The 57,671-nt window shown below is 65.9% G+C and carries 49 protein-coding genes (2 of these 49 only partly in view); 30 read left to right on the forward strand and 19 right to left on the reverse strand.

What is annotated here, in order from left to right; all coding sequences use genetic code 11:
- From rodA to HH302_RS16630, 4 genes are all read left to right on the forward strand, one after another.
- A protein-coding gene (gene rodA / locus HH302_RS16615) for a rod shape-determining protein RodA (protein ID WP_172203367.1) crosses the window boundary here: on the forward strand, positions 1-158 show its 3' end. The gene continues 970 nt to the left of window position 1, outside the view; 158 of the gene's 1,128 nt are visible here — the last part of the coding sequence; the start codon falls outside the window, past its left edge; it ends in the stop codon at positions 156-158.
- Positions 155-1,264 carry a septal ring lytic transglycosylase RlpA family protein gene (locus HH302_RS16620; RefSeq protein ID WP_172203368.1) on the forward strand — a complete coding sequence of 370 codons (1,110 nt, stop codon included), beginning with the start codon at positions 155-157 and terminating at the stop codon, positions 1,262-1,264. The genes rodA and HH302_RS16620 overlap by 4 nt, the downstream gene beginning before the upstream one ends.
- Before the next feature lie 185 nt (positions 1,265-1,449).
- Complete coding sequence (locus HH302_RS16625; RefSeq protein ID WP_172203369.1) at positions 1,450-2,565, forward strand: YbdK family carboxylate-amine ligase; 1,116 nt, start codon at positions 1,450-1,452, stop codon at positions 2,563-2,565.
- Complete coding sequence (locus HH302_RS16630; RefSeq protein WP_172203370.1) at positions 2,562-3,422, forward strand: gamma-glutamyl-gamma-aminobutyrate hydrolase family protein; 861 nt, start codon at positions 2,562-2,564, stop codon at positions 3,420-3,422. The genes HH302_RS16625 and HH302_RS16630 overlap by 4 nt, the downstream gene beginning before the upstream one ends.
- Before the next feature lie 9 nt (positions 3,423-3,431).
- On the opposite strand, the gene HH302_RS16635 is transcribed toward HH302_RS16630, so the two are convergent.
- Complete coding sequence (locus HH302_RS16635) at positions 3,432-3,899, reverse strand: MarR family winged helix-turn-helix transcriptional regulator (protein ID WP_172203371.1); 468 nt, start codon at positions 3,897-3,899, stop codon at positions 3,432-3,434.
- Positions 3,900-4,043: 144 nt separating this feature from the next.
- Between HH302_RS16635 and HH302_RS16640 the strand changes: the two genes are divergently transcribed.
- From HH302_RS16640 to HH302_RS16670, 7 genes are all read left to right on the forward strand, one after another.
- On the forward strand, positions 4,044-5,354 hold the full coding sequence (locus tag HH302_RS16640; protein WP_172203372.1) for a chloride channel protein: 1,311 nt from the start codon (positions 4,044-4,046) through the stop codon (positions 5,352-5,354).
- A gap of 109 nt (positions 5,355-5,463) precedes the next feature.
- Complete coding sequence (locus tag HH302_RS16645; RefSeq protein ID WP_172203373.1) at positions 5,464-6,609, forward strand: D-alanyl-D-alanine carboxypeptidase family protein; 1,146 nt, start codon at positions 5,464-5,466, stop codon at positions 6,607-6,609.
- Between the two features lie 17 nt (positions 6,610-6,626).
- Positions 6,627-6,890, forward strand: a complete 264-nt coding sequence (locus HH302_RS16650) for a YbeD family protein (RefSeq protein WP_172203374.1) — start codon at positions 6,627-6,629, stop codon at positions 6,888-6,890.
- Between the two features lie 153 nt (positions 6,891-7,043).
- The gene (lipB, locus tag HH302_RS16655) at positions 7,044-7,694 is read left to right on the forward strand and encodes a lipoyl(octanoyl) transferase LipB (protein WP_172203375.1); all 651 of its coding nucleotides are present in this window, start codon (positions 7,044-7,046) and stop codon (positions 7,692-7,694) included.
- Positions 7,695-7,703: 9 nt separating this feature from the next.
- Positions 7,704-8,654, forward strand: a complete 951-nt coding sequence (gene lipA, locus HH302_RS16660; protein WP_172203376.1) for a lipoyl synthase — start codon at positions 7,704-7,706, stop codon at positions 8,652-8,654.
- A gap of 247 nt (positions 8,655-8,901) precedes the next feature.
- Complete coding sequence (locus HH302_RS16665; RefSeq protein WP_172203377.1) at positions 8,902-9,447, forward strand: porin family protein; 546 nt, start codon at positions 8,902-8,904, stop codon at positions 9,445-9,447.
- A gap of 141 nt (positions 9,448-9,588) precedes the next feature.
- A complete protein-coding gene (locus tag HH302_RS16670) occupies positions 9,589-10,602 on the forward strand; it encodes an AraC family transcriptional regulator (protein WP_172203378.1) in 1,014 nt (337 codons plus the stop codon).
- A gap of 12 nt (positions 10,603-10,614) precedes the next feature.
- On the opposite strand, the gene HH302_RS16675 is transcribed toward HH302_RS16670, so the two are convergent.
- A complete protein-coding gene (locus HH302_RS16675; protein WP_172203379.1) occupies positions 10,615-11,523 on the reverse strand; it encodes a LysR family transcriptional regulator in 909 nt (302 codons plus the stop codon).
- Between the two features lie 118 nt (positions 11,524-11,641).
- On the opposite strand from HH302_RS16675, the gene HH302_RS16680 reads away from it, so the two are divergent.
- The 3 genes from HH302_RS16680 to glsA all read left to right on the forward strand — a co-directional run bounded on the left by HH302_RS16680 (position 11,642) and on the right by glsA (position 15,676).
- Complete coding sequence (locus HH302_RS16680) at positions 11,642-12,577, forward strand: DMT family transporter (RefSeq protein ID WP_172203380.1); 936 nt, start codon at positions 11,642-11,644, stop codon at positions 12,575-12,577.
- 148 nt (positions 12,578-12,725) lie between these two features.
- Positions 12,726-13,757 carry a low specificity L-threonine aldolase gene (locus HH302_RS16685; protein WP_172203381.1) on the forward strand — a complete coding sequence of 344 codons (1,032 nt, stop codon included), beginning with the start codon at positions 12,726-12,728 and terminating at the stop codon, positions 13,755-13,757.
- 95 nt (positions 13,758-13,852) lie between these two features.
- A complete protein-coding gene (glsA, locus tag HH302_RS16690; RefSeq protein WP_172203382.1) occupies positions 13,853-15,676 on the forward strand; it encodes a glutaminase A in 1,824 nt (607 codons plus the stop codon).
- Between the two features lie 6 nt (positions 15,677-15,682).
- Here glsA and HH302_RS16695 read toward each other — a convergent pair whose 3' ends face one another.
- From HH302_RS16695 to HH302_RS16705, 3 genes are all read right to left on the reverse strand, one after another.
- The gene (locus HH302_RS16695) at positions 15,683-16,249 is read right to left on the reverse strand and encodes a thermonuclease family protein (RefSeq protein WP_172203383.1); all 567 of its coding nucleotides are present in this window, start codon (positions 16,247-16,249) and stop codon (positions 15,683-15,685) included.
- Positions 16,227-18,395, reverse strand: coding sequence for a primosomal protein N' (locus HH302_RS16700; RefSeq protein WP_216661950.1), 2,169 nt, complete (start codon positions 18,393-18,395; stop codon positions 16,227-16,229). Before HH302_RS16700 ends, HH302_RS16695 begins: the two co-directional genes overlap by 23 nt.
- Before the next feature lie 357 nt (positions 18,396-18,752).
- The gene (locus HH302_RS16705) at positions 18,753-19,943 is read right to left on the reverse strand and encodes a class I SAM-dependent rRNA methyltransferase (RefSeq protein WP_172203385.1); all 1,191 of its coding nucleotides are present in this window, start codon (positions 19,941-19,943) and stop codon (positions 18,753-18,755) included.
- A 133-nt stretch (positions 19,944-20,076) separates the two neighbouring features.
- Here HH302_RS16705 and HH302_RS16710 point away from each other — a divergent pair, with 133 nt between their 5' ends.
- The 13 genes from HH302_RS16710 (at position 20,077) to HH302_RS16770 (ending at position 31,102) form a co-directional block, all read left to right on the forward strand.
- Positions 20,077-20,463: an MAPEG family protein gene (locus HH302_RS16710; RefSeq protein WP_172203386.1), complete on the forward strand. Its 387-nt coding sequence runs from the start codon at positions 20,077-20,079 to the stop codon at positions 20,461-20,463.
- Positions 20,463-20,864, forward strand: a complete 402-nt coding sequence (locus tag HH302_RS16715) for a hypothetical protein (protein WP_172203387.1) — start codon at positions 20,463-20,465, stop codon at positions 20,862-20,864. The genes HH302_RS16710 and HH302_RS16715 overlap by 1 nt, the downstream gene beginning before the upstream one ends.
- A 28-nt stretch (positions 20,865-20,892) precedes the next feature.
- Positions 20,893-21,264: a VOC family protein gene (locus HH302_RS16720; protein WP_172203388.1), complete on the forward strand. Its 372-nt coding sequence runs from the start codon at positions 20,893-20,895 to the stop codon at positions 21,262-21,264.
- Positions 21,201-22,259: a GNAT family N-acetyltransferase gene (locus HH302_RS22780; RefSeq protein ID WP_172203389.1), complete on the forward strand. Its 1,059-nt coding sequence runs from the start codon at positions 21,201-21,203 to the stop codon at positions 22,257-22,259. Before HH302_RS16720 ends, HH302_RS22780 begins: the two co-directional genes overlap by 64 nt.
- Positions 22,260-22,378: 119 nt before the next feature.
- Entirely contained in the window at positions 22,379-22,882 is a 504-nt protein-coding gene (napF, locus tag HH302_RS22785) for a ferredoxin-type protein NapF (protein ID WP_172203390.1), read from the forward strand.
- Positions 22,883-22,887: 5 nt separating this feature from the next.
- On the forward strand, positions 22,888-23,199 hold the full coding sequence (locus HH302_RS16735) for a chaperone NapD (protein ID WP_172203391.1): 312 nt from the start codon (positions 22,888-22,890) through the stop codon (positions 23,197-23,199).
- A gap of 40 nt (positions 23,200-23,239) precedes the next feature.
- Positions 23,240-25,789, forward strand: coding sequence for a nitrate reductase catalytic subunit NapA (napA, locus tag HH302_RS16740; RefSeq protein WP_172203392.1), 2,550 nt, complete (start codon positions 23,240-23,242; stop codon positions 25,787-25,789).
- Positions 25,790-25,897: 108 nt separating this feature from the next.
- Positions 25,898-26,713 carry a ferredoxin-type protein NapG gene (gene napG / locus HH302_RS16745; protein WP_172203485.1) on the forward strand — a complete coding sequence of 272 codons (816 nt, stop codon included), beginning with the start codon at positions 25,898-25,900 and terminating at the stop codon, positions 26,711-26,713.
- Positions 26,710-27,588: a quinol dehydrogenase ferredoxin subunit NapH gene (napH, locus tag HH302_RS16750; RefSeq protein ID WP_172203393.1), complete on the forward strand. Its 879-nt coding sequence runs from the start codon at positions 26,710-26,712 to the stop codon at positions 27,586-27,588. Before napG ends, napH begins: the two co-directional genes overlap by 4 nt.
- A complete protein-coding gene (locus HH302_RS16755; protein ID WP_172203394.1) occupies positions 27,585-28,040 on the forward strand; it encodes a nitrate reductase cytochrome c-type subunit in 456 nt (151 codons plus the stop codon). Before napH ends, HH302_RS16755 begins: the two co-directional genes overlap by 4 nt.
- Positions 28,041-28,110: 70 nt before the next feature.
- Positions 28,111-28,752 (forward strand): NapC/NirT family cytochrome c, encoded by a 642-nt coding sequence (locus HH302_RS16760; RefSeq protein WP_371814729.1) that lies wholly within the window; start codon positions 28,111-28,113, stop codon positions 28,750-28,752.
- 207 nt (positions 28,753-28,959) lie between these two features.
- Positions 28,960-30,771, forward strand: a complete 1,812-nt coding sequence (locus HH302_RS16765) for a GspE/PulE family protein (RefSeq protein WP_172203396.1) — start codon at positions 28,960-28,962, stop codon at positions 30,769-30,771.
- A gap of 178 nt (positions 30,772-30,949) precedes the next feature.
- Complete coding sequence (locus HH302_RS16770) at positions 30,950-31,102, forward strand: hypothetical protein (protein WP_172203397.1); 153 nt, start codon at positions 30,950-30,952, stop codon at positions 31,100-31,102.
- 22 nt (positions 31,103-31,124) lie between these two features.
- Here HH302_RS16770 and HH302_RS16775 read toward each other — a convergent pair whose 3' ends face one another.
- The 3 genes from HH302_RS16775 to HH302_RS16785 are packed head-to-tail and all read right to left on the reverse strand — an operon-like array spanning position 31,125 to position 39,341.
- A complete protein-coding gene (locus HH302_RS16775) occupies positions 31,125-36,044 on the reverse strand; it encodes a PAS domain S-box protein (RefSeq protein WP_172203398.1) in 4,920 nt (1,639 codons plus the stop codon).
- Positions 36,041-38,239, reverse strand: a complete 2,199-nt coding sequence (locus HH302_RS16780) for a PAS domain-containing protein (RefSeq protein WP_172203399.1) — start codon at positions 38,237-38,239, stop codon at positions 36,041-36,043. The genes HH302_RS16775 and HH302_RS16780 overlap by 4 nt, the downstream gene beginning before the upstream one ends.
- Before the next feature lie 7 nt (positions 38,240-38,246).
- Positions 38,247-39,341, reverse strand: coding sequence for a two-component system response regulator (locus HH302_RS16785; RefSeq protein WP_172203400.1), 1,095 nt, complete (start codon positions 39,339-39,341; stop codon positions 38,247-38,249).
- 403 nt (positions 39,342-39,744) lie between these two features.
- Here HH302_RS16785 and HH302_RS16790 point away from each other — a divergent pair, with 403 nt between their 5' ends.
- Positions 39,745-39,903, forward strand: a complete 159-nt coding sequence (locus HH302_RS16790; protein WP_172203401.1) for a hypothetical protein — start codon at positions 39,745-39,747, stop codon at positions 39,901-39,903.
- A gap of 72 nt (positions 39,904-39,975) precedes the next feature.
- On the opposite strand, the gene parC is transcribed toward HH302_RS16790, so the two are convergent.
- Positions 39,976-42,375: a DNA topoisomerase IV subunit A gene (gene parC / locus HH302_RS16795; protein ID WP_172203402.1), complete on the reverse strand. Its 2,400-nt coding sequence runs from the start codon at positions 42,373-42,375 to the stop codon at positions 39,976-39,978.
- 169 nt (positions 42,376-42,544) lie between these two features.
- On the opposite strand from parC, the gene HH302_RS16800 reads away from it, so the two are divergent.
- Positions 42,545-43,027 (forward strand): glycine zipper family protein, encoded by a 483-nt coding sequence (locus HH302_RS16800; protein WP_172203403.1) that lies wholly within the window; start codon positions 42,545-42,547, stop codon positions 43,025-43,027.
- A gap of 86 nt (positions 43,028-43,113) precedes the next feature.
- Complete coding sequence (locus HH302_RS16805) at positions 43,114-43,863, forward strand: TerC family protein (protein WP_172203404.1); 750 nt, start codon at positions 43,114-43,116, stop codon at positions 43,861-43,863.
- Positions 43,864-43,936: 73 nt separating this feature from the next.
- Here the strand turns inward: HH302_RS16805 and HH302_RS16810 are convergent, their stop codons facing one another.
- The 10 genes from HH302_RS16810 to HH302_RS16855 form a co-directional block, all read right to left on the reverse strand.
- Complete coding sequence (locus HH302_RS16810; protein ID WP_172203405.1) at positions 43,937-44,719, reverse strand: carbohydrate-binding protein; 783 nt, start codon at positions 44,717-44,719, stop codon at positions 43,937-43,939.
- Positions 44,720-44,856: 137 nt separating this feature from the next.
- Positions 44,857-45,645, reverse strand: coding sequence for a carbohydrate-binding protein (locus HH302_RS16815; protein WP_172203406.1), 789 nt, complete (start codon positions 45,643-45,645; stop codon positions 44,857-44,859).
- A 271-nt stretch (positions 45,646-45,916) separates the two neighbouring features.
- A complete protein-coding gene (locus HH302_RS22790; protein ID WP_172203407.1) occupies positions 45,917-47,917 on the reverse strand; it encodes an ATP-binding protein in 2,001 nt (666 codons plus the stop codon).
- The gene (locus tag HH302_RS16825) at positions 47,914-48,909 is read right to left on the reverse strand and encodes an ABC transporter substrate-binding protein (RefSeq protein ID WP_172203408.1); all 996 of its coding nucleotides are present in this window, start codon (positions 48,907-48,909) and stop codon (positions 47,914-47,916) included. Before HH302_RS16825 ends, HH302_RS22790 begins: the two co-directional genes overlap by 4 nt.
- Positions 48,910-48,978: 69 nt before the next feature.
- On the reverse strand, positions 48,979-51,399 hold the full coding sequence (locus HH302_RS16830) for an ATP-binding protein (RefSeq protein WP_172203409.1): 2,421 nt from the start codon (positions 51,397-51,399) through the stop codon (positions 48,979-48,981).
- Entirely contained in the window at positions 51,396-52,295 is a 900-nt protein-coding gene (locus HH302_RS16835) for an ABC transporter substrate-binding protein (protein ID WP_172203410.1), read from the reverse strand. The genes HH302_RS16830 and HH302_RS16835 overlap by 4 nt, the downstream gene beginning before the upstream one ends.
- Before the next feature lie 203 nt (positions 52,296-52,498).
- Positions 52,499-54,463, reverse strand: coding sequence for a DNA topoisomerase IV subunit B (locus tag HH302_RS16840; RefSeq protein ID WP_172203411.1), 1,965 nt, complete (start codon positions 54,461-54,463; stop codon positions 52,499-52,501).
- A 79-nt stretch (positions 54,464-54,542) separates the two neighbouring features.
- Positions 54,543-55,229 (reverse strand): hypothetical protein, encoded by a 687-nt coding sequence (locus HH302_RS16845; protein WP_172203412.1) that lies wholly within the window; start codon positions 55,227-55,229, stop codon positions 54,543-54,545.
- A 2-nt stretch (positions 55,230-55,231) separates the two neighbouring features.
- Positions 55,232-56,260 (reverse strand): ABC transporter substrate-binding protein, encoded by a 1,029-nt coding sequence (locus HH302_RS16850; RefSeq protein ID WP_172203413.1) that lies wholly within the window; start codon positions 56,258-56,260, stop codon positions 55,232-55,234.
- A protein-coding gene (locus HH302_RS16855; protein ID WP_172203414.1) for an MFS transporter crosses the window boundary here: on the reverse strand, positions 56,257-57,671 show its 3' portion. It continues 994 nt past the right edge of the window; the window shows 1,415 of its 2,409 coding nt (coding positions 995-2,409); its start codon lies off the right edge, out of view; it ends in the stop codon at positions 56,257-56,259. The genes HH302_RS16850 and HH302_RS16855 overlap by 4 nt, the downstream gene beginning before the upstream one ends.

Below are 57,671 nucleotides of genomic sequence, written 5' to 3' on the forward strand. Positions count from 1 at the left end.
ACGCGTTCGTGAACATGGGCATGGTGACCGGCATCCTGCCGGTGGTAGGCGTGCCACTGCCGCTGGTGAGCTACGGCGGCACTGCGCTGGTGACGCTTTGCCTGGGCTTGGGTATCCTGATGAGTGTTGCCCGCCACCGGACGCTGCTCCAGAAATGATCCGCCGCGTTTTCCGTAACGGTTCCACCCGCCTGCCGGTCGGCACGCTCTCGGCGTTGACCGCCGCGCTGGTGCTGTCGGCGTGCGCCACGTCGCCCGCCCCGGTCAGCCCGCAGCCCGAAGCGCGGCCGCAGCCGCCCAGCGCCTCCGGCAGCAAGCCGAAGGTGGTGCAGAAGAAGGGCGGCGGCTACTACAAGGACGACGGCCCCGGCGACGACATTCCGGACAACCTCGATTCGGTGCCGGACGCCGAGCCCAAAGCCGAGCCGCTGCATCGCTTCGCCAACAATCCGTACAACGTGTTCGGCAAGGAATACGTGCCGGCGCAACAGGTCGCACCGTATCGTGAGCAAGGCCTCGCGTCCTGGTACGGCCGCAAGTTCCACGGTAAGCCGACCTCAAGCGGCGAGAAGTACGACATGTACGGCATGACCGCCGCACACCCGACGCTGCCGATCCCGAGCTATGCGCGCATCACCAACCTGCGCAACGGCAAGTCGGTGATCGTGCGAATCAACGACCGCGGCCCCTTCCACACCGGCCGCTCAATCGATCTCTCGTACGCGGCAGCCTACAAGCTCGACTACCTCGATACCGGCCACACCGACGTCGAGATCGAGGCCATCGTGCCGGAAGGCATCGAGGTCATCGCCGAGAACATTCCGCCGATCCGTCAGCGTGGGCCCGCACCGAAGCGCGTGCCGCTCAAGCCGGTGCCGCCTGAGCCGGTTGAAGTGGCCAGCGCGAAGCCGGCGCCGGCGGCGCCCGCAAGTACCCGGGTCGATGCTCCGGTGCTTGCGGCCGCACCGATCAGCGCAACTGCAGTCACCGAGCTCAAGCCGCTCAACACCGCAAGCCCGGCCGCGCCGAAGACCAGCGGCATCTTCCTGCAGCTCGGTGCTTTCGCGAGTGCCGCCAACGCCGAGAGCTTCCGCAAGTTCGTCAGCCACGAAATGAGCTCGCTCGCCGGTCAGTTGCAGGTTCTGGCGCTCGATGGCCGCTTCCGGCTGCATGCGGGCCCCTACGCCAGCGAGAGCGAAGCCCGCGGCATTGCAGACCGCATCAGCGCAGCCCTGCGCTTCAAGCCCTTCGTCATCACACGTTAAGCCCGGTCTCGGGCGCTCTGCATAGCCACTGACCGATAGGCAACTTGGTTAGATTTTGTTTTTATATTTGCCCAAATATAACTAACCGGCTACCTTGGAAACACTCCCCCCGCCGGCCTGATCCTCAGGCCTCCTGTCCTCGCGCGTGCAGCGCGAGTTCGTTTTTCACCGACACGGAGGCAATCATGACCCTCGCCACCTTTGCACCCTCGGCCCCGCTCACACTCGGCGTCGAACTCGAATTGCAGATCATCGAGCGCGATACCCGCGATCTGTCACCTCGCGCCGCCCAGTTGCTCGATCTGCTTGCGGCACAGCCGTTTCCGGGCGAAGCCAAACCGGAGATGACACAGTCGATGATCGAGGTATCCACCGACGTTCATCGCAGTGTCGGCAGCCTGCACGCGCAGCTGTGCGAAATCCGCGACACGCTGGTCGGCGCCGCAAACACCCTCGGCGTGCGGCTCGCGGGTGGCGGCACGCACCCCTTCCAGCTCTGGCAGGAGCGCCGCATCTACCCCGGCGAGCGTTATGAGGCGCTCGCCAACCGCTACGGCTACCTTGCACGGCAGTTCACCGTGTTCGGGCAGCACATCCATGTCGGTGTTGAGTCGGCCGATGATGCGATGTACCTGACGCATGCGCTCGCGCGCTACGTGCCGCATTTCATCGCCCTGGCTGCCAGTTCGCCGTACTGTCAGGGCGCGGATACCGGCTTTTCCTCGTCGCGACTCAACAGCGTGTTCGCGTTCCCGCTCTCCGGTCACGCGCCGCCCGTCCTCGAGTGGGAACGTTTTGAGCACGAGTTTTATGAACCAATGCGCGCCGCCGGCATCGTAGCCAGCATGAAGGACTTCTACTGGGACATCCGCCCCAAACCCGAGTACGGCACGGTGGAGCTGCGTGTCTGCGACACGCCGCTGGATGTCGACCACGCGGCCGCACTGGCGGCCTACCTTCAGGCGCTGGCCCTACGGCTGCTGACCGACCGCCGCGATCCGCCGCAGGAGCGCGACTACCTCTGCTACACCTTCAACCGCTTCGAAGCCTGCCGCTTCGGCTTCGATGGCGAGTACGTCAATCCCCGCACGCTGACGCGCAAGAGCCTGCGCGAGGACATCCTCGAAACGCTTGCAGCACTTGTCGACGACGCCCGCGCGCTTGAGTGCGCGGATGCCCTCGCGCAGCTGGAGCGCTTCGCACAAGGCGAAACCCTGGCCGACTGGCTGCGCGGGCAGATGCACGATCCACTGCCAAGCCACACCCTCGTCGACGCCGCCACGGCACGCTTCCTCACATGAACGATGACTCTGCCCCGCGCCGACGCGGCCCATTCGGGCGCCCGCTACGGATTGGCCTGTCGGCGCGGATCTTCCATCCTGACACGCAACGCCAGGGCGTCTTCCGCCGCACCTTGCAGATCCTGGAGCAAAGCATCGCGCACTGGATCGGCGCGCAGCATGTGATGGTGCTGATGGTGCCGTCCGTGCTCGGCGATGGCCCGATCCGGCGTGGCGACATCGCACTGGCCGATTACGCCGACTATCTGGACGGACTCGTGCTGCAAGGCGGCGCCGATGTGAGCCCCGGCGTGTACGGCCAGACACCGCGCTGCGACGCCTGGGCCGGCGACCCGGTGCGCGACGCCTACGAGCTGGAGCTGCTGACGGTGTTCATCGAGCGCGGCAAGCCGGTGCTGGGCATCTGCCGCGGCATGCAGCTGATCAATGTGGCCTTCGGCGGCACGCTGCACCAGGATCTGCCCTCGCTCTGCGGAACCGGCGAACGCCACGAATCGCCTGCCTACGATCGCCATCGGCATCCGGTCAGCCTGGTTCCCGACGGCCTGCTTGCGCGCACGCTGGACACGCGTGAAGGCTGCGACGTCGTATCGATTCACCATCAGGCGATAGATCGACTCGGCCGCGACCTTCGCATCGAAGCCCACAGCCCAGAGGACGGCATCATCGAAGCGATCCGGCTCGATGCACTGAACTTCGTGCTGGGCGTGCAATGGCACCCGGAATTTCACGCGGGTCAGCCGGGTGTGCTCAATTGCAACCCCTTGCTCGATCGCTTTCTGACGGAGGTCGCGGCGGCCGCCGAAGCAAGCTTCTGGCTAGAAGCCGGCAGCGGCCCGCGCCGCAGCGAGCCCTGAACGGCGCGATCAACTGCGGCCGAGGGGAATCCGGCCCGCCTCCTCGTCGGCCTGCAGAGCGTTGATCAGCACCCGCAGATCCTCGTCGAGCCGGTCGAGCGTCGGCTGCGGCAAGCGCTCCAATGCATCCGGCAAGACACCTTCGAACGGCCCCGGCACCTTGCCAAGCGCAAGCTGACCCGCGGCGAGGATCTTCAGCGCCACGCTGCGCCGATCCGACTCACCGCGTGCCACCGCAATCAACTCGCGCTTGACCAGGGTCTTCACCAGATTGCTCGCTGTGGACTGGTGAATGTCCATGCGCCGCGCCAACTCGCCAATCCCGATGCCCGGGTGATCGCGCACCAGGCTCAGCGCCCAGACTTGCGCGCCGCCCAGCCCGGTCTTCATTTCCACCTGCTGGAAATGGGTGCGTACGGCGTTGAAAACGATGCGAAAGCGCCTCAGTACATCAGCCGGCGTGGCGGTGTGGGTCATGGTCTTTTCGTGATCCGGAGAGACGGGCGTCAGCACAGCGCACCACTGCGATCTGTGCAGGTGTGGCGTCCGCGCACTGGTGGGCAACGCGTGCGTCGAAACTGATTATATTTGTACAAATTCAAATCGTCGCGAGCGAAACCCATGCCCCCCCAGCCCCAAGTCGCGAACGCCCTGCAGCAGGAATTCTCCGACTGGCGGTTGTGGGCGGCGCGGCTGGTGGTGCTGTCCTTCGCGGCGGCAAGCGGGCTTGCGATCGTCGGCTTTACCTGGCTCGCTGAAGTGGCGCTGGCGGCCTTCTTCCGCCTCGAACGCGCTGCATGGTGGGCACCTTTGATCTGGACCCCGCTGCTCACCGCCGGCATCGTGTGGCTCACGCGCCGCTTCGCGCCGGGGGCCGCCGGCTCGGGCATCCCGCAGATCATCGCGGTGCTTGAACACGAATCGGCCGCGGCACAGCGGCCACTGTTCGTATCGATGAAACTGTCCGTCGCCAAGCTCTTCCTCACGGCCGCCGGCTTGCTCGGCGGATTGGCGCTCGGCCGCGAGGGCCCGTCGGTGCAGATCGCCGCCGGCATCATGCGCAACGCTCGCCGCTGGCTACCGGCGCAGTCACAGATCTCGGAGAACGGCTTGCTGATGGCGGGCGGTGCGGCGGGTATTGCCGCGGCGTTCAACACGCCACTCGGCGGCGTGATGTTCGCAATCGAGGAACTCTCGCGGCGGCCCGAACAGCGGCGCAACGGCCTGCTGATTGGCGCAATCGTGCTGGCTGGCCTGATGGCCGTGTCGGTGTATGGCAACAACACCTACTTTGGCGTGATCCGCGTCGAACGCTTCAGTTTCCGTATGGTGGCGCCGGCGCTGCTGGTGGCGTTGCTGTGCGGTGCGGCGGGCGGGCTGTTCGCCCGCGCGCTGATCGCGATCCTGAGCGGACGCACCACGGACCGCTTCTCTCGCCTGCGCGGCCATGCGCCGATCCGCTTTGCGGCCTGCTGCGGCCTGCTCGTCGCGCTGATCGGCATTGTCAGCCAGGGCGCGAGCTATGGCAGCGGCTATGCGCAAACCAAGGCGATGATTGCCGGTGCGAGTGAGTCGACGCATCTGGCGGTACTGCTGCGCTTTGTCGCCACCTGGTTCACCGCGGCCTCCGGCGTGCCGGGCGGCCTGTTTGCGCCCTCGCTGTCGATCGGCGCAGGCTTGGGCAACAGTGTCGCCACGCTGATGGCCTATCCGAACGCGCCGACCTTGATTGCGCTCGGCATGGCGGCTTTTCTCGCTGCCGTGACACAGGCCCCGCTGACGGCCTTCATCATCGTGATGGAGATGGTCGACGGCCACGAGCTGGTGCTGAGCCTGATGGCCTGCACCTTGATCGCAAGCGGGCTGTCGCGGCTGATCAGCGCGCCGCTCTATCCCGCACTCGCCGAACTGCAACTGGCGCGTCTGAAATGACGGGAAAGAACGCCAGCCGCCAAGTGTTTCAGCATGTAGCCGGCCCGGCCGCATTGGCCTTGCCGGGTATAATCGCGCCCTCCGTCCGCAGCCCCTCCGCAGAATCCCCATGACACGACTGTTCGCCGTCCTGATCTCGCTTTCGCTCGCCCTTGCCGCGCCTTTTGCGCAAGCCAACGAGCCCACGCCACCCGCCCTCGCCGCCCGCGCCTGGCTGCTCTACGACGTTGGCTCCGGTCAGGTGCTGACGGCGCAAGGCGCCGATGAGCGGATCGAGCCCGCCTCGCTGACCAAGCTGATGACCGCCTATGTGACCTTCAGCGCGCTGAAGGCCAAGACGATCTCGATGGACCAGCAGGTCGCCGTGTCGGAGAACGCCCGCAAGTCCAGCCTCGACGGCTCCCGCATGTTCATCATGCCGGGTATGCCGGTGACGGTGCGCGAGCTGATCCAGGGCATGATCGTGCAGTCCGGCAACGACGCCTGCATCGCGCTCGCCGAGCTGATTTCCGGCTCGGAAGAGGCCTTCGTGTCGCGCATGAACAAGGAAGCGCAGCGTCTGGGCCTGAAGAACACCCAGTTCCGCAATGCCGCCGGTCTCACCATGGACGGCCACTACATGAGCCCGCGCGACCTGGCCACGCTGGCCGCGGCGATCATCCGCGACTTCCCAGAATACTTTTCCTTCTACTCGCAGAAGGAGTTCACCTACAACAAGATCAAGCAGCCCAATCGCAACCGCCTGCTGTTCATCGACCCGACCGTCGATGGCATGAAGACGGGCCACACCGAGGCCGCCGGCTACTGCCTGGTGTCCACCGCCAAGCGCGGGTCGCGTCGCCTGATCTCGGTGGTTACCGGCACGACTTCGGATTCGGTGCGCACCGCGGAATCGCAGAAGCTGCTGAACTATGGCTTCCTCTCGTGGGAGACGACCAAGCTCTACGCCGCCAACGCCGCCGTGCAGACCTTGCCGGTCTGGCAGGGCAAGGCGGATAGCGTGAAGGCCGGCTTCACCAACGATCTGGTGGTCTCGGTGCCGCAGGGTGACGCCGCCAAGCTGAAGGTTCAGCTTGAAAGCCGCCAGCCGCTCAAGGCGCCGATCGCCAAGGGCGCACAACTCGGCACGCTGACGGTGACGCTGGACGGCAAACCGCTGGGCACCTACCCGGTCGTGGCACTGGAAGCGGTGGATCAGGCTGGCTTCTTCGGCCGCCTGTGGGACGCCATCCGCTACTGGATCAAGAACCTCTGAGCGCTGGAGCAAGCACGATGTCGAACGCCGAACTGCTTGAGTTTCCTTGCGACTTCCCGATCAAGGTGATGGGTGAGACGCGCGACGATTTCGCCCAGACCATCGTCGAGGTGGTGCAGCAGAACGCGCCGGACTTCGACGCCACCGGCGTCGAGATGCGCGCGTCGAGCGGCGGCAAGTACATCAGCCTGACCTGCACCGTGCGCGCCACTTCGCGCGAACAGCTCGACAACATCTACCGTTCGCTGACCAGCCACCCCTTCGTGAAGGTGGTGCTCTGAACAGCCATTGGGCCGCGTGGCGCGCACGCGGCCATAAACGCGCGGGTATGGGGGAATAACCCCATCGCCCGCAGCGTTGCCCGGTTGGCGCCCGGCCGATAAAATCCCTTTTTTCGTCAAGCCCTTGCGTTGTTGCGGGGCAAGCGCCACCGCATGAACGCCCTGCCCCCTCCACTGCTGCGCAAGCCGCTCGGCCGCGTCGAGTACGAACCGACCTGGCACGCGATGCAGGCGCTCACACGCGCCCGCATCGGCGATACGCCGGACGAGCTGTGGCTGGTCGAGCATCCGCCGGTGTTTACACTGGGCCTCGCCGGCAAACCGGAGCACCTGCTGCGCGAAACCGGCATCCCGCTGGTGAAGATCGACCGCGGCGGCCAGATCACCTATCACGGCCCCGGCCAGGCGGTCGTGTATCTGCTGATCGACCTCGCGCGGCGCGAGATCAAGGTGCGCGAACTGGTGAGCCTGATCGAACAGGCGATCCTCGACGTGCTGCGCGGCTACGGGATTGATGCCCACCTCAAGGACGGCGCGCCCGGCGTCTATGTCGGCGGCGCCAAGATCGCCGCGCTGGGCCTGAAGATCGCCAACGGCTGCAGCTACCACGGGCTCTCGCTCAATTGCGACATGGATCTTTCGCCGTTTTCGGCGATCAATCCATGCGGCTATCCGGGCCTGGAATCGGCCCAACTGAAGGATTTCGGCGTCGTCGATCCACTCGACGTCGTGCATCGCAAACTGGCGGACGCGCTCGACGCGCGCTTCGCCCACCACCACGCTGCCCGCCGGGCAGCGGCCTGAAAGGACATCATGGCTGAAGTCGGCAAGAAGCTTCGCGGCGCGGACAAGACGGCGCGCATCCCGATCAAGATCGTTCCGGTGGCCGAAAAACTGCGCAAGCCGGAATGGATCCGCATCCGGCTGGGCGGCGCCGAGGAAACCGCGCGCTTCAACGAAATCAAGGACACGCTGCGCGACCACAAGCTGCACACCGTGTGCGAGGAAGCCTCCTGCCCGAACATCCATGAATGCTTCGGCAAGGGCACCGCGACCTTCATGATCATGGGTGACATCTGCACCCGCCGCTGCCCCTTCTGCGATGTGGGTCATGGGCGCCCGAACCCGCTCGACGAAAACGAGCCGGCCAACCTCGCCAAGACGATCGCGGCGATGCGCCTCCGCTATGTGGTGATCACCTCGGTGGATCGCGACGATCTGCGCGACGGCGGTGCCCAGCACTTCGTTGACTGCATCCGCGAAACGCGCGCCGCTTCGCCGAAGACCACGATCGAAGTGCTGGTGCCGGACTTCCGCGGCCGCATGGACATCGCACTGGAGATCTTCGACCAGGCGCCACCCGACGTCATGAACCACAACCTCGAAACCGTGCCACGTCTCTACAAGGCGGCCCGCCCGGGTTCGGACTACGCGTACTCGCTGCAGCTGCTGAAAGAGTTCAAGGCACGCCATCCGGACGTGCCGACCAAGTCCGGCCTGATGGTGGGCCTCGGCGAGACCGACGAGGAGATCCTCGAAGTGATGCGCGACTTGCGCGCCCACAACGTCGAGATGCTCACCATCGGCCAGTACCTGCAGCCCTCCGGCGGCCACCTGCCGGTGCTGCGCTACGTGCATCCCGACACCTTCAAGATGTTCGAAACCGAAGCGCTGAAGATGGGCTTCAAGAACGCCGCCTGCGGCCCGATGGTGCGTTCGTCCTACTGGGCCGACCAACAGGCTCAGGGCGCCGGCGTGGTCTGACACCCGCACCAGGCTTACGTTTAAACGGCCCGCTCGGTGACAACACCGGGCGGGCCGTTTTCTTTTCTACACCCGCTTACATCTGCTCCGGCAGCTTTGGCCGCGCCGGCCAAGGCAGTGTCTCGGCCGGACAAGGAGGTTTCGGCGCCTCGTCCGTAGCATTCATCCCATCGAAAGACAGCGCGGATTCAGACAGATACCGGAGTCCTCCACCGCGCGGGATTCGTGAGAGACGAAAGGAACAAACATGAAGACCCAACTGATCATCGCTGCAGCGGCTGCTACTTTTGCTGGTGGTGCCATGGCCGCAGACCAAGGCTTCTACGTTGGCGGCAATGTGGGTGCCTCGACGGCCGACGTGAGCGGCGCTGGCGAAATCAAGGACACGCCGAGCACCTGGGGGGTGTATGGCGGCTACGACTTCACCCGCAACTTCGCCGTCGAGATGGGCTATCAGGATCTCGGCAAGACCAAGGCCGCGGGCCTCGAGTCCAAGAACGAAGCGATCTCGGTGGACCTGGTCGGCAAGTATCCGGTGACGGAACGCTTCGATGTCTACGGCAAGGTCGGTCTGGCCTACATGGATCGCGACCTGACCGGCGCCGGCTACGACGAGAGCAAGTCGGGCACCGCGGCCAAGGTGGGCTTCGGTGGTGAGTTCAAGGCAACGCAGAACGTCGGCATCCGTGCCGAGGTGGCGCACTACGCCGGCGGCCCGAAGTTTGAAACCACCAACGCAAGCTTCGACAGCAATCAGACGATCTTCACGATGGGCGTGAACTACAAGTTCTGATGCCACCGGGCAGCACATCTTGAAACGCATCGGGCGGTCTTCGGACCGCCCTTTGTCATTTGTGTAAACGCGTGCAGTCGGCACCGCCAGGCAGTGAATCTCCCCCTAGAATGTGGGGACTCTTCCTTCAGGCGACCGACCATGCAGGACACCTGGCTGAGCAGCGTGATGCTGCTGGTACATACCGCCCTCGCCGACCGCGGGCTTGATGCAGACGGGATTGCCGCAAGCGCAGGTATCGACCCGGCGCTGCTGCGCGACCCCAACACACGTATCCCGATCTTGCCGGCAGCACAATTCTGGGAAGCCGCTGTGCGTGCGGTGGATGGAGATCCATGCTTCGGCCTCGACGTCGCCGAACGGCTCAACCCCACGACGCTGCATGCCGTCGGCTTCGCGTGGCTGGCGAGCGCGAGCCTGCGCGAAGCCGGGCGCCGCCTCGTGCGCTACTTCCGCATCGTCAGCTCGGTGGACGAAGTCGAGATCCGCGCGGAAGCCGGGCGCACCTGGCTGGTGTTCAATACCGAAGATGGCTTCACGCTACCGCGCAGCTACGACGCGCGCATGGCCTCACTGGTGCGGCTGTGTCGCGCGATCGCAGGGCCCGACTTCAAGCCTGCCGCAGTCCGCCTGCGCCATCCACGCAACGCTGCAGCCGAGCGCATGCGCACGCTGTACGGCGTTGAGCCCGAATTCGGCGCCAGCGAATACGCCATCGCGATTGACGACGAAGAACTCGATCGCCCGCTCCCGAGCGGCAACGCTGAGCTGGCGCTGTCGGCCGAAAACATCGCGTCCGAATACCTCGCCCGCCACGCCAAGGACGACATCCTTGCGCGCGCACGCCGCGCGTTGATCGAGCTGCTTCCGTCGGGCGGTGTGAGCCGTGGCGTGATCGCGCAGAAGTTACTGTTGTCCGAGCGCACCTTGCAGCGGCGCCTGGCCGACCAGGGTTTCACCTTCGCGAGCCTGCTCGAAAGCCTGCGCCAGGAACTGGCCTATGACTACCTGCGCACCGGCACGCACTCGATCAACGAGATCGCCTACCTGCTCGGCTTTGCCGAAATCGCGAGCTTCACGCGCGCCTTCCGCCGCTGGAGCGGCGTCGCGCCGTCCACTTGGCGCGACGCGCAGTTCGGTGGTGTCGCCGCCTGAGCGGGCACGGGCTCACACGCCCGACCGCCCGGACTGCGAAATCAGCGTCAGGTGGGTAATCAACTCGCGCTGATAGGGTGACAGGGTCTGCTCGCGACGGAAGCACAGCTTCATCTCGCGGCTGCCCCAGGCATCGTTGAGTTCGACGACCGCCAAAGGTACGGCGGCGGAGCTGGCTACGGCCGCCGAATGCGGCACCACCGCCACACCCACCCCCGCGCTGACCATGCGGCACACCGCATCGAAGGCGCGCACCTGGGCACGGATGCGCGGCCGCCGACCTGCCTCACGAGCACGGTCAAGCAGGAAGCCGTGGATTGCGCTGTCGGCCGACAGGCTGACGTAGTTTTCGGCGAGCGTGTCCGCGTAGTTCAACCGCCCGCGGCTCGCGAACGGATGCTGCGGACTGCAGATCAGTACCAGCCGATCTGCTCGGTAGGGCAGGAAGGCCAGCTCCGGCCCGCCCACCTCGCCGGCAACGATGCCGACATCCGCGGCGCCGGACACCACTGCGCTGACGATCGCGGGGCTGGAATGCTCCTCCAGCAGCACGTCGACCTGCGGTTGTGCGGCCAGAAAACCGGCCAGATCCTGCGGCAGGCTGCCGCCGATTGCATTGGTGTTGGCAAACAGGCGCACCACGCCAGCCACGCCGCGCGCAAACGTACCGAGTTCCGCATCAAGCAGGGCGACTTCAGACAGGACGCGCCTCGCATGGCGCAGCATCGCCTCGCCAGCCGGGGTGAGTGCCACGCCACGTGGCCGTCGCTCAAACAGCGGCGCGCCGGCCGCATCTTCGAGCCGCCGTATGCGCGCCGAGGCGCTGGCCGGCGCCAGGTGCACCCGCTCGGCGCCCTGCGTCAGGTTGCCGGTTGCGGCGATCGCGCCGAACAGCTGGAGGTCGGTCAGGTCGTATCGCATGTCGCTTGCGTTCGTCAAAAGCGAATGATTACTTCGGAAAATACCGATTGTCCATACGGCACGGAATCGACTCCAATTGACATCCAGTCAATTTGGCGCAATTTGCCCCGACCCTTTCGTGTTCCGAAATTCCGAAACCACTGGCTTCTGGCTCGCGATCCTCGCCGCGCTTGGCTTCTCCGCCAAGGCGATCTTCGTGAAGCTGGCCTTCCCGTACGGTGTCAGCCCGCTCGCGCTGCTTGCGCTGCGCATGGCTTTCGCCGCGCCGGTATTCGGATTCATCGCCTTGCGCAGTTCGCGCAATGCCGCGCCGCTCTCGGCCGGCGACTGGGTCGCGCTTACGGCGCTTGGCCTGCTCGGCTACTACGGGGCGTCGCTGCTGGACTTCATGGGCCTGCGCTACATCTCGGCCGGCCTCGAACGCCTGATCCTGTTCACCTACCCGACGATCACGATGCTGATCGCAGTATTCGTGTTCAGCCGCAGCTTCTCGCTGCGTGACATCGGCGCGCTTGCGCTCACCTGGCTCGGCATTGCGCTGGCCTTCGCGCACGACCTGCAGCTGTCGGCCGATGCGGCCGCGGTCGCGATGGGCGGCGCGCTCGTGTTCGCCTCGGCGGTCTGCTACGCGCTCTATCTGACCGGGTGCGGCGAAATGGTGTCGCGCCTGGGCAGCCGGCGCTTTACGGCACTCGCGATGTGCGTATCGACGGCCACCACCTTCCTGCATTTCGGCATGACGCAGCCCATTGAGAGCCTTGCCCAGCCAATGCCGGTGATCTGGCTGGCGCTCGCGATGGCGGTGTTTTCGACAGTGCTGCCGGTTTTCATGCTGAGTGCGGCGATCCGCGAACTGGGCGCCACGCGTACGGCGATGCTCGGCAGTGTCGGCCCGGTCCTGACGATCGGCCTCGGCGCGATCTTCCTGGATGAACCCCTGTCGGCCGCGCAATTGGCCGGCACCGTGCTGGTCGTGCTGGGCGTGTCACTCGCCAGCCGCCCCGCCACCAAGAAACATGAGGCCCCCGCAGCGCTCAAGCGTGCGCGAGTCTAGTACCGGTGTTTCCTCCCTCAGGTCTCGTACCTTGAGTTCGGCGCGACGTTCCGACGTCGCGTTTTTTTTGGTCGCGTGGCTGTAAGTGGGCGCTCGATCGCCGATGCTAGACTGGCTTTCACCCGTCAACCAACGCGGACACCCCGCCATGCAACATACCGAATTCGCCAGCGACAACACATCGGGGATCTGCCCCGAGGCGATGGAGGCCCTGCTCGCCGCCAACAGCGGCACGCTCGCCTCTTACGGCAACGACGAATGGACACGCCGCGCCTGCGACGCGATCCGCGCGACCTTTGAAACCGACTGCGAAGTCTTCTTCGTCTTCAACGGCACCGCGGCCAACTCGCTGGCGCTCGCCTCGCTGTGCCAGAGCTACCACAGCATCGTGTGCCACAAGCTCGCACACGTTGAAACCGACGAATGCGGCGGGCCCGAGTTCTTCTCGAATGGCACCAAACTGCTGCTCGCCGGCGGCGCCGACGGCAAGCTCGACGCTCGCGGCATCGAGAAGCTCGTCGCCGCCCGCACCGACATCCACTACCCGAAGCCGCGCGCGGTCACCATCACGCAATCGACCGAAGTCGGCACCGTGTATTCGCTCGACGAGGTGCGCGCGATCGGTGCCGCCTGCAAGGAGATGAACCTCTCCCTGCACATGGACGGCGCCCGCTTTGCCAATGCCGTGGCCAGCCTTGGCGTGAGTCCAGCCGACCTGACCTGGCGCGCCGGCGTCGATGTGCTGTCGTTTGGCGGCACCAAGATGGGCATGCCGGTCGGCGAGGCGGTGGTGTTCTTCGATCACGAACTCGCGCGCGACTTCGCCTACCGCTGCAAGCAGGCCGGCCAACTGGCCTCGAAGATGCGCTTTCTGGCCGCACCGTGGGTCGGCATGCTTGCGGACGATGCGTGGCTCGCGCGCGCCAGCCACGCCAACGCGATGGCGCGCCGCCTCGGCAACGCGCTCGCGCGCCTGCCCGGTGTGGCGCCGCTGTTCCCGGTGCAAGCCAACGCGGTATTCGTCAGCATGCCGCAGCAAGCGGCCGATGCATTGAAGGACAAGGGCTGGGCCTTCTACAGCTTCATCGGCGCCGGCGGCGCACGCTTCGTGTGCTCGTGGGCGACGCAACCGGAGCAGGTGGATGCGCTGGTGGCGGATGTGAAGGCCTGCCTGGGCTGACACAGCGCGACTGACCGGCCGACGCTCGCCGCCGGCCACTTGGCACTGCGCTTGCATCGCCCCCCGCATCACCACAGTTGGGGGGGGGCCGTGCCATGAAGTCGCCGATCCAGTCCTATCTCGAAACGCTGCACCGCCAGTTGGCGGCTTTACGCGGCGGCGAGGTGGCAAGCTACATCCCGGAGCTGACGAAGGCCAACCCGGACTGGTTCGGCATTTGCCTTGTCACCGTGGATGGCGTGGCTTACAGCGTCGGCGATGCGGCACAGCCCTTCACGATCCAGTCAATCTCGAAACCCTTCGTCTACGCCACGGCGCTGGCCGATCGCGGGCTCGCCTACGTGTCGCAACGAGTTGGCGTGGAACCAAGCGGTGACGCGTTCAATTCGATCAGCCTGCATCCCAAGAGCGGTGCGCCGCTCAATCCGATGATCAATGCTGGTGCGATTGCCTCAGCCAGCATGGTGGCCGGTCAGGACGCCACCCGGCAATGGGCGCGGATCGCCGAATCGCTGGGCGTATTCATGGGTCACGACGTTGCGCTGGATGACGCCGTCTATCGATCGGAGAGCGAGACCGGCTTCCGCAACCGCGCGATCGCCTGGATGTTGAAGAACTTCGGCATCATCGCCGACGAGCCGATGGCCGCACTGGAGAACTACTTCCGCCAATGTTCGGTCCTGGTCGACTGTCGCGACCTCGCCTTCATGGCCGCAACACTGGCCAACGGCGGCATACATCCTGCGACCGGCGAACGCGCGCTGCCGCCGGAGGACGTTGAGCGCGTACTCAGCGTGATGGCCACCTGCGGCATGTATGACTACGCCGGAAGTTGGCTCTACGAAGTCGGCATGCCAGCCAAGAGCGGAGTCGGCGGCGGCATCATCGCGGTGCTGCCGGGCCGCTTCGGCATCGGCGTCTTCTCGCCGCCACTCGACGAGAAGGGCAACAGCGTGCGCGGCATCGAGGTCTGCAAACGACTGTCGCACGACTTCGGATTGCATGTGTTCAACAAGACACGGCATCCGGCGCTCGCCGTCGGCCGCATCTACACCGCTGCCGATGCCCCGTCGCGTCGTGCGCCGACGCCGGCGATGCGCGAGGTGCTGCAACAGCAAGCCCAGCGCATCAAGTACCTCTGCCTGCAAGGTCATCTGGAGCTGGACGGCATCGAGTACGTGATCCGGCGCATGAGCGAACTGGCGCCGGAATCCAGCTGCATGATCCTCGACATGAACCTCGTCGAAGACATCTCGGAGAGCGCCGCCCGCTTGCTCAACGAAGCGCGGCAGCGGCTGCACGACGAGGGCGTTGCGGTGGTGTTCTCGCGGCTGCGCGGGCGGCGCGCGATCATGGACCCGCTGAGCAAGACCCGGCCCACCGGCGACCACGGCTACCTGAGTTTCGAGGACAACGACCTCGCGGTGGAATGGTGCGAGAACCGGCTGCTGGGCGATCTCGCCAACCCGGTCGCAGACGACGCACGGCTGGAAGACAACCCACTGTTCAAGGGCGTACCGGAAGACATGATGCGACGCGTCTACGCGCTCACCACACGCTGCGCCTTCGCACCCGGTGCGCCAATCTTTGCCTCGGGCGACGCGAGCGACGGCCGCATCTTCTTCATCGTCAGCGGTACGGTCAGCGTGCTGGTACCACGCCCCGAAGGCGGTCACCAGCGTATCGCCTCGCTCAGCCCCGGCATGAACTTCGGCGAGATGACGCTGCTCGGCAAGACCACGCGTAGCGCCTCCGTATTTGCGGACAGCAAGGTCGTCTGCAATGTGATCGGCACCGACGATTTCAACGCCCTTGCCGAGTCCTACCCTCAACTGAAGATCACGCTGCTGGAAAACCTCGCGGCCGACCTCACCGGCAAGCTGCGTCGGGCGACGGACTGGATCGCGGCCTTGGCCTGAGGGGGCTCAACCCCGCCAACCGCTGCGCCAGACCCAAGGCGGAATCGGGGAGGCGTCGCGCCAGAGGCAGATGCGGCGGCGGCGCGCTTCCTGTTCCGAGAAGTCGTACTGCCCCTGCGCCTGCGGATCCTGGCGCTTGGCGTAGGCGCGATACCACCAGGCGAGGCCAGCGGCGATTTGCGCGTGCCCCAGGTCGAGGTTGTGCGGGCAGTCGGCGCGGCCGGCGCAGGGCATGTCGGGCGAACTGACCCATGCAACGCCGACATAGCGGCCGTACTGATCGCGCTCACGCCATTCAACGGTGACCGATGCGCCAAGCGCGAGGCGTTTGAGGTTCTCGCCCGCCTCGTGGCCCCAGGGCTGGTCGTGCTCGGGTGCATCCACATAGGCAAGTCGCACCCGCCGGACGCTGCCGCTGCGATCGCGTACATGCAGCGTATCGCCGTCGTCCACCTTGCGCACCTTGCCGTTGAAGCGGCCGCCACGGGCCTGCGCGCCAAGGCTGCCGAACAGCGTGGCCAACGCGACGAGCGAGATCAGGAGGCGGTGCTTAGAGATCGATCGGATCGACATCGACATGCCAGCGCAGCGCGCGCGGCGATTTCATCGCGTGCAGCAGCGGCACCCAGTGCGCGAGCAACTGCTGCAGCGCGCCGCGGGTGTCGGCCTCGATCACGAGTTGTGCGCGCTCCAGTCGCGCTCGCCGTACCAGACGCATCGGCACCGCGTCGTAGAGCCGCACCGCGTCGGCGTAGGGTTCGGCCGCTTCGCGCGCCATGTTGAGGAAGTCGATCGCCTGCGCGACTTCGGGCGCCTCGGCGCGCAACACGGCCTGCGCGCCGCAAGGCGGGAAATGCGCCTGCGCGCGCTCTTCGAGCTGCGCGTTGGCGAAGCCGTCGAAATCCTGCCGACGCAAGGCATCAAACAGCGGGTGTTCCGGAAACTCGGTCTGGATCAGTACTTCACCGGCGAGCCCCGCACGCCCCGCGCGCCCGCCGACCTGCATCAACTGCTGGAAGAGGCGCTCCGGCGCGCGATAGTCCGCGGCGAACAGCGAGGCGTCCGCGCCAATCACGCCAACCAGCGTCAGCTTCGGAAAATCGTGCCCCTTCGCGAGCATCTGCGTACCAACTAGGATGTCGGCCTCGCCGGCTTCAATCGCATGGCGCAGGGCCGCCCAGTGCGCCGGCGTCTTGATGCTGTCGCGGTCGGCCCGCAGGATGCGTGCATGCGGGAAGCGCGCGGCAAGGTATTCCTCGACGCGCTGCGTGCCGCGCCCGAAACCGTGCAGATCCTGATTGCCACATTGCGGGCAGGCACGCGGCACCGGCGCTTCAGTGCCGCAATGGTGGCAGCGCAGGATGCGTTCGGAGAGGTGGAACACGCGGTGCGCCGAACAGTGATCGCAGTCGCTGACCCAGTTGCAGGCCGGGCAGGCCAGCACCGGCGCATAACCGCGCCGGTTGAGGAAAATGAGGCTCTGCTCGCCGCGCTCGATCCGCGCAGAGATTGCGGCCTCCATCGGCGGCGACAGGCCGTCCTTCAGCTTGATACGGCGCGTGTCGATCAGGCGCACCGTTGGCGGCGCGGCCGCTGCGGCGCGGCGCTCCAGCCGCAGCATGCGGTAGCGCCCGCTCTGCGCCGCCTGCCAGGTTTCCAGCGAGGGGGTGGCCGATCCCAACACGATCGGCACGCCAGCCTGCTGCGCCCGCCACACCGCCAGGTCGCGCGCCGAGTAGCGCAGGCCGTCCTGCTGTTTGTAGGAGGCGTCGTGCTCTTCGTCGATCAGGATCAGACCGAGCCGCGGCAAAGGGCTGAACACCGACAGCCGGGTGCCGATCACGATGTCGGCGCTGCCATCGAGGGCGGCGATGAAGCCGCGGCAACGCGCGCCATTAGTCGCGCCGCTGTGCAGGGCCACGCGACGCGCACGCGGAAAGCGCGCCGCTACGCGGGCTTCGAGTTGTGGCGTGAGGCCGATCTCCGGCACCAGCAACAAGGCCTGCTTGCCGGCCGCGAGCGCCCGTTCGATCAGGCGCAGGTAGACCTCGGTCTTCCCGCTGCCGGTGATGCCATGCAGCAGAAACGGGGAAAACCGCTCGGCCGCGCTCCATACGGCCTCGACGGCCGCAGTCTGCTCGTCATTGAGTATCGGTGCGTCGCAGAGATCAGCCTTGGCGCAGGAAGGCGCCTCGTCGACCCAGCCGCGCTGGCGAGCTTCGCGCACTGCGGCGGCACCGAAGGCCTCGACCAGCGCCGAGCGCGGCTGTTCGCCCGCGATCAGGTGTTCGGCAAGCGCGCGCACGCGCGACACACGGCCCGGACTGGCCAGCGCCGCAAGGCCGGCCTCGTTGAGCATCAACCACGGATCTGCGCTGCGGTCGTCCATCAGTTCGGCACCGCGCAGACCGGGCGGCAGCGCCACCGCAACCGCTTCACCGAGCGGGTGGTGGTAGTAACGCGCAGCGAACTGCACCAGCGCCAGCCAGTCGGCCGGCAGCGCCGGCACCTCGCGAAGGATCGGCCCGAGCGGTTTGAGGCGCGCCGGATCAACCGCTGCGAGGTCGGGCAGCGCAAGGATCACACCGATCTTTTCGCCGCTTGCGAACGGTACGCGCACAAGGCGGCCGATATCAGCCACGGAGATATCCACCGGCGCCAGGTAGTCAAAGCTGCGCGGCAAAGGCACTGGCAGCGCGACGCGAACGACAGAATTCAAACAGCCGTTTTCCACTACCGTATTTTTCTCTTTTTATTCAGCGCATTGCCACTCAAACATGAGATACAGCCGTCACAGTTTGTTTTAACCCTTTCGTAACAAAGGGCCTTTTCAACAATTGTGGATAACTTTGTGGGTGACTGGGGATGTTTTGCCGCGGCACGCACCATTTCGGGTCGGCGTCAATACCGCATCGCAACATTGAAAAATAACAAACGCCTTATTTTTCAAACCTTTACGTCAACACCAAAAAGTCAATGGTCTTTCTCGTCGTTTTTTCCGCCCACAGGGCGCGAGATGTGCATAACTCAGGATCGCGTCATCGCGCGCTTGTCAAGCGGCTGCGTTTGCGGGCCCTCAAACCACCTGACAAACCAGGCCCTTGAGGTACTCGCCCTCAGGGAAAGCGAGGCCGATCGGATGGTCTGGCGCCGCGGAGAGCCGATGGATGATCTGTGCGTCGCGCCCGGCATCCGACGCCGCGCCGGACAGGATGTTCTGGAACAGTTCCTGCCCGATGCCGCCTGAGCAGGAATAGCTCATCAGGATGCCGCCCGGATTGAGCAGCCGGAAGCCGAGCAGATTGATGTCCTTGTAGGCGCGCGAGGCACGCTGTGCATGTGCGGCACTGGGTGCGAACTTGGGCGGATCGAGCACGATCAGATCGAAACGGCGGCCCTCCGCACGCAATTCACGCAGCGCCGCGAAGACGTCGGCCTCCCACCAAGTGGCGCGCGTGGCGTCCAGCTGCGGGTTGCGCTCCACGTTGCGCTGGGCGCTTGCCAGCGCATGGGCCGACGAGTCGATCGACAGCACCTCGCGCGCACCACCCGCCAGCGCCTGCAGCGAGAAGCCGCCGGTGTAGCAGAAGCAGTTGAGCACGCTGCGGCCGCGTGCCAGGTCGCGCGTCAGGCGGCGGTTTTCGCGCTGGTCGAGGTAGAAGCCGGTCTTGTGGCCGCTCACGGCGTCCACACCGAGCAGCACGCCGTGCTCCTCGATCGCCAGATCCGGATCAGGCTCGCTGCCGGCAAGTACGCCGACGGTGGGCTCCAGCCCTTCCAGCGTACGCACCTCGGAATCCGACCGCTCGTAGATGTTGGCGCAGCCAGTGGCCTGCAGCAGCCCGGCGACGATGGCATCACGCCAGCGGTCGGCGCCGGCGCTGGTGAGTTGCAGCACGATGGTGTCGCGATAGCGATCCGCGATCACGCCCGGCAGGCCATCGGATTCGCCGTGGATCAGTCGCATGCCATCCTGCCCGGCGAGCATCGGGTGTGCCGTGCGGCGTGCCACCGCGGCGGCGACGGTGCGCTTGAAGCAGGCATGGTCGATCGGTGTTTCGGCGTCGAAACTCCACATCCGCGCTCGGATCTGCGACGCCGGTGAGTAGGCTGCGCGGCCAAGCACGATGCCACGCTCGGAGACCACATCGACCGTGTCACCGCCGCGCGCCCTGCCGGACACGCTCGCGACCGAGCCGGCGAAGATCCAGGGGTGGCGGCGCATGACGGAGCGCTCCTTGCCGGGCTTGAGAATGAGTTGGGCCATTTGGGGCGTTCCTGCGGGCAAACCGGGATTTTCGCATGTCCCGGCGGTCGGGCGCGACGCTTGGGGCCGACCGCAGGGCGTCGATCCCACGCCAAGCCGATTACACTGCCGCCCACATTACGGAGACAAGACCATGAAGATCAGCTTCCTGTGCATCCTGATCGCTGCCATCCAGCCCTTCCTGTGGGCAGGCGCAGCGAAATTCGGCGGGCAACGCAGTGGCACCCGCTACGACAATCGCGCCCCGCGCGACACATTGGCGCACCTGAGCGGCTGGCCACAGCGGGCGAACTGGGCGCAGCAGAACAGCTTCGAGGCCTTTCCGATTTTCGCGGCGGCGGTGCTGATGGCTTACGCCGCCGGGGTTCCCGCGGCACTGATCGACTTCTGGGCGGTGTGCTTCATCGTCGCGCGCTTTGCCTACTTCGCCTGCTACGTCGCCAACCTCGCGACGCTGCGTAGCCTGGTCTGGTTCGTCGGCGTCATCGCCTGCGTGCGGCTGATGTGCGCGGCAATTTGATGCGACGTGGCGCGCTTGCGCTCGGCGCGCTCGGGCTGGTCGCGACGCCGCTCGTGTTCGCACTGCTGCCCTACACGCGCCCGAGCGTCGCCGGCACGCCGGACCCGATCACGGCCGTAACGCTGTTCGCCTTCCTCGCGCTGCCGTGGCTGATCGTGCTGATTTCAGCCTGGCGCGGCGCCGAGCGTTTCGCGATGGCGAGCGGCGCGTTGATGGCGGGTTTAGAAGCGCTCGCGCTCGGCGTTGCGCTGGCTCACCCGAGCGGCACCCTGGCCGCGCTGCTGTACCTGCTGAAGCCGATCGGCCAAGTGCTTGTCTGCCTGCCGCTCGGCGGCGTGATGACCTGGGCAGGCCGGCGTGCGGCAACGATTGCACGGCGCCGTGCCGGCACCCCACAATGATCGCCACCGCTGCCCACGGAGACGCTGCATGAGCACCCACCTATCCAGCCTCGGACAGATCGCCCTGCACGTGGCCGATGCCGACGCCTCCGAGCGCTTCTACCGCGACGCGCTCGGCCTTCCCTTCCTGTTCCGCTCCGGCAATCTGGTGTTCCTCGACTGCGCGGGTGTGCGGCTGATGCTGCAAGGCGGCCCGGCGCCGCGCTCCCCCGGCAACACGGTGTGCCTCTACTTCAAGGTGCCGGCGATCGAGCCGGCCATGGACGAACTGAGCGACCTCGGCGTCGAGTTCGAAGGGGCCCCGCAGCTGATCGCCCGCATGCCGGACCATGAGTTGTGGATGGGCTTCTTCCGCGACCCGGATGGCTATCTGCTCGCCCTGATGGAGGAGCGGCGCTGAGCGCCCCGCCGAACCTCGCCGGCGAGGCGCCGATCGTCATCGACATCGAGGCCTCCGGCTTCGGTCCGCGCAGCTATCCGATCGAAATCGGACTCGCGCTGGGCAACAACCGGGCGCTGTGCACCCTGGTCTGCCCAGAAGCAGAATGGACCCACTGGGACAGCAGCGCCGAGGCGATTCACCACATCTCGCGCGACAGCCTGTTTCAGCACGGGCGCCCGGCGCAGCATGTGGCCGAAGTCCTCAACCGCGAGCTGGCGGGCAAGGTTGTGTATACCGACGGCTGGGCCAACGACTACACCTGGCTGGCGCTGCTGTTCGACGCCGCAGGGCGCGTGCCGGCCTTCCGCCTCGATAACCTGCGTACGCTGCTGAGCGAGGAAGAAGCCAATCGCTGGCACGACACGAAGGCGCAAGTTCAGGCCGAGTTGCATGTCGAACGCCACCGCGCGAGCAACGATGCGCGCGTGCTGCAGCTGACCCTGCTGCGCCTCAAGCACGGCCTGCAGCCGCTGAGCGAGCGCGGACGCAGCCACGAAGCGCATCTGCTCGACGAGATGGCGAAGCTCGACGCGCTGACGCTGGGCGACCTGATCGCCGCGCAAAGCGGTCTCTTCTCCGCCGAAACCCAGCGCGAACATCACGCCGCGGCCCTCGCATGCGGTGGGCGCGTGATCGCCGAACACCTGCAACACAGCCTGGCCGGATACGTACTGATGCGCCCGTACGATACCGAGAGCTGGGAAATCCTCTCGATCAACATTCACCCCTGGTACCGCAGCACCGGCCTGCATCGGCGGCTGCTCACGCGGACCCTGGCGCACCTGATCTCGCACGGCGCGGTAACGCTGCGCAGCCGCGTGCTGCCCGGCCACGAGATCGCGATGCGCCTGCATGAGAAGCTCGGTTTCGCGCGCGAACGTGAAGCCGCAGACGGCAGCCTCCACTACCTGATCCGCGTGTCAGACCTCGCGCGGCGGCTCAGGCAAGCATGACCCGCCATTTTGCACCGCACAATAACCCCTTGATTAGTAAGGGCTAAGTCACCCGCATTGACGCGCGTCAATGCCACAACGGAAATACGCGCGCCCAATCCGGCGCACAAGGGTGGTGCATGGATCCAACACGACGTCGATTCCTCGGGGGCGCGCGCCCGACCGCCACAGAACGCTACCTGCCGCCGTGGGCCGGCGACGCGCAAGGCTTCCTGCACCGCTGCACACGTTGCGGCGATTGCGTGAGCGCGTGCCCGGTCGGCTTGCTTGCGTTGGACGCGGAAGGCTATCCGTCGCCGCAGTTCGACCAGGCGGCGTGCAGCCTTTGCGGCGAATGTGTCGTGGCCTGTTTGCCGCGCGCGCTCGATCGCAGCGAGGGCCGCGCGGCGTTTGCGCATGTAGCGCAAGTTGGCCCGGGGTGTCTTGCGCTGCAAGGGGTGGAGTGTCGGGTATGCGGCGAAGCATGTGAGGTGACGGCGATTACGTTCCGACCCCAGCTCCGTGCGCTTGCCCAGCCGGCCATCGATGCGTCGTGCTGTACCGGCTGCGGCGCGTGTGTTGGAGTGTGTCCAAGTCATGCGGTGGCCTTGCGGGCACCGTCCGAATCAGTCGCGGGGGAATGAACAACATGCGAATCGTCGGATTGGTGATACGCGCAAAGCCGGAGCATCTGGATTCCGTCAGCACAGCGCTGACGGCCTTGCCGGGCGTAGAGATCCACGGGCGGGACGACGATGCCGGCAAGCTCGTCGTCACAGTCGAAGATGTCCCCGGCGCAGCAACGACCGAGACCCTTACGCAAGTGCAGCTGGTGGAACATCTCGTGTGCCTCACGCTGGCCTACGAATACTCCGACCACGAACCGGAAGGCGCAGCCACGACGGCAGCCCCGGCCGCTACCCAACCCGATACATGTGAGGCCTCAGCCCACGCGGGCTGAGGCCTCACAAGAACAAGACGAATACCTTTCCGGAGGCAGCATGTCACTGAACAGACGCGATTTCATCAAGGCCAACGCCGCTGCAGCGGCCGCTGCATCCGCAGGTGTAAGCCTCGCGGCCCCGAAGGCTGCGCCGGCTACGGCCGAGCCGGTCGACAACACGCTGCGCTGGGACAAGGCGCCCTGCCGTTTCTGCGGCACCGGCTGCTCGGTGCTGGTCGGCGTACAAGGCGGGCGCGTCGTGGCAACGCAAGGCGACCCGGACGCGGAAGTGAACCGCGGGCTCAACTGCATCAAGGGCTACTTCCTGTCGAAGATCATGTACGGCGCCGACCGCCTGACGACGCCGCTGCTGCGCAAGAAGAACGGCGTATACGACAAGAATGGTGACTTCGTGCCCGTGTCGTGGGACGAAGCCTTCGACATCATGGCAAGCAAGTGGAAGGCTGCCATCAAGGAAAAGGGCCCCACATCGATTGCGATGTTCGGCTCGGGCCAGTGGACGATCTTCGAAGGCTACGCGGCATCGAAGCTGATGAAGGCCGGTTTCCGCTCCAACAACCTCGACCCCAACGCGCGCCATTGCATGGCCAGCGCGGTGACCGGCTTCATGCGCACCTTTGGCATGGACGAGCCGATGGGCTGCTACGACGACATCGAGAACGCCGATGCCTTCGTGCTATGGGGCTCGAACATGGCGGAGATGCACCCGATCCTGTGGACCCGCATCACCGACCGCCGCCTCTCGCACCCGAACTGCCAGGTGCATGTGCTGTCGACCTTCGAGCACCGCAGCTTCGAACTCTCGGACAACGGCATGATCTTCACGCCGCAGACCGATCTGGCGATTCTCAACTACATCTGCAACCACATCATCCAGTCGGGCAAGGTCAACAAGGCCTTCGTGCAGAAGAACGTTAACTTCAAGCGCGGCGAGACCGATATCGGTTACGGCCTGCGCCCCAATCACGCGCTTGAGAAGGACGCGAAGTTCAACGGCTACCCGGGTGCCGACGGCAAGCCGAAGAACAACCCGAATGACGCGACGCCGATCACCTACGACGAGTTCGCGAAGTTCGTCTCGGAATACACGCTGGAAAAGGTCAGCAAGCTCTCGGGCGTGCCGGCCGAACGGCTCAAGAAGCTTGCCGAGCTGTACGCCGATCCGAAGACGAAGATCGTGTCGTTCTGGACCATGGGCTTCAACCAGCACACGCGCGGCACGTGGGTCAACAACATGATCTACAACGTGCACCTGCTGGTCGGCAAGATCTCGGAGCCGGGCAACGGCCCGTTCTCGCTGACCGGCCAGCCCTCGGCCTGCGGTACCGCGCGGGAAGTCGGCACCTTCGCGCATCGCCTGCCGGCGGACATGCTGGTGACCAACCCGGACCACCGCAAGCACGCGGAAGAGATCTGGCAACTGCCGGAAGGCACGATCCCGGACAAGATCGGCCTGCACGCCGTGGCGCAGAGCCGCGCGCTGAAAGACAGCAAGATCAAGTGCTACTGGACCAGCACGACCAACAACATGCAGGCCGGGCCGAACATCAATGGTGAGATCTACCCCGGCTGGCGAAATCCGGAAGCCTTCGTCGTGGTGTCCGACGCCTACCCGACGGTGTCTGCGCTGTCGGCCGACCTGATCCTGCCCGCGGCGATGTGGACCGAGAAGGAAGGCGCCTTCGGTAACGCCGAGCGCCGCACGCAGTTCTGGCGCCAGCAGGTGCAGGCGCCGGGTGAAGCACGCTCCGACCTGTGGCAATACGTCGAGTTTTCAAAGCGCTTCAAGGTCGAAGAAGTGTGGCCGGCCGAGCTGATCGCGAAGAAGCCGGAGTACAAGGGCAAGACCTTGTACGACGTGCTGTACGCGAACAAGGTGGTCAACAAGTTCCCGGTCAGCGAGCTGGAGAAGGTCAACGGCCACGCGATCAAGGGTTACACCAACAACGAGGCCAAGGCATTCGGCTTCTACCTGCAGAAGGGTCTGTTCGAGGAGTACGCACAGTTCGGCCGCGGCCACGGTCACGACCTTGCGCCCTTCGACGCGTATCACAAAGCACGCGGCCTGCGCTGGCCGGTGGTGGACGGCAAGGAGACCTTGTGGCGCTACCGCGAGGGTTACGACCCGTATGTGAAGAAGGGTGAGGGCATCAAGTTCTACGGCCAGAAGGACGGCAAGGCGGTGGTCTTCGCGCTGCCGTACCAGGATCCGCCCGAGAAGCCGGACGCCGAGTTCGACATGTGGCTGTGTACCGGCCGCGTGCTGGAGCACTGGCACACCGGCACGATGACGCGCCGCGTCGCCGAACTGCACAAGGCGGTGCCCGAGGCCACGATCTTCATGCACCCGGACGACGCGAAGAAGCGCGGCCTGCAGCGCGGCATGCGCTGTAAGGTCATCTCGCGCCGCGGCGATATCGTCGCGTTGCTGGAAACCCGCGGCCGCAACAAGCCGCCGATGGGGCTGATCTTCATCCCCTTCTTCGACGAAGGCCGACTGGTCAACAAACTCACGCTGGACGCCACCTGCCCGATCTCCAAGCAGACGGACTTCAAGAAGTGCGCCGTGAAGGTGGTGAAAGCCTGAGCCCAAGTGAACCGATGAAGCGCGTTGCACGCCATTGATCCCGTAAGCGCCCGCCGCACGGATCTACGCCAGCAAGGCGCCCATCACCCACTCGACCGATCGCCCGCCATCGTGAGCCCAAGCGCACGCACCGCCTTCGACCGCCGCCGCTTCCTGCAGACCGTTGCAGGGGCGGCCGGTGGCGCTTGCGTGCTCGGTCTGGGCCTCGGGCTGTACGCGCGGCAAGCCCGCGCATTGCCCGCCACTGCACTGCGCCCGCCCGGCGCGCTGACGGAGGCTGATTTCCTTGCGAGCTGCGTGCGTTGCGGCCTGTGTGTGCGCGACTGCCCCTTCGACACCTTGAAGCTCGCCACGCCGGGCGACACCGTTGCGAGCGGCACACCGTACTTCGAAGCGCGCAAGGTGCCGTGCGAGATGTGCGACAACATCCCGTGCGTAAAGGCCTGCCCCACCGGCGCGCTCGACCACGGGCTGAGCGACATCAGCAAGGCACAGATGGGGCTGGCCGTGCTGATCGACCAGGAGCACTGCCTCAACTTCCTGGGCCTGCGCTGCGACGTGTGCTATCGCGTATGCCCAGCCATCGACAAGGCGATAACGCTGGAGACGCGGCACAACCCGCGCAGCGACCGCCACGCGATGCTGTTGCCGACCGTACATTCGGATGCCTGCACCGGCTGCGGCAAGTGCGAGAAATCCTGCGTATTGCCCGAAGCTGCCATCAAGGTGCTGCCGCGCAAGCTGGCGCAGGGCGCGCCGGCGGCGCACTACCGCAAAGGCTGGGAAGAACGCGAAAAGGCTGGCCATTCGCTGATCGGCGAACAACTCAAGTTGCCGGTACGCGGTCGCGACGATGTGGCCGCGCCGGCCATCAGCGCCGACAAGGCTGCGGGCGAATCCCTGCCCGCGGGGTGGTCGCCATGAATAACGTAGGCACCCCAGCCGTTGCCCGCCCGCTCGGCGCTGAAGCGATCGCCGACAAAGGCTGGTGGCTTGCGCACAAATGGCTGCTGCTGCGCCGTGGCTCGCAGCTCGGTTTGGTCGCGCTGTTTCTGCTTGGGCCGCTGGCGGGCGTCTGGATCGTCAAGGGCAACCTCGCGTCCAGCCTCACGCTGGGCGCGCTGCCACTCACCGATCCGCTGATCCTTGCGCAGTCCGCGGCGGCCGGTCATCTGCCCTATCGCAGCGCGCTGATCGGCGCGGCAATCGTGCTCGCCTTCTACCTGGCCGTTGGTGGCCGCCTGTATTGCAGCTGGGTCTGCCCGGTCAACCTCGTTACCGATGCGGCCGCTGCGCTGCGCCGCCGGCTCGGGCTCAAGGGCGGACGCGTGCCACCGGAAGCGACACGCCGCTGGCTGCTGGCGGTCGTGCTCGTCGTCTCGGCGCTGACCGGCACGATCGCGTGGGAATGGGTCAATCCGGTCACGATGCTGCATCGCGCGCTGGTGTTCGGCGGCGGACTCGCCTGGGGCATCGTCGCAGCAGTGTTTACGTACGATCTGTTGGTCGCGCCGCGCGGCTGGTGCGGCCATCTTTGCCCTGTCGGCGCCTTCTATGCGCTGCTGGGGCGCACGGCCATCGTGCGTGTGAGCGCCAACAAGCGCCACGCCTGTGACGACTGCATGGACTGCTTCACAGTCTGCCCCGAACCTCAAGTAATCCGGCCCGCGCTCAAAGGCGAAGGCCAAACCCATCCACTCATCCTGGCGCCTGCCTGCACCAGCTGCGGCCGCTGCATCGACATCTGCAGCAAGGACGTTTTCGCGATGACGACCCGATTCAACAGGAGCGAATCATGACAATCAGAAAAGTAGCCTCTCTTTGCCTCGCGCTGGCCGCCACGCTCGCCTTCGCCCTGCCGATCCAGGCCGCCGATACACCGGTCGCCGTAAAGAGCCTGCGCGGCACCGACGTGATCGGTCCGTCGCTCGAACCCGATGTGCCCAAGGTGCCGAACGATCGCGGCGCACTGCCGCGCGACTTCGTGCAGCAACCCCCGCTGATCCCGCACGATATCCGCGGCTACCAGATCACGAAGAACTTCAACAAGTGCCTCGACTGTCACGCCTGGAATCGCGCCCAGGAAACCGGCGCGACGAAGATCTCCGTCACCCACTTCCGCGATCGCGATGGCCACGAGCTCGCCGGCGTATCGACGCGGCGCTATTTCTGCGTGCAGTGCCATGTGGCGCAGACCGACGCGAAACCGCTGGTGGCCAATACCTTCCAGAAGTCGACCGGTCTGCAGTAAGCCCACCCACACCACAGGAGGACGCATGAGCGAACAACAACAAAGCGTGCCGCGTCGCGTCTGGACCCGCATGCGCGCTGCCGGGCTGGGCCTCGTCGCGATGGTTTTCGTAGCCGGCATCGTGTTCTGGGGCGGCTTCAACACCGCGATGGAATGGACCAACCGCGAGCAGTTCTGCATTTCGTGCCACGAGATGCAGGAGAACGTCTTTCAGGAATACCGCAACACGATCCACTACCAGAACCGCACCGGTGTTCGCGCCACCTGCCCCGACTGCCATGTGCCGAAGGAATGGGTGCCTAAGATCATCCGCAAGATCCAGGCCTCCAACGAAGTGCTGCACAAGATCCTCGGCTCGATCGACACGCCGGAGAAGTTCAACGCCAAGCGTCTGACGCTCGCCCAGCACGAGTGGGCGCGGATGAAGAAGAACGACTCGCAGGAATGCCGCAACTGCCACAACTTCGCCTACATGGACTACGCCGAACAAGGCCGCCGCTCTTCGCGCATGCACCAGGACGCCTTCACCAAGGGCATGACCTGCATCGACTGCCACAAAGGCATCGCGCACACGCTTCCTCCGGTTGAACAGGCAATCGGCGCCGACAAGAACGGCGCACCGCCCGAGGTGTTCCACCCGCCGGTACAGACGCCCGCAGTAACGTCAGCAAACGGAACGGCAACCGAAGGCAGCGCACCCGCAAGCCACTAGCATCAAATACTGCCCACGACACGGGGGATGCCACGGCATCCCCTTTTTCTTGGGCGGACTACTCCGCGGCGGGAGGGTCTCGAATGCGGCCTGTATGCTGGTACGGGTGAACATCTGGTCATGCATGTTGCGACATCGCGTTGATCAAGCGGGCGCACAATCAGGCAGACTACTCGCCACCGCGACACGAAAGCAGTCCGACATCACATGGCAACAGCCCAGTCCGAGCGCCAGCACCCACCGCACCACACCGCTCATGAAGAACGTCTGACGCTCAAGCGCGTGCTGAGCATGCTCAAAGCGGACGGCCACGTCGGCGCAGAGGATGCGGAGCTGCTGCTGGCGGAGCGCGGGGGGCGGCATACGCCGCAGCATCCGCTGGTAGTGGTTGCGGAGATGAACTGGAAGTCGCGCCAGCCGCCGCACAAGCTGCTCGATCTGGAATCGCTGACCGAGTGGCTCGCGGGGGCGCTGGGCATCGCCTACATGCACATCGATCCGCTCAAGATCGACTTCTCGGCGATCACCAGCGTGATGTCGAATGCCTACGCGACGCGGCGGCGGGTGCTGCCGGTGGCGGTGACGGCGCGCGAAGTGGTGATCGCGACGGCAGAGCCGTTCCAGCGCGAGTGGGAGAAGGAGCTGCAGCCGATCCTGCGCAAGGAGATCCGCTGTGTGCTCGCCAACCCGCTGGATATCGAGCGCTATCAGGTGGAGTTCTACAACCTCGCACGCTCGGTCAAGAACGCCACCACGACCGGCGGCGCCGCAGGCATCGCGAACCTGGAGCAGTTGGTCGAGCTCGGGCGCACGAACCGCCAGTTCGATGCGAACGAGCAGCACATCGTGCACATCGTCGACTGGCTGTGGCAGTACGCCTTCGAGCAGCGCGCATCGGACATCCATATCGAGCCGCGGCGCGAGGTGGGTCTCGTCCGCTTTCGCATCGACGGCGTGCTGCATCAGGTCTACCAGCTTCCGATGTCGGTGCTCAGCGCGATGACGAGTCGCATCAAGCTGCTCGGCCGCATGGACGTGATCGAGAAACGCAGGCCGCAGGATGGCCGTGTGAAAACGCGAACGCCGCAGGGCAGCGAGATCGAGTTGCGCCTCTCGACACTGCCAACAGCGTTCGGCGAAAAACTCGTGATGCGGATCTTCGACCCCGAAGTGCTGGTGCGCAACTTCTCGGAACTGGGGTTCGGCGAGGAAGACCAGGCGCGCTGGAATGCGATGGTGCGCCAGCCCAACGGCATCATCCTGGTCACCGGCCCAACCGGCTCGGGCAAGACCACCACGCTGTATTCGACGCTGAAGCACCTCGCCACGCCGGAGGTAAACGTCTGCACGATCGAAGATCCGATCGAGATGGTCGAGCCCGCGTTCAACCAGATGCAGGTGCAGCCGTCGATTGACCTGGGCTTTGCCGACGGCGTACGCGCGCTGCTGCGGCAGGACCCGGATATCATCATGATCGGTGAGATCCGCGACCTGGAGACCGCCGAGATGGCGATCCAGGCCGCGCTGACCGGCCACCTCGTGCTCTCGACGCTGCACACCAACGATGCGCCCGCTGCGATCACCCGCATGCTCGACCTGGGCGTACCACCCTACCTGCTGAGCGCGACCCTGCTCGGTGTGATGGCGCAACGACTCGCCCGCACGCTGTGCCCGCACTGCAAGCAGCCGGCGCCGCCTCAGGAAGACGAGGGCGCGTTGTGGGATGCGCTTGTCGCGCCCTTCCGCGCCAACCGGCCAGCGCAGATCTACCGCCCTGTCGGCTGCCTCGAGTGCCGAATGACGGGCTATTCAGGCCGCATCGGCTTGTACGAGATCCTGCTGATGAACCCGTCGCTGCGCGCACTCATTACACGCGAGGCCGACATCGCCGCGCTGCGCACGCAGGCCTACCGCGACGGCATGAAACCGCTGCGCGTTTCGGGTGCGGCCAAAGTGGCCAGCGGCACAACAACGCTGGACGAAGTGCTCAAGGTGGTGCCGCCGGCATCCGACGGCTGAGAATTCGCATCACGTAACGTATCGCCGAGCGGCCGCGATACACACCGTGACAATGCGGCCGCTGCGCCCCGCTGGGCGACCTACATTGAGGTCAGGGCGCAGGGCTTCCCTCCCATGCGCCTCTCTCGCCAGGAACCTTCTTCCGGCGCGAAACAGCCTGCTGAGCTGGAGGCCCGCCATGACACATCCCACCCTGTTTCGCCAACGACAAGCCCGGCGCGCCGACCTGCCAAGCTGGCTGCTAAAGCCCGGAAAGCTCGCCAGTGCCCTGACCATGTTGATCATCGCCGCATTCGGTCTGGGCCAGGTGGCCGTACTCAGCGCACTCTGAGCGTGCGGAGGCGTCGCCGTGATCAGGCCGCTGATATGCCTGCGTCCGTCGCCGGCAGCAATGCCGCAGCCGATTCAAAATCGTATGCCTGCAGGCGATCGATCAGGGTGTCGTAGCGCGGCCCGAGCGCCGGCCGCAACAGATCCGCCTGACGACGGCACAGGGCCAAGGCCTGCGCATCACTTTCAAGCAGTAGCTGTCTCAACTCGGCGAGGACTAGCGCAGCAGCGTCGGACATTGCTGGCGCCGCTTTCGGGGCACCAAGCACCGCGTCCACCAGCGCAGCGAGGTGACGTTCGAACTCGGGCAAGACCCGCTCGGTGCCCTGAACGCCATCCTCGGCACCGGGCTTCACCGCATGTTCCAGCGCACCGGCACATTCGGCCAGCGCGCGCGCGCCTAGGGTGGCCGCCAAGCCTTTGAGGGTGTGTGCCACGCGCATCGCGTCCTCAGTCTCTCCGCGCGCAAGCAGGTCGGTGAGCAGGTGGACATCGTCACGATGCGCAAGCACGAATCGCCCCATCAGATCCGCGTAGCGCTCGGCGCGTCCCCGCATCGCGGCAACGCCCTGCGACACATCTACACCCTGCACAGCACCGAGCCGCGCGAGCAGTGCCGCCGCCGTGTCGCTGAGCGCGCCCTCTGGCGCAGGCGCGCTCGGGCTCGGCGCCTGAGCCGCGGGTAGCCAGCGCCGCAGGGTGGCGATCAATGCCTCCGGGTCGACCGGCTTGGCGATGAAGTCGTTCATGCCGGCCTGCAGGCACGCGTTGCGATCTTCGTCGAAGGCGTTCGCCGTCATCGCAATGATCGGCAGGGACTGCTTGTCTGGCAGCGCGCGGATTGCGGCTGTCGCTTCAAGGCCGTCCATCTCCGGCATCTGCACATCCATCAGGATCAGATCGAACGCGTGGGCACGCACTTGCTCCAGCGCGATGCGGCCGTTCTCGGCGGTCTCCACCTGCACGCCGGTCTCGCTCAACATGTCGAGCGCCACCTCGCGATTCAGAGCGCTGTCTTCCACCAGCAACACGCGGCCGCGCAGCATCTGCTCAGGCTGGGCGCCACGCTCGTTTGCCGCGCCGTCGCTCGCCACATGGCCCACACGCTGCAGCCGCACGGTGAACCAGAAGGTGCTGCCGTGGCCCGGTTCGCTCTCGACACCCGACTCACCGCCCATCAGCGCCGCCAACCGGCGCGTGATCGCCAGGCCCAGACCGGTGCCACCGTGGCGCCGCGTGGTCGAGGCGTCGGCCTGTTCAAAAGCGGTGAAGAGCCGATGCTGTGTCGCGGCGTCAATGCCGATGCCGGTGTCGCTCACTTCAAAGCGCGCCAGCACCCAATCGCCATCGGTGTCGAGCAGCCGCGCCCGCAGCACGACGCCGCCATGCTCGGTGAACTTGATCGCGTTGCCAGCGTAGTTGAGCAGCGCCTGCCGCAAGCGCATGGCGTCGCCACGCAGCGCGGTGGGCATCGAGTGCAGTTCGGTCTCGAGCGTCAGCCCCTTGGCCGCTGCGGCTTCGGACACCATCGCACGGACCTGGTCGAGCAATTCGCCGGTGGAGAAGTCCTGCTCCTCCAGCACCATGCGCCCGGCCTCAATCTTCGACAGATCGAGGATGTCGTTGATGATCGCCAGCAAGTGCTTTGCCGCCCCGTGCACCTTGTCGAGCCGATCGGCGAGGCGCGGCGTGCTGGCTTCGTTGCGCATCAGGTAGGTCAGCCCGAGGATCGCGTTCATCGGGGTGCGGATCTCGTGGCTCATGTTGGCGAGGAAGGCGCTCTTTGCCAGGCTGGCCGCCTCCGCCGCCGCACGGGCCTGCTCCAGCTCTGCTGTGCGCGTGGCGACGAGCACCTCCAGGTGGTGGCGATACGCATCAAGCTCTTCACCCATGCGTTTCTTCTGCGTGATGTCTTCCTGCACGCTGACGTAGTGGGAGATTCGGCCGTCCGCGCCGCGCAGCGGTGTGATGACGGCAAACTGCACCAGTTCGCTGCCGTCCTTGCGCCGGTTGATGAGTTCGCCCTTCCAGCTCAGCCCACGTGCGAGGGCGGCTTGAATCGCCTCGTGCACAGCCGCGGCTGTGCGGCCCGAATGCAGGAGGCGTGGCGTTCTGCCCAGCACCTCCTCGCGCGCATAGCCGGTTGTCTGGACGAAGGCGTCGTTGACGTACTCGATGCGCTGGGCGAGATCAGTGATCAGGATGGATTCCGGGCTCTGTTCAACCGCCAGGGCCAGCTGGCGCAGCTGATCCTGCACCGCCTCGCGTGCAGTGACGTCCTGCAAGGTGCCAACCGATCGCATCGGCTGCCCGGTTGCCGTATAGCGTGTTTCGCAGCGGGCGTGCACATGCTTGATGCGGCCATCAGCCATGCAGATGCGGTGCATCTGGTCGTAAGGCGTGCGTTCAGCAAGCGCGTTCGAATAGGCGTTTTCGATGCGCGCACGGTCATCGGGATGGACGCGCGCAAAGAAGTCCGCGTAGGCGACATGAGCCCCACGGTCGATCTCGAAGATCCTGTACGTTTCGTCGGACCACCACAGATCGCCACTGATCAGGTCGAGCTCCCATCCGCCAATGTGCGCCACGCGCTGTGCTTCGGAGAGCCTCGCCTCGCTCTCCCGCAGTGCTTCGGCGGCATGCACACGATCAGAGATGTCCTCGCTGAAGATCATGATGCCGCCGATCGCACCGTCCGGGCCGCTCCAGGGACGCACCACCCATTTGAGCCACTGGACCGAACCATCCGCGTGCTCGTAACGGTCCTCGTCCGCCTGAACAACCTCGCCGGCCAGCGCGCGCCGGTGAATCGCGCGCCAATGCTCCGGCATATCGGGGAACAAGTCGTAGTGCGAGCGGCCGGTAAGGCCGACTTCGTTCAGTTGATAGTCGTTCAGCCAGCGACGGCTCGCCGCGAGGTAACACATCTGACGATCGAACATCGCGAGCGCGGCAGGCGCGTGCTCGACGAAGAGTTGCAAGCGGGCTTCGCTCTCGCGCAAGGCCGCCTCGGTATGCTTGCGTTCGGTCACATCCAGGTTGATGCCCGCCAGTCGCACCGCCCTGCCCTCAGCGTCGAACTGTGCGCTCCCCTTGGTATGCATCCAGCGCTCGCTGCCGTCCGAGCGGCGGATGCGGAACTCCGCCTCGTACGGCACCCCCTGCTGCAGATGCGCCGCGCGCCGCGCGTCGACCATCGCGAGGTCATCGGGGTGCACCAGGGCTCGCCATTCAGCCTCGGTGTGCTGGCCATCCCCTGTGACCCCGTACAAGCGTTCGAACTCGGGCGACCAGTACATGCGGTCACTCGCGAGATCCCATTCCCATAGGCCAACATGGGCACCTTCCTGCGCCAGCAGCAAGCGCTGCTCGCTGGCACGCAGCGCGTCGGCCGCCGCTTCGATGCGCGCACGTGCGGCGAGCGCGTCTTCCATCAGGTTGAGCGCCGCAATCCTGGCGTCCTGCTGCTCGGCGACGGCGGCGCTCTGCATGTCGCGCATCGCCTGCGCGACACGCTCGCGCTCGGTGATATCGTCGAAGGCGGCGAGCACACCGTCATCCAGCGCTACGGCGTGAATCCTCACAAGACGCTCCGAGCCGTCCGCGCAGGTAACGCTGTATTCGTCATCGCTCGGATCGCGCTCTCCGGCCATCACCGCACCCCATCGCGCGATGGCGTCCGCCCGGTAGGCCGGATCTGGATATGCGAGTCGATACCAGTCGTCGAGGGTTGGCACTTGATCGCGGGTATAGCCGAACGCGCGCACAAACTCTGCGTTGATTGCGCGCATCTGGCCGCTGGCGTCCGCAAAGCCTAAGGGCAGGGGCGCCTTGTCAAAGAGGTGGCGGAAGCGGGCTTCGCTCGCACCCAGCGCGGATTCGGCGAGCTTGCGATCCGTAATGTCCTGCACGGTGCCCTGCAAGGCGACGATTCTTCCCGCCTCGTCACGCAGCGGCTCACCCCGCGTGGTCACCCAACCGCGGCGCCCGTCGGCGCGCACGATCTCGGCATCAAGCTCCCATGGCACGCCTTCGCGCGCACCTCGGGAGATCGCATCGGAAACGCGCACCCAACTGTCCGGCGTGAAGAGCGCCGCAAGCTCCTGCATCGTCGCCGCAGGTGCCCCGGACGGGAGACCGAAAATGCGATTCATCTGCTCGCACCATTCCGCGCTGTCACGCAGAAGATCGCGCCGCCAGCTGCCGATGCCCGCAACCCGCTTGGCGTCCTTGAGTGCCTGCTCGCTGCGCTGCAGGGCCAGCGTGGCCCGCTTGATTGCGTCGATATCCTCCACCACCGAGATGAAGTAGTCCGGTTTGCCATCGCGCCATACCAGCGACACGCTCAGACGAACCCACACCGCGCGCCCATCCTTGCGCAGATAGCGTTTCTCGATGGTGTAGTTGTCGATCTCGCGCGCCAGCATGCGTTGCGCCGCGACGAGGTCTGGTGCGAGATCATCCGGATGCGTGAGCATCTGGAAAGTCCGGGCAAGCAGCTCGCTTTCCTCGTAACCCACGATGTCGCAAAGCTTGCGATTCACCCGCAACCAGCGGCCATCTGGCGCGACCAGCGCCACACCAACCGCGGCCTGTCGAAAACTTGCCTCGAAACGCGTATCGGCATACTCACGCGAACGCTGGATGCGGGCGTTCATCACACCAACCATCGCCGCCACGGCCAAGAAGAGCAAGGCGGGCACCAGCGTTGTCGTCCATCCGGCGCCGGGCGGTACGAACACGGCCCAAACCATAAGGACGCTGAGCCCGCTCGCGAGCAGCCCACCGGCCATACCCGCCACGCACACGCTGACGCACACCGCGGGAAAGAACAGGAACCAGCTGTGCGGCGCGAGCCAGGGCCACAGCACCCATTGGACTGCCAGCGCGGCCAAGGGTGGAACAGCGGCCAGCAGCAGGCGGCGTTTGGGGGCAACGATCATTCGCCGAACTCCTGCCGAACGACGTCCGCAAAGCCCACCGAATAGGGGGGCTCCTCGCCCAGCCGGGCAGAGAGCGCGTTGATGCGCCGCTTGAGCTCAACCATGTCGAGCTCGCGCCCGATCATCGCGCGGTTGAAGCGCTCAAGCTCCTCGTTGCGCGCACGCAAGACTTCCGCTTGTTGCTGCAGGGCTTCCTCACCGCGTTTGCGCTCGGTGATATCTGAGATGGTGCCTACGATACGTGCCGGACTACCGTTCGGATTCCAGAGGACGACCTTGCCCTTGGCGTGGACCCAGCGGATCGCACCCGACTTCGTCGTCATGCGGTAATCAAACTCGCTGCCGAGTGTCTCGCCGCGCAGGTGAGCCTCCATCGCCGCAAGAACCCGCGCCCAGTCGTCCGGATGCACCAGACGCTGGAAGAACGCGAGATCGGCGGTCACTTCATCCGGTGAGTAGCCAGTCATCTCGTAATAGCGGGGAGAAAGGTCCGCGACACCCGTCACAAGGTCCCAGTCCCATACGCCGTCGTGCGTGGCCTCGAGCACCAGGCGAAGCCGCTCGGCCGCGGTGCGTGCAGCCTCTTCAGCGGTTTTGCGCGCCGAGATGTCGCGCGCAATGCCGCACACCCCGACCACCGCGCCAGTGGCGTCACGCAACGGACTCTTCACGGTCAGAAAGGTCCGCATCTCGCCCCCGACGGGCAGCGTTTCTTCGAAGGATTCGCTCTCCCCAAGCTCCATCACACGCCTGTTGTCGGCGATTTGCCGCTCGGCGATCTCCGGGGAAAACAGAGCATGCTCGTCCCGCTCGATGACCTGATCGGCCGTCTTGCCGAACGTATTGGCAGCTGCCCGGTTGAATAGCGTGAAACGCCCATCCCGGTCGAGCGCGAAGATGCAGTCTTCAGAGTGGTCGACGATCGCTTCGAGCAAACCGAGCACGGTGAGCCGCTCGCGCTGCGCTTGTGCTTTGGTGGCCGATACGACGAGTTGCTGTCGCTGACGCTGCAAGGCCAGGTAAGCGGCCGCCACAACCAGCGCAAAGAGTCCGGTGAAGACAATCCACACGCCCTCTTTCGTCGCTTCCTTGTAAAGCTCGGTGGTGTCTTGCTTGGTGAGCAGAAACCACTCGCTGCCCTCGATCTGCCGCACAACGCCAACGGCCGCGACGCCACGGTAATCCTGCCCGTACTGCACTGCACCGAGCGTGCCGGCTTGATCCAGATCCGGCAGCCGCCCGGTCCCCGCCGCCGAACGCACCAAGGCGGCACCGCCGGGGCGACCGCGCAATTCGCTGAGGTAGAGCACATCCTTGCCGTCGCGACGGACCAGCAGCGTTTCGCCGCTATCACTCGGCACCGGCCAGCTCTGCAGCGTTGGCAGCAGCCAGGCCTCGGGTTTGAGATGCAGGACGATCAGCGGTGTATCGCGGTCCGGTTGGCGCGAGCCGGCCAGCGGTGCGACGAAGTCCAGCCTGAGCTTGCCGCGCACACCACGGTAGGGGCCAACCCGAGCGATCTTGCCGTCCGCATGGACGCTGGCGATCGCTCGCGCCAGTTCGTCGGCGACTTGCTGAGGGGCGTCGCCGGAGCCCCATATCCGTTTGCCGTTGGCGTCGAACAACGAAACCCCCGCAAAGCCACGGCTATCAGCCAGCCAGGCCAGCCGTCGCTTCAGGGTTTCGCCAGCGCTCATGTCTTGTTCGAGCTGCCAGCGCTGGTAAAGATCGGCGAAGAACTGGCTGCTCTGCACCAGGGCTGCATCGCCGATCGTGCGCTCGCGCACCCAGTCCGACACCTGGCGGGTGCGGAAATCGGCGATCGCCTGGAGTCGCTCGAGCTCGATTGCCTTGTGTTGTTGAATCGTCGCCGCAACCGCCGCAGCCGTCACCGCAACGATGAAGCTTGCGATGAAGAGAAACGGGCGGATTGTGTGCGACGAAACTGGGTCGGCTGTGGCGACGCCGCCGTCAGCACTTGAGATCCAGCGCCGCAAGAGAAGCCAAAGCAGTGCCGATGTAACCAGCACGAACACCCAACCCTTGATCGCGCTGATCAGCGCCAACGCCCCGGGATCGCGAACCAGCAGCGCGAGCACCCCATCCGACAGAAGAATCCAGAGCCCGGCCACCACCGCGTAGCTCAGCACGACTCCGAGGATGTCGAGTTGCGAGAGTGAGCGCGGCGCGGTCATGGGCGTATCAGTCGCTGTCCTGATGGTGCCTCGCGATGCCGACAAAATCGTCAAAGGCATCATCGAACACATCGACGACATCGGGGTCGAAGTGGCTGCCTCGCCCGCCGAGAATAATGTCGTGCGCTTCGTCGAAGCTGAACGGCGGCTTGTACACCCGCCGTGTGATCAGCGCATCGAACACGTCGGCCAGGGCCATCAATCGCGCCGACACCGGAATCGCATCGCCCGCCAAACCAGCCGGATAGCCGCTGCCGTCCCACTTCTCGTGATGCCCGCCGGCGATTTCCTTTGCGACGGACAGGAAGGCCACCGGCTGGTCCACGTCGCGCTCGGCCAGCTCGATCGCTTCCACTCCAAGCCGCGCATGGGTCTTCATGATCTGCCATTCATCCGGCGAGAGTGGGCCGGGTTTGCGCAGGATCGCATCCGGAATGCCGACCTTGCCAATGTCGTGCAGGGGCGCCGAGCGTGTCAGCAGGTCGATGTAGCGGGCGTCCAGCGTGTCACGGAAGCGAGAGTGGTCGCTGAGCCGCGTGGCAAGGGTGTGTACATACGCCTGCGTGCGCAGGATGTGGTTACCGGTTTCCGGGTCGCGCGTCTCAGCCAGGTGTGCCAGCGCGCGGATCGTGACCAGCTGGGTCTGGTCGTTCTCGTGCATGCGGCGCGAGACTTCCGCCTCAAGCCAGGCGTTCTGCCCGGCGAGGCGGTCGCGCGCCTGTTTGAGTTCAAGCTGGGTTCTCACCCTCGCCAGCAGCAGCGGCGGCACGATGGGCTTGGCGAGGTAATCGACGGCGCCCGCCTCCAAACCGCGCAGTTCGTCTTCGATCTCGCCCATCGCAGTCACGAAGATCACCGGGATCCCAGCGGTTACCGGATCGGCACGCAAGCGGGCAAACACTTCATGGCCATCCATGCCCGGCATCATCACGTCGAGCAGCACCAGATCGGGCTGTGGCGCACTGCGCGCGACCGCCAGCGCGCGCGCGCCGGACGTCGCAGCCCGCACCCGGTAGTGGGGCTGCAGCAGCTCGGCGAGCAGATCGAGGTTCTCGGCTGCGTCGTCGACGATGAGTACCGTGGCGCCCGGGGGTTTGAGCATGGTCGGCCTGACTCGGTTATGGCTGGGGCAGGAACGCGCCCCGGCCGTCATTCAATTACGGCCCTCGGTGGAAATCCTTGACCATTGACAGGTGCGATACCTCGCGCCCCGCAGGCCGACGACTCCGCGTTCGCGCAACCGCTTACGAAGCCAGCCAGGATGCGCCACTCAGTAAGTTTGACGCACGAAGCTATTGCACCCTGTTCAGCGGCTGACGCATTCCTATACTTCGGAAGCCCCAAGAGGGCGCAACAGGCAGTACCCGCAGCCCCCCCACCCGGCATGTCCTTGCCCGCGCTGCCTGCTCCCAAACCAGTACTGGAGGACCACTCACACTCAACCTGTGGCTTGAGATGCCTACGGCTGACCGTAACATTTCGGCCCCGAATCGGAGGTACGCGACATGGCTACGCTAAACCTGATTCAACGCGAACTCGCGCGCTCGGATCTACCCGCCTGGATGGTCAAACCGGGGAAAGCCGAAACCTGGGTCACTGCCCTGCTGGTCGCGGGTTGGGGGCTTACTGCCGCAAGCATGTTCCTCTCCGTGATGAGCCCATGACGAAAAAAGGCCGCGCCGCGGATTGCTCCGGGACGCGGCCTCTGTCGGCATCTGGACGATCGCGATCTCGACCTATTGCATCGCCGCCGGCTTCACTTTCGGCGCAATTGCACTGCCCTTGCGCGCCCGCTTGCCAACGCAGGCCTGCAGCGCAACGCCCTTCACCTCCACCGCGATCTCCTTGCCGCCGCGGCCGATACCGCTGACGGTGACCACCGGCTCCGCCGGGCAGGCGACCGCATTCAGCGTTTCCTTGTCGTCCAGGCCCATGACGATCACGCCGCGGCCGCGCGGCATCACCTTCATCTCGGCGCGCGGGAACCACAGCAGGCGGCCGTTGGCCGACGCAGCAGCTATCCACTCGCCTTCGCAGGACACCGGGCGCAGCACTTCTTCCTTGTCTTCCAGCGTCATGAAGGCTTTGCCGGCGCGGTTGCGGCCGGCAAGTTCGGACAAGGTGGTGATGAAGCCGTAGCTGCCGGAGTTGGCGAAGAGGTATTCCTTCGCCGGGTCGCCCGAGAGCGCCTGCGCCACGCGTGCGCCGTTCTGCAGTTCGATCAGCGTGGTGATCGGCACGCCGTCGCCACGCCCGCCGGGTAGATCCTGGATGCGCACCGAGTAGGCGCGGCCCTGGGTGTCGATGATCAGCAGCGGCCAGGGCGTGCGCGTCTCGATCACCGCGAATTCGCCGTCGCCGGACTTGTAGGTCAGCGCCGCGCGGTCCACGCCGTGACCCTGGCGCGCGCGTACCCAGCCGTTGCGCGAGAGGATCACCGTGACCGGCTCGTCGAGCACCGGCGCTTCGGCCGCCACCACCGCCTGCGCGGCTTCGATCAGCGTGCGGCGGTCGTCGCCAAACTTCTTCGTATCCTCGACGATTTCCTTGAGGATCAGGCGCGTCATCGCGCCGCGGTCTTCCAGCAGCTCAACCAGCTTGGCGCGTTCGACGCGCAGTTCGGCCAGTTCCGACTCGATCTTGATGTATTCGAGCCGCGCCAACTGGCGCAGGCGGATCTCAAGGATGTCCTCGGCCTGGATCTCGCTGAGCTTGAAGCGCGCCATCAGCTCGGCCTTGGGCTCCTCGGCCTCGCGGATCACGCGGATCACCTCGTCGATATGCAGCCAGACGATGGCGCGGCCTTCGAGGATGTGGATGCGACGGTCGACTTCGCCAAGGCGGTGCCGCGTGCGGCGCTCGACGGTGTCGAAACGGAACGCGATCCACTCATGCAGCACCGCCAGCAAGCCCTTCTGCGCCGGGCGGCCGTCGCGGCCGATAACCGTGAGGTTGATCGACACCGAGGATTCGAGCGAGGTGTGCACCAGCAGCACCCGCATCAGCTCCTCGGGGTCCTGCGTGCGGCTCTTGGGTTCGAGCACCAAGCGCACGGCCTCCTTGTCGGAGGATTCGTCGCGCGCGGTATCGAGCACGCCCAGCACCAGCGCCTTGGTCGCCTTCTCCTCTGCGGAGACTTCCTTCTTGCCGGCTTTTGGCTGCGGGTTGGTCAGTGCCTCGATTTCGGAGAGCACCTTGGAGACCGACACGCCATGCGGCATCTCGTTGACGATGATGCGCCAGGCACCACGCGCAAGCGGCTCGACACGCCAGCGCGCGCGCATCCGCAGGCTGCCGCGGCCGCCGGCGTAAGCGTCGCGCAGCGCTTGCGGCGGCGAGATCAGCTGGCCGCCGCCGGGGAAGTCCGGCCCCGGCAGCAGCGCCATCACGTCATCCAGCGTTGATTCCGGCTTCTTGATCAAGAGCTGCGCCGCGGCCGAAACCTCGCGCAGATTGTGCGGCGGGCATTCGGTCGCCATACCGACCGCGATGCCCGAAGCGCCGTTGAGCAGCAGCATCGGCAGGCGTGCCGGAAAGAGCTTGGGCTCCTGCCAGGCGCCGTCGTAGTTGGGCACGAAATCCACCGTGCCGCGGTCGATCTCGCCGAGCAGCAGCTCGGCCAGCGGCGTGAGGCGCATTTCGGTGTAACGCATGGCCGCCGCGCCATCGCCGTCGCGCGAACCGAAGTTGCCCTGGCCGTCGATCAGCGGGTAGCGCAGCGTGAAGTCCTGCGCCAGCCGCACCGCCGCGTCGTACACCGCGGTGTCGCCGTGCGGGTGCAGCTTACCGATCACGTCGCCGACCACGCGGGCACTCTTCACCGGCTTGGCGCCGGGCGTGAGCCGCATTTCGTGCATCGAGTACAGGATGCGGCGCTGAACCGGCTTCATGCCGTCTTCCACCTGCGGCAGCGCACGGCCGCGCACCACGCTCATCGCGTAGGCGAGGTAGGCGCGCTCGGCAAACGCGGCGATCGGCAGGTGATCGTCGGGCAGTTCGGTGAGCGTGGGCGGCGGCGGTGGCGCCGGTGGTTCAGCCGGCGCTTCGGCTTGCGGCTCGACCACCTGTTCGGCATCGCTGCCAAAGAGGTCGAGCTCTGGATTGTTTTCGGTGCCGGTTTCGGGCTCGTTGTGCATGGGCTAAGGCATCTGCTGCGGAAACAGCCGCGATTATCGCAGGTTGGTGGCGCCTGCCCGCAGTGGATGTGACGTGGCGCAGAGCTCGCCGCGGGAACGCGGCGCTATGATTCCACCTGAACCCGCGCCGCCTCTTGCCTTGCGCGGCAACCCGTAGGGAGACCCGAACGTGAAGACACGCCTGAGCGCAGTTTCCATTGTCCTGTTGTGCCTTGCCGGCCCCGCCACGGCCCAGCAGTTCGTGTACCCCGCAAAGGGGCAGTCGGCGGAGCAACAAAAGAAAGACGAGGCCGAGTGCTACACCTGGGCCGTCGGCCAAACCGGGTTTGACCCCGCCAAGCCGCAGCAGGCTGCCGCCCCGGCGCCCGCGCCTGCGCCGGCGCCCGCCCCGAAAGGCGGCCGGGTCCGTGGTGCGGCAGCGGCGGCCACCGTTGCGGCGGTCACCGACCACGATACCGGCGATGCGGCAGTGGCCGGCGCAGTGGCTGGCGGTGCGGCGCAGCGCGGGCAGAAGCGCCAGCAAGCGGCTGCCCAACAACAGCAGGCCGCCGCCCAGCAACAGGCTGCGCAGCAGCAGGCATCGAGTCAGAACAGCGCCTTCAACAAGGCGCGTGCGGCCTGCCTCGAAGGACGCGGCTACACGATCAAGTAAGCCGAACTGGCATACTCCGGCGGCCGTTCCGCAGCACGCGGAGCGGCCGTTTTGCTTTGTAAGACGCCTGCCGGAGATACCCGACCATGGAATGGCTTACCGACCCCAACGCCTGGGTTGCCTTGGCCACGCTGACCGCACTAGAGATCGTGCTCGGCGTGGACAACATCATCTTCATCTCGATCCTCGTCGGCCGCCTGCCGGAAAGCCAGCGCAACGTAGCGCGGCGCCTTGGGCTGCTGCTCGCGATGGGCACGCGAATCGCCCTGCTGGCCTCGCTTGCCTGGATCATGCAGCTGAAGGACCCGCTCTTTGTTGCGCCGTGGTTTGATCGTGGCGTCTCGGGGCGCGACCTGATCCTGATCGGCGGCGGCCTGTTCCTGCTCTGGAAGAGCGTGCACGAGATCCACAACTCGCTGGAGGGTGAAGAAGAGGATCAGCACGCGGGTGCCGCACGTGCGACCTTCGCATCGGTGCTGATCCAAATCGCGATCATCGACATCGTGTTCTCGCTCGATTCGGTGATCACTGCGGTCGGGCTCGTGAGCAACCTGTCGATCATGGTCACCGCGATCGTGGTATCGGTTGGCGTGATGATGTTTGCCGCGAAACCGATCGGCGAGTTTGTCGACCGTCACCCGACGGTGAAGATGCTCGCGCTCGCATTCCTGGTGCTGGTGGGCGTCACGCTGATCGCCGAGGGCTTCGGCACCCATGTGCCGAAGGGCTACATCTATTTCGCGATGGCGTTCTCGGTGTGTGTCGAGATGATCAACATCCGCCTGCGCAAGCGGATCAGCGCACCGGTGCATCTGCGCAAGGATCTGCCGGACTGATACAGCCACGGCCGCCTCGGCAACAAAAAAGCCCCGCACTGGCGGGGCTTTTTGTTTGAACCAAAGCGCTTGATCACTGTTGCTGTACGCGGACCACATAGTTGCGGCCGTAGTTGTTGTCCCAGTAGGTCTGGCCGTTGACGGTGTAGCCCACTGCGTACTCGATGCGCGTCGCGCCAGCCGGCAGGCTCAGGCCGTATGCCCATTCCTCGACGGCATATTGGTTCGGGTTCGTGGCGCTGCTGTAGTAACTACGCCAGAAGTCACCGTTCCAGACCGCCCAGGCCGTCTGCGTGGTTTGCCAGCCGTCGGTGGTGTAGCGGATCTCCACCTGACGACTGGCGCCGATGTTCCGTACGCTGACGCTGCCATAGTAGCGGTTGCCATACACCGTAACCGGGTTGCCGGTATCGACAAAGCGCGCCAGCACCGGCGCCGACGGGATCAGGCTGCCTGAATCCTTCGCCTGGCGATAATTCTGCCCACCGTTGTTGTCCCAGTACTCAACGCCATTCACCTTGTAGCGCAGCGCGAATTCCAGATCCCAGCTGGCGTAGGTCGGGCCGGCGTCATTGCTGTCCGTGAAATTGCCCGCCCACACTTCGCGGCCGCTGTCCGCCGGGCGGCTGTAGGCCAGCGGCACGTCGATCCAACTGCCGTCCGGCTTCTTCAAGTGCACGTACACCTGCTTGGCGTAGGCGATGTTCTTGACGAGCACTTCAAAGCGGACTGATTGCAGCCCCACCTGGTAGTAGGCCGATACCGTGCTCTGGGAGCGCAGCAGCTTGATTTCGTCGGCCGCCATGGCCGCTGTGCAAGCGATGAGCGCAGCAAGCGCGATGAGAATTCGTTTCATGATTGCCTCCTGGCAGGGGCGTGAGCGCGCCTCGCCGGGCGGGCGCTGACTTCACGCGGATCGAAACGGGTGCATCGGCGATGCACCCGGGGCCGCGCGCGACACGGCAAGCCGTGTCACGCGCGGGTCAGGCGGGATCAGTTCTGCTTGAGCGGCTGCAGGTAGTTGCGGCCGAAGTTGTTGTCCCAGTAGGTCGTGCCATTGACGATGTAGCCGACGGCAAACTCAACCTTGGTCGCGGTGGTGCCAACGTCCAGCTCGTAGTTCCATTCTTCCGAGCCGTACTGGTTGGGATTGGGCGCGCTGCTGTAACCACCGAACCAGAAGGTGTTGCTGAACGTGGCCCAAGCCGTCTTGGTGGTCTGCCAGCCATCGGTCGAATAGACCACCTTGACCTGCTTGTTCGGCGAGAGGTTCTTCAGGGTCACGCTGCCGTAATAGCGGCCACCATAGATCCAGGCCGGGTTGTTCAGGTCATAGATGCGGGCAAGCACGTTCGTGCCAAACAGCATGCTGCCGGTGTCGCGGCCCTGCTTGTAGTTCTGGCCACCGTTGTTGTCCCAGTACTCGGTGCCGTTCACCACATAGCGCAGCGCAAATTCCAGATCGAAGGTCTTGAAGCTCGGGCCGGTGTTGGTGTCGTTGGGGTCGGTGTAGCTGCCAGCCCAGACCTCACGGCCCGCATCGGCGGCACGCTGGTAGGAAAGGGCGACATCCGTCCAGCTGCCGTCGGGCCGCTTGAGGTGCACGTACACCTGCTTGGCGTAGGCAAGGTTCTTCAGGATCGCTTCAAACCGGATGCTCTGACTGCTGATGCCGTACTTGGACGAGACCGTGCTCTGCGAACGCAGCAGCTTGATCTCGTCTGCCGCGAAAGCCTGCGCGGCGATCAAAAGCCCTGCCAGGGCAATGAACAGTTTCCTCATGATGACCTCTGTATTTTGGTTGGGGGGAAAGCGTTCTTCGACGCTTGCGAGCGACAGGGGTACGTGTCGCTTGCAGGCAGGAGTGTGCCGGCGGCCGATCCGACGCCTTGTCGGAAACTGCGCTTTTCGCGCGAACCGCACTAGAAGATTTTTATGACCCGAACGGGATATTCAATTTGACTTGTGCGGCGCAACAAGTCTGTTGTGGTGGCGCCACGCGTCATACCACGGACATGCGCAGGCTTTCGCGAAACCCGCGCCAGGCTTTGCGCTAGGCGTTTGGCGTCGCGTCGGGAGCGACGAGCGGGATGGTCACGACGAAGCAGGTCCCCTCGCCCGGTGTGCTCTCGACATCGATCCGCCCGCCCAGCACGCCGCTGACCAGGTTGTAGACGATACTGAGGCCAAGACCACTACCGCCGCGACCGAGCTTGGTGGTGAAGAAGGGGTCGAAAATCCGCTTGAGTTGCTCTTGCGGAATCCCGACACCGTCGTCGCGGCACGACAGCGCGCAGTCGCGCGACCCGCTGCGCGCGGCAGTGATCCGCAGATGGCCATGCTCGCGATCTTCGAACGCATGGATCAGCGCGTTGTTGATGAAGTTGGTGATGATCTGGCCGAGCGGACCCGGGTAGCTGTCCAGCACGACGTCATCTTCCAGAATCAGTTCGATCTCGACACCCTGGTGCCGCATCACCGGCGCCATCGTGGCGACCACTTCGCGCACCGTGGTCGCCAGATCGAACTCGCGGCGTTTCTCACTTACGCGATCGACCGACACCTGCTTGAAACTCGCCACCAGCTCGTGCGCCCGCTCAAGGTTGCGCACCAGCAGACCTGCCGCATCGCTGACGTTGTTGGCGTAATCGACGAGCGAGGAGCGGCGTAACTGGTTCTCCGCCACATCGCGTTGCAGCTGGCGCGACTGCGCCATCAAGGTACTCGCCACCGTCACGCTGTTGCCGATCGGCGTGTTGAGCTCATGCGCAATGCCCGCCACAAGACCACCCAGCGCAATGAACTTCTCGGACCGGATCAGCTCATCCTGCGCAAGCTGCAGTCGCTCGAGCGCCTGGCTCAGTTCCGCCGTGCGCGACTGCACACGCGCTTCGAGCGTCGCATTGAGCGATTCCAGCGCGGCACGCGATTCGCGCAGGCGCAGATCGCCATGCGCAAAGGCGCGCGCGAGCTGGCCGATTTCACCGCTGGCGCCAGTTGGCAGAATTGCCTGTTCGCCGGTGCCGATGCGTTCCGCCGCATCGGTCAGCTGCACGATCGGCTTCGCGATGCGGGTCGACACCAGCCACGCAGCCCCGACGATCAGCATGGTCACCATGAGCCCGAGCGCCATCACGGCCGTCGTAACCCGGGCATAGGGTGCGAAGTAGACCGAGGTCGGTTCGGCCAACGCAAGGCGCCAAGGCGCGGTATTCAGCGCCACCACGGCGACGCGCTCGTCAGCGCCATCGCCGTTGATATCGGCCCAGCTCACCCCATCGACCAGCGCCGCGGGCTGGCGCGCCAACACCGACAGATCGCTCGCAACCCTGCGCTCCGCCTTGAGGCGAGCCACACTGGCGCGGTCGGCCCCATACACCACGCGCCCCTGCAGGCGACCATCCTCGCCGTGGGCGATCGCGACGCCGGCACTGTCGAACAACACGCTGAAGCCGCCGCCCGCATCGCGCGCCTGGTCACGTCGCACAAACTCCTGCAGCCGTGCCGCCGAGATCCGCTGGCGCAGCACGCCGACCACGCGACCACCGCCATCGTGAATCGGCACCGATGCCCATAGCGTTGCACCGTCGGCGTCGAAGAACGGGCCGGCGAGACTGGGCATGCCGGAATCGACCGTCTGACGGAACCAGAGGTTGTCGGCCTCGCTGGCGCCAACCCGGCCAAGCTCGGTGTCGACCATCACACGGCCGTCTCGATCGAGCAGCGCGGCGGAACCGACATGGATCGGATCCTTGATCACGGTGTTGCGCAGCGTTTCCACCAGCTCCGAGATCAACAAGGCACGGCGCTCATCGTCGGCGGCGAGGTAGCGCCGCAGCGCGGGAAGGTGGCTATCAGCACGCAGGCCGTCCAGGGTGGCCGCGGCAAAGGTATCGACCGCCGCCGCAACTTCGCCCGCCCGCACCAGCAGCGCATGGTCCTCCTGCTCCGCCCGCGCGTACTCGTTGGCGCGCAGCGCGATCCAGCCGGCCACGTAGAGCGGCACGAGCGCGACCAACGCGAGCGTGACGAGAAGCTGGCCGCGGATCTTCACGGCAGCATGCGCAAATCAATCAAAGAGGCCGGCTCCGGCCTCCGGATCAGGTAGCCGCGCGAAATGAAGTGCTGGATGTACTGATCGGCCACATGAACGATCGAACTGTCGGTGTCGCCGTGGCGGAACTTCGCGCGGTTCTCCGCCACCCCCAACAGCTTGATGCCATCGCGGCTGACGTCGTTGGTGCGCCCCTTGAGCAGCACCAGAAGGCGCTGGTCACCCTCGGCCGGATGGCTGTCCCACCAGGCAAGCGCGCGAAACCAAGCAGCCACGACTGCCCGCACGGCGTCCGGCCTTGATTCGATGACCCCGAGGCGGAAGATCAGCCCGTCCACGATCAGCCCCGGTGTATCCGCGCTTGAAAACACGGCCTTGCAGCCGCTGTTCCGCGCCATCGAGACATAGGGCTCCCAACTATGACCGACGTCGACTTCGCCCCGTTTAAGTAGCTCGGGCACCGACGACGCATCCGCATTGACCAGCTTCACATCATCGAACGACAGGCCGAAGCGCGCGAGATAGCGCAACACCAGCAGCTCACCGAAGCCACCGAGCGAGGTGCCGATGCGTTTGCCGCGCAGGGCCGCAGCATCGGCGAAGGGCTCGCGTGCGAGCAGGACGTCACCACCGGCCGATTCGTCCGACGCAAGCACCATGCGGATGTCGGGCGATGTTCGCGTCAGCGTGATGACATCGCCCAAGGATACGCACACGCCGTCGTAGCTGCCCGCCGAGAAGTCACTCAGGAGCCGACGGGTATTTTCCGGCAGCGAGATCTCGACCTCGATCCCTGCTGCCTTCAGGTAGCCCAGCTCGCGTGCGAGCAGCAGCGGGTAGTAGCCGGCCCACAGGTCGATCGCGATCCGCAGCGGTGGCGCCGCGCGCACCGGCGCCTGTCGATCACAGCCAGCCAGCGCGACCGCCGCATAGCAGAGCGCGGCGCGCAAGGCGCTGCGGCGTGTCGGCGAAACGGTTTTTCCTGCTGGCATCCCTGTGGCCTTGGCTCCCCTTGTCACCTGTAGGACTACGGCATCGACGGGCTTTGCTTTAACGCCGGATCATTCGCCTGCATCGGGCGCGACCTGCGGCATCACGATGCGGAAGCTAGCGCCCAGCCCCGGCTGGCTATCGACCTGGATGCGGCCGCCGAGCACGCGGGTCACAAGGTTGTAGACGATGTGCATGCCCAGACCACTGCCGCCGCGCCCGAATTTGGTGGTGAAGAAGGGGTCGAAGATCTTGCGCAGCGTCTCGGCGTCCATGCCGCAACCGTCGTCGCGGCAGCACAACTCCGCCGAGCCATCGGGCAACTGCGCCGAACTGATCACGACATGGCCGTCGTCGCGCCCCTCAAAGGCGTGCAGCATCGCGTTGTTCACCAGGTTGGTGACAATCTGCCCGATGGCGCCGGGATAGCTGTCCATCGCGACATTGCGCAAATCGAGTTCAAGCCGGCCGGGTTGGCCGCGCAGGCCCGGGGCGAGCGTTTCCGCCACTTCGGCGACAACGTCCGCAAGGTCGAACTTGCGCCGCGCCTCGCTGACGCGGTCGACCGACACCTGCTTGAAGCTGGTGACGAGGGTCCGCGCGCGCGCCAGGTTGCGTTCGATCAGACTGGTCGCGTCGACCATCGCTTGAAGGTACTCGTCCAGCTGTGAGCGCCGCAGTTGCCCGGCGCGCATCTCGGCGGTGAGCTTCTGCGTCATTTCACCGATCGTGCTGGCCACCGTCACGCTGTTACCGATCGGCGTGTTGAGTTCGTGCGCCACGCCGGCCACCAGCCCGCCCAACGCCGCCAGTTTTTCCGAACGGACCAGTTCGTCCTGCGCCTGTTGCAACCGCGCAAGGGTTTCGCGCAACTCGGTGGTGCGCCGCTCCACGCGGCTTTCGAGCGAGGCGTTCAGTTCTTCCAGCGCGCGTCGGGTCTGCTCGGCCTCGCTCACATCGACGCAGGTCCAGATCGCAAGCGACCGCTCACCGGCCTCGAACGCGCGCGCGAAGATCCGCAGCCAGACCGCGCCGCCGGCGGTGTCGAGCGTCTCGAGCGCGTCGACATCGCCGCCCTCGCCCAAGCGGCAGGCGAGTTGCTCGAGATCGGGGTAGCGCGAGTCGTCGCGCAGGTTAAGCAAGGTTCGACCGGGCAAGGCTTTGCTGTCTTCGCCGAACTGCGCCACGAAGGCTGCATTGAGATCGACAATTTCGCCGCTGCCGCGATCGGACAACAGCAAAGGCAGCGGCGAAAGGTTGAACAACGCGGCAAACCGCGATTCACTGATCTGCAGCCGCGACGCGGTGGCGCGCTGCTCCTCGACCTGAGCCGCGAGCCGCGCGAGCGTCTCTTCGAGGCGTTCGGTCATCGCCTGGATTGCGCGTGCGAGTCGCCCGACCTCGCCGCCCGCCTCCACCGGCAGACGCGGCGTCGGCCCCTCCAGCCCGACCTGGTCCGCCAGCGCAGTGAGGCGCACGATTGGCTCAGCAATCCGCCCGGCAGCGAACCAGGCGGCGAGCAACAGCAACACCGTCAGCGCACCGCCCAGCCAGAGTATCGTGCGGCCTTCCGCCTGGGAGCCTGCAAGCCACACGGCCCGTGGTATCAGCACGACCACTCGCCAGGCGCTGTCGCGCACGTTGACGACCGCCACACGCAGTTGATCTGCACCCGTATCAACCCACGCGAGCTGCGCAGTCTGGCTGGCGGGCGGTAAAGCGCCGGGCAAACGCTGTATCTCACCATCGGGCGCCAGCAGCCCCTCGCGCCGCAGTCGCGCATCCGATGCTGCATCGCCGCCGACGCGAGAACGCAACACCCATTCCGGTCGCGAGCTATGGGCCACCAGCACGCCCTCACGGCCCAGCACCAGCACGCGACGCAGCGACAAATCATTCAGCGCGCCGCGCCACACGATGGCCTGCAGGCGTGCCGCCGAAACGCGCAGGCGCAACAGCCCGATGATGTGGCCACGCGCATTGCGTACCGGCTGGCAAAAATAGATGAACGGTCTGCGCGACGGTCCATCCACACTTGGGCCGGTCAGCGTGCCAAGGCCGCTGCTCAGAGCAAGCGGCGCACACGGGCTGCTTTGCCCGGGCTCACGTTCGGCGGGTGCGAGCGCGGTATCGCCCAATACCTGCCCCGTGGCATCGAGCAGCGCAGCGGACATCACATGGATCGGGTCTTTCACCGCGACGCTGCGCAGCGCGCCGCGCAGCTCGGCCTGCATCGGCGCGCGCGCGTCCGGTGCGGCGGTCAGGTAGCGCTCGAAGATCGGCTGCCCGGCATCCGCGCGCAAAGCCTCAAGCGAGCCGCGGACGAAGCTTTCGACATCCGCAGCCATTTCGTTCGCGCGCGAGGCGAGCGCGGCGTCTTCGCGCTCCGCCCGTGCCGCCGAATTAGCCCGCAGCGCGAACCAGCCTGCCAGATAGAGCGGCACCAGCGCCGCCACCACCAGCACCAGCAGCAAGCGGGTGCGAATGTTCATGCGAGAAAGCCCGAATCGAGCAGTTCGGACGGCGCCGGGCGGCGGCCGATCAGGCCTCGCGCGATGAAATGATCGGCGTACACCTCCGCCACGCGGTAGAGCGACTCTTCGGTCGGCCCGCGGCGAAACTTCGCGCGGTTGTCGTCGCGCGTCAGCAGGCGGATCGCGACCCTGACAACTTCATTGGTGCGGCCACTCAGTGCCCGCCGCAGAATCGGCTCGGCATCCAGTTCGTAGCGGTTCCACCAATCGACGGCCTCGAACCAGGCGGAAATCAGCGCCCGGATCTCCGCCCCGCGTCGCTGCAACACCGAGCCATGACAGATCAGCCCGTTGACCACCAGACCGGGGGTGTCGCGACTTGAAAAGACCTCGACAAAGCCCTGCTCGCGCGCCTGCGCGACATACGGCTCCCACGTGTGGCCGTAGTCGATCACGCCACGGGCAAGGTGAGCCGGCACCTCGGACGCATCAACGTGAACCAGCTCGATATCGCCGAGCGACAGGCCGTAGCGCTTGGCGAAACGCAGCACCAGCAGTTCGCCAAAACCGCCGAGCGAGGTTCCGATGCGGGCACCGCGGACATCATCCACGCGCGAGGGCGATTCGCGGCCGAGGATGCGGTCGGCCCCGATCGACTCGCCCGAGGCCAGCACCATGTGGATATCCGGCGCGGCGCGCGTGAGCGTGATCATGTCGCCAAGCGACACACACACGCCATCGTAGGAACCCGCCGCGAAGTCCGACAGCAACTGCCGGGTGTTCTCGGGAATCACGACCTCGACGTCAACGCCCTGCGCCTTGAGCAAACCGCGCTCGCGCGCAAGCAGCAAGGGGTAGTGCCCGGCCCACAAGTCGATCGCGATGCGCAGCGGGCGGGTCGGAACGGAGAACACCTCGGGCTGGCACCCGCTGCCCAAGCCGGCAAGCGCAAGGCCGCCGAGACCCGCGGAGACAAGGCGGCGACGAGTCAGGCTAGGCAGCGATGCGGGCGCGAGCGCGTACATGCCCGGGAGAACGGCACGGCAGCCGCTGACTTGAGCCCGCCCGGCACCCGCTCAAGCACCCGGGGGGCGATGCCGGCCCCGGCGCGGGGCGCTTACAGATCGGCCTCGACCAGATTGCCCTTGGCTTCCATCCAGGCGCGGCGGCCGGAGGCCTCGCCCTTGCCCATCAGCAGATCGAAGAGCTCGTTGGTATCGGTCAGCGCGATGTCATCGAGGGTGACCGGCAGCACGCGCCGGGTCGCCGGGTCCATCGCGGTTTCCTTGAGCTGCTCGGGGTTCATTTCACCGAGGCCCTTGAAGCGGCCGATTTCGAGGTGCTCCGGTTTGACGCCTTCCTTGACCAGCCGGTCGCGCACCGCGGCCAGCTCACGCTCGTCAAGGCAATACAGGCGCCGCGCCGGACGCTTCTTGCCCGAGGCCGGCACATCCACGCGGTAGAGCGGCGGCAACGCGATCCACACATGGCCCCGCGCGACCAGGCGCGGGAAGTGCCGCAGGAAGAGCGTCAGCAGCAGGGTCTGGATGTGCGAACCGTCGACGTCCGCATCCGCCATGATGATGACCTTGCCGTAGCGCAGGTTGGTCAGCACCGTATCCGGCGCTTCCGGCGTGTGCGGGTCCACGCCCAGCGCCACCGCGATGTCGTGGATCTCGTTGTTGGCGAACAGCCGGTTGGGATCGATCTCCCAGGAGTTCTGCACCTTGCCGCGCAGCGGCAGGATCGCCTGCGTCTCACGCGAACGGGCAAGCTTCGCCGAGCCGCCGGCCGAATCGCCCTCGACGAGGTAGAGCTCGTTGTCGTTGATGTCTTCGCTCTCGCAATCGGAGAGCTTGCCGGGCAGCACCGCAACGCCCGAGGTCTTCTTCTTCTCGACCTTCTGCGCGTCCTTCAGCCGGCTCTGCGCCTGCTTGATCGCCAGCTCCGCGATCGCCTTGCCCTGCTCCACGTTCTGGTTCAGCCAGGCTTCGAACAGCGGCATCACCATTGTGGACACGAGCTTCACCGCCTCGCGCGAGTTGAGCTTTTCCTTCACCTGGCCCTGGAATTGCGGATCGAGCAGGCGGGCCGAGAGCAGGAAGCTCATCTTGCCGCACACATCGTCCTGCTGCAGCTTCACGCCGCGCGGCAGCAGCGCGTGGTGCTCGACGAAGGACTTCACCGCCTCGAACACTCCGCCGCGCAGGCCGGACTCATGCGTGCCGCCGTTTACCGTGGGGATCAGGTTCACATAACTTTCACTGCCGACGAAGCCGTCGAACCACGCGAAGGCCCAGGCCGCACCCTCGCCGGGCGCGAAATCCTCGTCTTGGCCGGCGTATTTCTCTTGCGCGAACACCGGCACCAGCGGGTCGATGCCACCGGCCATCTCGCGCAGGTAGCCGGTCAGGCCGTCGGCGTAGCGCCATTCAGTTTTGACGAAGCTGCCGTCGGCCTGCTCCACCTCCAGCGTCACCGTCACGCCCGGCAGCAGCACCGCCTTGGAGCGCAGCAGGCGCTCGATCTCGGCGAGCGAGGCACGCGGCGCGTCGAAATACTTCGGATCCGGCCACACATGCACGCGGGTACCGGTCTGCTTGCCGCAGGGGCCAACCTCGACCAGTTCGCTGATCGCGCGACCGCCATCGGCAAACTCCACATGCCAGGCCTTGCCCTCGCGCCGTACGTCGACGGCCACCTTCAGCGACAGCGCCGTCGTCACCGCCACGCCGACACCGTGCAGGCCACCCGAGAACGCGTAGGCGGAGGCGCCCGACGTCTTGTCGAACTTGCCACCGGCGTGGAGCACCGTGTAGGCAAGCACCACCACCGGCACGCCTTCCACCGGATGCAGGCCGACCGGGATACCGCGCCCGTCGTCGGTCACGGCCACCGAGCCGTCGCGGAACATCGCGACATGGATGCGCTTGGCGAAACCAGCCAGCGCCTCGTCCGCGGCGTTGTCGATCACCTCCTGGATGATGTGCGCCGGCGAATCGGTGCGGGTGTACATGCCGGGGCGCGAGCGAACCGGCTCAAGCCCTTTGAGGACGCGGAAGGAGGATTCGTTGTAGGTCATGCGGGAACGGCCTGATGCGGAAACTGCGTTGGATGGTAACAAATACGCGAGGCCAGGCTGCCGATTCAGCTGCCCGCCGCTACGGGCCCGCCTGAACGAAGCCGATTGCCGTGTCACCTGGCCGCACGCGCGCCCCGATCCATCCGGTCGCCAGCAGCTGCTGTTGTGCAGCCAGGTCCTCTGCGTCCAACCAGACGGCCTCGCCGGCTGCGGGTGCTGTCGCCGGCCGATCGGCGGGCCGCCAGAAGACATGGCGGAGCGAGCCTTCCGCCTGCACGCCCAGCCACACCAGGACGAATCCGCGTTCGATCACGGCCTGGCGCGACGCGGCGTTGGCCGGCGCAGCCCGGACCAGCAGATCTGGCTTGCCCAGCGCATGCGCACGAGCAATGCGCGCATCGATCAAGACGCCATGCAACCCAAGGCGCCGGTGCTCGGGCGCCACCATTGCCGCGGACAGCAAGGCCACCGTCGCGGCGCGCGCAGCGGGCCAGCCGACGTCGTTGGCGTAGTTGTCGCGGTCGCCCGCGCTGGGCAGCGTCAACGCGCCATGGGCCACCAGCTCACCGTCCAGCGACACGCCCAAGCTCTCACCCCGCTCGCCGAAGTGGCCGCGGAAGAAGGCCTCGGGGCCACCGGCCAGGCGGAACATCGACGCATCGGGCAACGCAGCCATCACGGCCGCGTAAAGCTGCAGCAGCGAAGGCAGATCGGTCTCATCCAGTCTGCGCAGGCTGCAGCCCGCGGGCAGCAAAGGGTCAGTCATCGTTACGGCTCCAGCGCAGGCTTGCCCGGCGCGGCGAAATCGGCGTCGATCATTTCAGCGTAATTGAACATCGCAAGGGGCGGCAGCAGGCCAAGCCGGCGCGCGACCGGCAAACGGATCTGCAAGGAGAACCGCGTCAGCGTCTCGACCGGGATGCGGCTTGGCGGCAGCTTGTTCACCAGGATCTGCTCGGCCTTGTAGGCCGCAAACTGGCCCACGTTGTAATAGCGGCTCACCAGGCCGGCCAGCGCACCGGCCGCCATCAGCGGCTCGGTGGATGCAAACGCCGGCAGCCCGGCCTGCAGGGCCGCCGGCACCACCCGTGCCTTCGCCTGCGTGCTGAGAAAGGAATCCGGCGGCAGATACAGCCACTCCGCGCCCGCTTGCCGGAGTTCGCCGATCAGCGCAGCCACACCCTCGGATGTCGGCTTGCCGGCCGCATCGGTGCGGAAGGCGCGCGCCTGTATCGCGAAACCGCGCTTGCGCCCTTCGGCGCGCAGTTCGTCGAGCACCGCCAGCGCATTCGGCTCGTTCGGCGAATAGAGCACGCCGACGCTGCGGAACGCCCGGTAGGCCGCCATCACCTGCATCTGTGCCGCAACACTCGCGACATGGCTGACGCCGGTGACGTTGCGCCGCGAAGACTGCATGCTCGGTACGATGCGCGCGCTGACCGGCGCCGCGACGAGACTGAACACCAGAGGAATGTCGGTGATGTAACGCGCCGGATCGGCGTGATCCCACGGACCGGCGATCCCCAGCGTGACGCCCGAGCCCCAGGTGTAAACCAGGTCCGGCCGCGTGCGGCGGATTTCTTCCACCAGCGCGGGCAAGCGGGCGGTGTCGAGCGCGATGTCGCGGTAGGTGATCTCGACCGGGATGCCGCGCGCGGCGAAATAGTCGGCAAAGCCGCGCTCCACCTCGGTCACCCCACGGTAGGTCACCGCATAGATACGGAACGGCCGTGCGGCCTGAACCGGCTGCACGCACATCGCCAGCAGCATCAGCACGACCAGCCATCGCGCCTTCATGCACGCACCTCATCGGCTTGCACGGCCCGCATGGCACCGGAGAGGCCCAGGAACAGCAGGCCACACACGAGCACCACCGCAGCGATCACGGCGAACGCGCCCGCGTAGCCAAGCCCCATCACCAGCGCGCCGGCAAGCAGCGGGCCGCTGGCGTTGCCGAGTCTTTCAATCAGGCGGTAAGCACCAAACAGCGCACCGCTGCCGTACTGGCGAATCTCGTCGGCGCAGGCGAGCGAGAGCAGGCTGCTTTGCGCCGCAATCGACAAGCCCTGACCCAGCCCGAGCAGCGCCATTGCAACGAACACCGGGCCCACACCACCCCACAGCAGCAAGCCCAGCCCGCCCAGCGCCGAAACACACAGCCCGCCGCCGATCAGATGCACCTGCGATACGCCGCGCTCCGCCAAGCGCGCCGCCCAGGGAAGCACCACCACCAGCAGGACCGCGTAGACCATCAGGGCGCGCCCGGCGGCGGCTGTCGGCGCGCCAAGCGACACCACGTAAATCGGCACCAGATAGAAACAGAAGCTAGCGAGGATCAGCTTTGCCGGCACGGCAGCGAGCAGCGTGATCAGCAGGAAGGGCCGTTCGCTCAGCACCCGCCTGAGATCTCGCCAGGTCAGTGCGGGCGTTGTGCTCGCCGCAGTCGCAGCCTGCGGAAGCAAACGCACCGCCCCCCATGCGGCGAGCGCAATCGCTGCGGCGACACCAAATCCGACCCGAGCACCGACATGGTCGGCGAGGATGCCACCCAGCGGCGGCCCGCACACCGCGGCCACCATGATGGCTCCCACGAACAAAGCAAAGCCGCGGGCGCGCTCAGCCTGCGTGGTGTGCGCGATCACGAAACCCTGCGCGGCAACGAAAACCGTGGCGTAGCCCAAACCGCACAGCGCCCGCCAACCCATGAAGACGTAGAGGTTGCTCGCCAGCGCCGCCCCCACGAGGCCGACAAAGCCGATCAGCGCGCCCCACTGCATCGCACGGCGCAAACCGATGCGCTCGCTCCAGCTCGCCAGCGGTGCCTGACCAAGCGCTACGACGAGCATGAAGACCGTGATCGGCAAACCGACCGCCACGTCGGCCGACGCCGCGGCATGCGTACCGAGCAAGCTCCGCGCAAAGCCGGGTACGAAGGCGCGCGTCAGCTCCTCGGCGAGCATGAAAAGGAACAACGGCACCCGCATGCGCGCAAGCACGGTGCCGCCGCTGGCTGGCGCGGCGGCGAGGCGTGGATCGGTCGCAGTGATGAACTGCAAGAGCTCGCGCGTAAGGAAGACCGCGACAACGAACACCACCGCCAGATCGAGCAGCACTTCGAACAGCATGTTGCGCAGGTAGGCCTGGCTCACGCCGACCTCGACGCTCCCGAGGGCGTGGTTCGCGGCACCGATCGGCACTTGCACGCCGG

Origin of the sequence: Niveibacterium sp. COAC-50, assembly GCF_013184235.1 — a bacterium.
GTDB classification, from domain to species: domain Bacteria; phylum Pseudomonadota; class Gammaproteobacteria; order Burkholderiales; family Rhodocyclaceae; genus Niveibacterium; species Niveibacterium microcysteis.

Coding starts and splice junctions, on each gene's coding strand:
- HH302_RS16845 (WP_172203412.1), bottom strand. CDS start 55,229: ATGACTGACCCTTTGCTGCCCGCGGGCTGCAGCCTGCGCAGACTGGAT.
- HH302_RS16720 (WP_172203388.1), top strand. CDS start 20,893: ATGAGCACCCACCTATCCAGCCTCGGACAGATCGCCCTGCACGTGGCC.
- HH302_RS16645 (WP_172203373.1), top strand. CDS start 5,464: ATGACACGACTGTTCGCCGTCCTGATCTCGCTTTCGCTCGCCCTTGCC.
- HH302_RS16840 (WP_172203411.1), bottom strand. CDS start 54,463: ATGACCTACAACGAATCCTCCTTCCGCGTCCTCAAAGGGCTTGAGCCG.
- parC (WP_172203402.1), bottom strand. CDS start 42,375: ATGCACAACGAGCCCGAAACCGGCACCGAAAACAATCCAGAGCTCGAC.
- HH302_RS16770 (WP_172203397.1), top strand. CDS start 30,950: ATGACACATCCCACCCTGTTTCGCCAACGACAAGCCCGGCGCGCCGAC.
- HH302_RS16765 (WP_172203396.1), top strand. CDS start 28,960: ATGGCAACAGCCCAGTCCGAGCGCCAGCACCCACCGCACCACACCGCT.
- HH302_RS16705 (WP_172203385.1), bottom strand. CDS start 19,943: ATGGCCCAACTCATTCTCAAGCCCGGCAAGGAGCGCTCCGTCATGCGC.
- HH302_RS16755 (WP_172203394.1), top strand. CDS start 27,585: ATGACAATCAGAAAAGTAGCCTCTCTTTGCCTCGCGCTGGCCGCCACG.
- HH302_RS16825 (WP_172203408.1), bottom strand. CDS start 48,909: ATGCCAGCAGGAAAAACCGTTTCGCCGACACGCCGCAGCGCCTTGCGC.
- glsA (WP_172203382.1), top strand. CDS start 13,853: ATGAAGTCGCCGATCCAGTCCTATCTCGAAACGCTGCACCGCCAGTTG.
- HH302_RS16665 (WP_172203377.1), top strand. CDS start 8,902: ATGAAGACCCAACTGATCATCGCTGCAGCGGCTGCTACTTTTGCTGGT.
- HH302_RS16815 (WP_172203406.1), bottom strand. CDS start 45,645: ATGAGGAAACTGTTCATTGCCCTGGCAGGGCTTTTGATCGCCGCGCAG.
- HH302_RS16810 (WP_172203405.1), bottom strand. CDS start 44,719: ATGAAACGAATTCTCATCGCGCTTGCTGCGCTCATCGCTTGCACAGCG.
- HH302_RS16695 (WP_172203383.1), bottom strand. CDS start 16,249: ATGTCGATCCGATCGATCTCTAAGCACCGCCTCCTGATCTCGCTCGTC.
- napF (WP_172203390.1), top strand. CDS start 22,379: ATGGATCCAACACGACGTCGATTCCTCGGGGGCGCGCGCCCGACCGCC.
- HH302_RS16735 (WP_172203391.1), top strand. CDS start 22,888: ATGCGAATCGTCGGATTGGTGATACGCGCAAAGCCGGAGCATCTGGAT.
- HH302_RS16635 (WP_172203371.1), bottom strand. CDS start 3,899: ATGACCCACACCGCCACGCCGGCTGATGTACTGAGGCGCTTTCGCATC.
- HH302_RS16620 (WP_172203368.1), top strand. CDS start 155: ATGATCCGCCGCGTTTTCCGTAACGGTTCCACCCGCCTGCCGGTCGGC.
- HH302_RS16850 (WP_172203413.1), bottom strand. CDS start 56,260: ATGAAGGCGCGATGGCTGGTCGTGCTGATGCTGCTGGCGATGTGCGTG.
- HH302_RS16630 (WP_172203370.1), top strand. CDS start 2,562: ATGAACGATGACTCTGCCCCGCGCCGACGCGGCCCATTCGGGCGCCCG.
- HH302_RS16775 (WP_172203398.1), bottom strand. CDS start 36,044: ATGATCGTTGCCCCCAAACGCCGCCTGCTGCTGGCCGCTGTTCCACCC.
- HH302_RS16805 (WP_172203404.1), top strand. CDS start 43,114: ATGGAATGGCTTACCGACCCCAACGCCTGGGTTGCCTTGGCCACGCTG.
- HH302_RS16710 (WP_172203386.1), top strand. CDS start 20,077: ATGAAGATCAGCTTCCTGTGCATCCTGATCGCTGCCATCCAGCCCTTC.
- HH302_RS16785 (WP_172203400.1), bottom strand. CDS start 39,341: ATGCTCAAACCCCCGGGCGCCACGGTACTCATCGTCGACGACGCAGCC.
- HH302_RS16640 (WP_172203372.1), top strand. CDS start 4,044: ATGCCCCCCCAGCCCCAAGTCGCGAACGCCCTGCAGCAGGAATTCTCC.
- lipB (WP_172203375.1), top strand. CDS start 7,044: ATGAACGCCCTGCCCCCTCCACTGCTGCGCAAGCCGCTCGGCCGCGTC.
- HH302_RS16780 (WP_172203399.1), bottom strand. CDS start 38,239: ATGACCGCGCCGCGCTCACTCTCGCAACTCGACATCCTCGGAGTCGTG.
- HH302_RS16790 (WP_172203401.1), top strand. CDS start 39,745: ATGGCTACGCTAAACCTGATTCAACGCGAACTCGCGCGCTCGGATCTA.
- napA (WP_172203392.1), top strand. CDS start 23,240: ATGTCACTGAACAGACGCGATTTCATCAAGGCCAACGCCGCTGCAGCG.
- lipA (WP_172203376.1), top strand. CDS start 7,704: ATGGCTGAAGTCGGCAAGAAGCTTCGCGGCGCGGACAAGACGGCGCGC.
- HH302_RS16760 (WP_371814729.1), top strand. CDS start 28,111: ATGCGCGCTGCCGGGCTGGGCCTCGTCGCGATGGTTTTCGTAGCCGGC.
- HH302_RS16830 (WP_172203409.1), bottom strand. CDS start 51,399: ATGAACATTCGCACCCGCTTGCTGCTGGTGCTGGTGGTGGCGGCGCTG.
- HH302_RS16685 (WP_172203381.1), top strand. CDS start 12,726: ATGCAACATACCGAATTCGCCAGCGACAACACATCGGGGATCTGCCCC.
- HH302_RS16625 (WP_172203369.1), top strand. CDS start 1,450: ATGACCCTCGCCACCTTTGCACCCTCGGCCCCGCTCACACTCGGCGTC.
- napH (WP_172203393.1), top strand. CDS start 26,710: ATGAATAACGTAGGCACCCCAGCCGTTGCCCGCCCGCTCGGCGCTGAA.
- HH302_RS16715 (WP_172203387.1), top strand. CDS start 20,463: ATGCGACGTGGCGCGCTTGCGCTCGGCGCGCTCGGGCTGGTCGCGACG.
- HH302_RS16675 (WP_172203379.1), bottom strand. CDS start 11,523: ATGCGATACGACCTGACCGACCTCCAGCTGTTCGGCGCGATCGCCGCA.
- HH302_RS16670 (WP_172203378.1), top strand. CDS start 9,589: ATGCAGGACACCTGGCTGAGCAGCGTGATGCTGCTGGTACATACCGCC.
- HH302_RS16650 (WP_172203374.1), top strand. CDS start 6,627: ATGTCGAACGCCGAACTGCTTGAGTTTCCTTGCGACTTCCCGATCAAG.